Origin of the sequence: Defluviitalea raffinosedens, from assembly GCF_016908775.1 — a bacterium.
Taxonomy (GTDB): Bacteria; Bacillota; Clostridia; order Lachnospirales; family Defluviitaleaceae; genus Defluviitalea; species Defluviitalea raffinosedens.
This window is the reverse complement of the sequence record NZ_JAFBEP010000005.1, coordinates 1-57,671: the sequence shown is the minus strand read 5'-3', so window position 1 is coordinate 57,671 and position 57,671 is coordinate 1. Positions and strand designations below refer to the sequence as shown.

50 protein-coding genes and 1 riboswitch (1 of these 51 running past the window's edge) are annotated in these 57,671 nt (G+C 37.3%); of the genes, 44 read left to right on the top strand and 6 right to left on the bottom strand.

The window, feature by feature from the left end:
• The 15 genes from JOD07_RS05650 to JOD07_RS05580 all read left to right on the top strand — a co-directional run.
• A protein-coding gene (locus JOD07_RS05650) for a chemotaxis protein CheA (RefSeq protein ID WP_158739559.1) crosses the window boundary here: on the top strand, positions 1-174 show its final stretch. 1,881 nt of this gene lie to the left of the window's left edge; 174 of the gene's 2,055 nt are visible here — the last part of the coding sequence; its start codon lies beyond the left edge, outside the window; it ends in the stop codon at positions 172-174.
• Positions 175-191: 17 nt separating this feature from the next.
• Complete coding sequence (locus JOD07_RS05645; protein ID WP_204612739.1) at positions 192-683, top strand: chemotaxis protein CheW; 492 nt, start codon at positions 192-194, stop codon at positions 681-683.
• An 11-nt stretch (positions 684-694) separates the two neighbouring features.
• Positions 695-2,413, top strand: coding sequence for a methyl-accepting chemotaxis protein (locus JOD07_RS05640; RefSeq protein ID WP_204612737.1), 1,719 nt, complete (start codon positions 695-697; stop codon positions 2,411-2,413).
• A 90-nt stretch (positions 2,414-2,503) separates the two neighbouring features.
• Positions 2,504-4,855 (top strand): ATP-binding protein, encoded by a 2,352-nt coding sequence (locus JOD07_RS05635; protein ID WP_158739562.1) that lies wholly within the window; start codon positions 2,504-2,506, stop codon positions 4,853-4,855.
• A gap of 10 nt (positions 4,856-4,865) precedes the next feature.
• Positions 4,866-5,282, top strand: a complete 417-nt coding sequence (locus tag JOD07_RS05630) for a response regulator (RefSeq protein ID WP_158739563.1) — start codon at positions 4,866-4,868, stop codon at positions 5,280-5,282.
• Positions 5,283-5,624: 342 nt separating this feature from the next.
• Positions 5,625-6,623: an aspartate carbamoyltransferase catalytic subunit gene (locus tag JOD07_RS05625; RefSeq protein WP_204612735.1), complete on the top strand. Its 999-nt coding sequence runs from the start codon at positions 5,625-5,627 to the stop codon at positions 6,621-6,623.
• Complete coding sequence (locus JOD07_RS05620) at positions 6,547-7,833, top strand: dihydroorotase (RefSeq protein WP_158739565.1); 1,287 nt, start codon at positions 6,547-6,549, stop codon at positions 7,831-7,833. The genes JOD07_RS05625 and JOD07_RS05620 overlap by 77 nt, the downstream gene beginning before the upstream one ends.
• A 32-nt stretch (positions 7,834-7,865) precedes the next feature.
• The gene (gene pyrF / locus JOD07_RS05615) at positions 7,866-8,789 is read left to right on the top strand and encodes an orotidine-5'-phosphate decarboxylase (RefSeq protein WP_158739566.1); all 924 of its coding nucleotides are present in this window, start codon (positions 7,866-7,868) and stop codon (positions 8,787-8,789) included.
• Positions 8,789-9,868 carry a carbamoyl phosphate synthase small subunit gene (locus tag JOD07_RS05610; RefSeq protein ID WP_158739567.1) on the top strand — a complete coding sequence of 360 codons (1,080 nt, stop codon included), beginning with the start codon at positions 8,789-8,791 and terminating at the stop codon, positions 9,866-9,868. The genes pyrF and JOD07_RS05610 overlap by 1 nt, the downstream gene beginning before the upstream one ends.
• Positions 9,847-13,068, top strand: coding sequence for a carbamoyl-phosphate synthase large subunit (gene carB / locus JOD07_RS05605; RefSeq protein ID WP_158739568.1), 3,222 nt, complete (start codon positions 9,847-9,849; stop codon positions 13,066-13,068). Before JOD07_RS05610 ends, carB begins: the two co-directional genes overlap by 22 nt.
• Positions 13,055-13,828 (top strand): dihydroorotate dehydrogenase electron transfer subunit, encoded by a 774-nt coding sequence (locus tag JOD07_RS05600; protein ID WP_158739569.1) that lies wholly within the window; start codon positions 13,055-13,057, stop codon positions 13,826-13,828. The genes carB and JOD07_RS05600 overlap by 14 nt, the downstream gene beginning before the upstream one ends.
• A gap of 7 nt (positions 13,829-13,835) precedes the next feature.
• A complete protein-coding gene (locus JOD07_RS05595; protein WP_334299650.1) occupies positions 13,836-14,735 on the top strand; it encodes a dihydroorotate dehydrogenase in 900 nt (299 codons plus the stop codon).
• A 29-nt stretch (positions 14,736-14,764) separates the two neighbouring features.
• Positions 14,765-15,352 (top strand): orotate phosphoribosyltransferase, encoded by a 588-nt coding sequence (gene pyrE, locus JOD07_RS05590; RefSeq protein WP_204612725.1) that lies wholly within the window; start codon positions 14,765-14,767, stop codon positions 15,350-15,352.
• A gap of 104 nt (positions 15,353-15,456) precedes the next feature.
• Entirely contained in the window at positions 15,457-16,854 is a 1,398-nt protein-coding gene (locus JOD07_RS05585) for a sensor domain-containing diguanylate cyclase (RefSeq protein ID WP_204612724.1), read from the top strand.
• 81 nt (positions 16,855-16,935) lie between these two features.
• Positions 16,936-17,649 carry a YwaF family protein gene (locus JOD07_RS05580; protein WP_204612722.1) on the top strand — a complete coding sequence of 238 codons (714 nt, stop codon included), beginning with the start codon at positions 16,936-16,938 and terminating at the stop codon, positions 17,647-17,649.
• On the opposite strand, the gene aguB is transcribed toward JOD07_RS05580, so the two are convergent.
• A complete protein-coding gene (gene aguB, locus JOD07_RS05575; protein WP_204612720.1) occupies positions 17,646-18,518 on the bottom strand; it encodes an N-carbamoylputrescine amidase in 873 nt (290 codons plus the stop codon). The two genes, JOD07_RS05580 and aguB, sit on opposite strands and share 4 nt — an antisense overlap.
• On the bottom strand, positions 18,518-19,573 hold the full coding sequence (gene aguA, locus JOD07_RS05570) for an agmatine deiminase (RefSeq protein ID WP_204612712.1): 1,056 nt from the start codon (positions 19,571-19,573) through the stop codon (positions 18,518-18,520). The genes aguB and aguA overlap by 1 nt, the downstream gene beginning before the upstream one ends.
• 260 nt (positions 19,574-19,833) lie before the next feature.
• Here aguA and JOD07_RS05565 point away from each other — a divergent pair, with 260 nt between their 5' ends.
• From JOD07_RS05565 to JOD07_RS05520, 10 genes are all read left to right on the top strand, one after another.
• Positions 19,834-20,478 (top strand): hypothetical protein, encoded by a 645-nt coding sequence (locus JOD07_RS05565; RefSeq protein WP_158739576.1) that lies wholly within the window; start codon positions 19,834-19,836, stop codon positions 20,476-20,478.
• A 12-nt stretch (positions 20,479-20,490) separates the two neighbouring features.
• Complete coding sequence (locus tag JOD07_RS05560) at positions 20,491-20,949, top strand: HRDC domain-containing protein (protein WP_158739577.1); 459 nt, start codon at positions 20,491-20,493, stop codon at positions 20,947-20,949.
• Between the two features lie 44 nt (positions 20,950-20,993).
• Positions 20,994-22,163 carry a 5-(carboxyamino)imidazole ribonucleotide synthase gene (gene purK / locus JOD07_RS05555; RefSeq protein WP_204612697.1) on the top strand — a complete coding sequence of 390 codons (1,170 nt, stop codon included), beginning with the start codon at positions 20,994-20,996 and terminating at the stop codon, positions 22,161-22,163.
• 5 nt (positions 22,164-22,168) lie between these two features.
• Complete coding sequence (gene purE / locus JOD07_RS05550; protein WP_158739579.1) at positions 22,169-22,690, top strand: 5-(carboxyamino)imidazole ribonucleotide mutase; 522 nt, start codon at positions 22,169-22,171, stop codon at positions 22,688-22,690.
• 71 nt (positions 22,691-22,761) lie between these two features.
• A riboswitch (purine riboswitch) is annotated at positions 22,762-22,863 on the top strand.
• A 191-nt stretch (positions 22,864-23,054) separates the two neighbouring features.
• On the top strand, positions 23,055-23,765 hold the full coding sequence (purC, locus tag JOD07_RS05545; protein WP_158739580.1) for a phosphoribosylaminoimidazolesuccinocarboxamide synthase: 711 nt from the start codon (positions 23,055-23,057) through the stop codon (positions 23,763-23,765).
• Positions 23,766-23,786: 21 nt separating this feature from the next.
• Complete coding sequence (gene purF, locus JOD07_RS05540; RefSeq protein WP_158739581.1) at positions 23,787-25,196, top strand: amidophosphoribosyltransferase; 1,410 nt, start codon at positions 23,787-23,789, stop codon at positions 25,194-25,196.
• The gene (purM, locus tag JOD07_RS05535; protein WP_158739582.1) at positions 25,186-26,217 is read left to right on the top strand and encodes a phosphoribosylformylglycinamidine cyclo-ligase; all 1,032 of its coding nucleotides are present in this window, start codon (positions 25,186-25,188) and stop codon (positions 26,215-26,217) included. Before purF ends, purM begins: the two co-directional genes overlap by 11 nt.
• The gene (gene purN, locus JOD07_RS05530; protein WP_158739583.1) at positions 26,205-26,831 is read left to right on the top strand and encodes a phosphoribosylglycinamide formyltransferase; all 627 of its coding nucleotides are present in this window, start codon (positions 26,205-26,207) and stop codon (positions 26,829-26,831) included. The genes purM and purN overlap by 13 nt, the downstream gene beginning before the upstream one ends.
• Positions 26,832-26,872: 41 nt before the next feature.
• The gene (purD, locus tag JOD07_RS05525; RefSeq protein WP_204612695.1) at positions 26,873-28,132 is read left to right on the top strand and encodes a phosphoribosylamine--glycine ligase; all 1,260 of its coding nucleotides are present in this window, start codon (positions 26,873-26,875) and stop codon (positions 28,130-28,132) included.
• 115 nt (positions 28,133-28,247) lie between these two features.
• Positions 28,248-28,412 carry an aspartyl-phosphate phosphatase Spo0E family protein gene (locus JOD07_RS05520; RefSeq protein WP_158739585.1) on the top strand — a complete coding sequence of 55 codons (165 nt, stop codon included), beginning with the start codon at positions 28,248-28,250 and terminating at the stop codon, positions 28,410-28,412.
• Positions 28,413-28,464: 52 nt separating this feature from the next.
• On the opposite strand, the gene JOD07_RS05515 is transcribed toward JOD07_RS05520, so the two are convergent.
• Positions 28,465-29,541, bottom strand: coding sequence for an NAD(P)H-dependent flavin oxidoreductase (locus tag JOD07_RS05515; RefSeq protein ID WP_204612693.1), 1,077 nt, complete (start codon positions 29,539-29,541; stop codon positions 28,465-28,467).
• A 160-nt stretch (positions 29,542-29,701) separates the two neighbouring features.
• Entirely contained in the window at positions 29,702-30,586 is an 885-nt protein-coding gene (locus tag JOD07_RS05510) for a LysR family transcriptional regulator (RefSeq protein ID WP_158739587.1), read from the bottom strand.
• Between the two features lie 132 nt (positions 30,587-30,718).
• On the opposite strand from JOD07_RS05510, the gene JOD07_RS05505 reads away from it, so the two are divergent.
• From JOD07_RS05505 to JOD07_RS05425, 17 genes are all read left to right on the top strand, one after another.
• On the top strand, positions 30,719-34,489 hold the full coding sequence (locus JOD07_RS05505; RefSeq protein ID WP_180322439.1) for a phosphoribosylformylglycinamidine synthase: 3,771 nt from the start codon (positions 30,719-30,721) through the stop codon (positions 34,487-34,489).
• A gap of 298 nt (positions 34,490-34,787) precedes the next feature.
• Positions 34,788-34,997: a FeoA family protein gene (locus JOD07_RS05500; RefSeq protein ID WP_158739589.1), complete on the top strand. Its 210-nt coding sequence runs from the start codon at positions 34,788-34,790 to the stop codon at positions 34,995-34,997.
• A 10-nt stretch (positions 34,998-35,007) separates the two neighbouring features.
• The gene (locus tag JOD07_RS05495) at positions 35,008-35,229 is read left to right on the top strand and encodes a FeoA family protein (RefSeq protein ID WP_158739590.1); all 222 of its coding nucleotides are present in this window, start codon (positions 35,008-35,010) and stop codon (positions 35,227-35,229) included.
• Between the two features lie 28 nt (positions 35,230-35,257).
• Positions 35,258-37,396 (top strand): ferrous iron transport protein B, encoded by a 2,139-nt coding sequence (gene feoB / locus JOD07_RS05490; protein ID WP_158739591.1) that lies wholly within the window; start codon positions 35,258-35,260, stop codon positions 37,394-37,396.
• Positions 37,397-37,408: 12 nt separating this feature from the next.
• Positions 37,409-37,552 (top strand): FeoB-associated Cys-rich membrane protein, encoded by a 144-nt coding sequence (locus tag JOD07_RS05485; RefSeq protein WP_158739592.1) that lies wholly within the window; start codon positions 37,409-37,411, stop codon positions 37,550-37,552.
• Between the two features lie 113 nt (positions 37,553-37,665).
• Positions 37,666-38,769 carry an iron-containing alcohol dehydrogenase family protein gene (locus JOD07_RS05480; RefSeq protein ID WP_158739593.1) on the top strand — a complete coding sequence of 368 codons (1,104 nt, stop codon included), beginning with the start codon at positions 37,666-37,668 and terminating at the stop codon, positions 38,767-38,769.
• A 163-nt stretch (positions 38,770-38,932) separates the two neighbouring features.
• Positions 38,933-39,514, top strand: a complete 582-nt coding sequence (locus JOD07_RS05475; protein WP_158739594.1) for a TetR/AcrR family transcriptional regulator — start codon at positions 38,933-38,935, stop codon at positions 39,512-39,514.
• Between the two features lie 35 nt (positions 39,515-39,549).
• A complete protein-coding gene (locus JOD07_RS05470) occupies positions 39,550-39,945 on the top strand; it encodes a response regulator (RefSeq protein ID WP_158739595.1) in 396 nt (131 codons plus the stop codon).
• Between the two features lie 50 nt (positions 39,946-39,995).
• Complete coding sequence (locus JOD07_RS05465; RefSeq protein WP_158739596.1) at positions 39,996-40,349, top strand: response regulator; 354 nt, start codon at positions 39,996-39,998, stop codon at positions 40,347-40,349.
• A gap of 692 nt (positions 40,350-41,041) precedes the next feature.
• Positions 41,042-41,533: a chemotaxis protein CheW gene (locus tag JOD07_RS05460; RefSeq protein WP_158739597.1), complete on the top strand. Its 492-nt coding sequence runs from the start codon at positions 41,042-41,044 to the stop codon at positions 41,531-41,533.
• 55 nt (positions 41,534-41,588) lie between these two features.
• On the top strand, positions 41,589-43,400 hold the full coding sequence (locus JOD07_RS05455) for a methyl-accepting chemotaxis protein (RefSeq protein WP_243429254.1): 1,812 nt from the start codon (positions 41,589-41,591) through the stop codon (positions 43,398-43,400).
• 68 nt (positions 43,401-43,468) lie between these two features.
• On the top strand, positions 43,469-44,287 hold the full coding sequence (locus JOD07_RS05450; protein ID WP_158739599.1) for a CheR family methyltransferase: 819 nt from the start codon (positions 43,469-43,471) through the stop codon (positions 44,285-44,287).
• Positions 44,288-44,293: 6 nt separating this feature from the next.
• On the top strand, positions 44,294-45,328 hold the full coding sequence (locus JOD07_RS05445) for a protein-glutamate methylesterase/protein-glutamine glutaminase (protein WP_204612689.1): 1,035 nt from the start codon (positions 44,294-44,296) through the stop codon (positions 45,326-45,328).
• A 138-nt stretch (positions 45,329-45,466) separates the two neighbouring features.
• Positions 45,467-46,159: a response regulator transcription factor gene (locus tag JOD07_RS05440; protein ID WP_158741243.1), complete on the top strand. Its 693-nt coding sequence runs from the start codon at positions 45,467-45,469 to the stop codon at positions 46,157-46,159.
• Positions 46,137-48,143, top strand: a complete 2,007-nt coding sequence (locus tag JOD07_RS05435) for a sensor histidine kinase (protein WP_158741242.1) — start codon at positions 46,137-46,139, stop codon at positions 48,141-48,143. Before JOD07_RS05440 ends, JOD07_RS05435 begins: the two co-directional genes overlap by 23 nt.
• A 170-nt stretch (positions 48,144-48,313) precedes the next feature.
• The gene (locus JOD07_RS05430; protein WP_158741241.1) at positions 48,314-50,197 is read left to right on the top strand and encodes a glycoside hydrolase family 10-like protein; all 1,884 of its coding nucleotides are present in this window, start codon (positions 48,314-48,316) and stop codon (positions 50,195-50,197) included.
• 130 nt (positions 50,198-50,327) lie between these two features.
• Complete coding sequence (locus JOD07_RS05425) at positions 50,328-52,052, top strand: methyl-accepting chemotaxis protein (RefSeq protein ID WP_158741240.1); 1,725 nt, start codon at positions 50,328-50,330, stop codon at positions 52,050-52,052.
• Between the two features lie 62 nt (positions 52,053-52,114).
• Here JOD07_RS05425 and JOD07_RS05420 read toward each other — a convergent pair whose 3' ends face one another.
• Positions 52,115-52,384 carry a hypothetical protein gene (locus JOD07_RS05420; RefSeq protein ID WP_204612687.1) on the bottom strand — a complete coding sequence of 90 codons (270 nt, stop codon included), beginning with the start codon at positions 52,382-52,384 and terminating at the stop codon, positions 52,115-52,117.
• 533 nt (positions 52,385-52,917) lie between these two features.
• Between JOD07_RS05420 and JOD07_RS05415 the strand changes: the two genes are divergently transcribed.
• Positions 52,918-54,039 carry a sugar ABC transporter substrate-binding protein gene (locus tag JOD07_RS05415; protein ID WP_204612685.1) on the top strand — a complete coding sequence of 374 codons (1,122 nt, stop codon included), beginning with the start codon at positions 52,918-52,920 and terminating at the stop codon, positions 54,037-54,039.
• A gap of 178 nt (positions 54,040-54,217) precedes the next feature.
• Here the strand turns inward: JOD07_RS05415 and JOD07_RS05410 are convergent, their stop codons facing one another.
• Complete coding sequence (locus JOD07_RS05410; protein WP_204612683.1) at positions 54,218-56,272, bottom strand: methyl-accepting chemotaxis protein; 2,055 nt, start codon at positions 56,270-56,272, stop codon at positions 54,218-54,220.
• 629 nt (positions 56,273-56,901) lie between these two features.
• On the opposite strand from JOD07_RS05410, the gene JOD07_RS05405 reads away from it, so the two are divergent.
• Positions 56,902-57,671, top strand: a 770-nt coding sequence (locus JOD07_RS05405; protein WP_204612681.1) for a LacI family DNA-binding transcriptional regulator, incomplete at its 3' end; no start/stop codon positions are given.

The window sequence follows — 57,671 nt, the reverse complement described above, 5'->3', positions numbered from 1 at the left end:
CTTTTTGCAGATCAGATGCTGGGACAACAGCAAGTTGTTGTTAAAGCCTTACCTGCCTATATAAAAAATATGAAAAAAATAGAGGGATTGGCGGGCTGTACTTTGCTGGGAGATGGAAGCATCAGTTTGATTTTGGATGTAGCTGAGCTTATTCATATCAATAGTTCTGTTTAAGTTACCAGGGTGGCTATATGGACCAAGTGGCAGCACAAGAATTACAGGGACAGGAAGAAGACACTCAGAAAGGTAAATATCCCATTTTTGTCCTTGAAAATGAAAATTATGGGCTTGAGATCAGGTATGTGACAGAAATCATAGGCATACAACTCATAACGGAAGTACCTGAACTACCTGAGTATATTAGGGGGATTATTAACTTACGAGGGAAAATCATTCCTGTAATGGACGTAAGATTACGGTTTAAGAAACATTTTAAAGAATACAATGACAGAACCTGTGTCATCGTTATAGACATAAGAGATGTATCCATCGGATTAATCGTAGACAGTGTATCGGAGGTTCTTACTATTAATAAAGATGAAATTGCAGCCCCCCCTGATATGAGTAAAGGAGGGAACAAATATTTAAAAGGCATTGGTAAGGTTAGAAACGAAGTAAAACTATTATTAGATTGCGATAAATTACTCAATGAAGAAGAAACGAAGAATTTATCAGAAATCTAGGGGGGATCTATATGAAATGGTTTCATAATATGAAAATATCTGCAAAACTCATTACAACTTTTGTGATTGTTGCATTTATTGCCGGAATAGTAGGATTTATTGGTATAATAAATATAAAGCAAATGGACCGTAATGATAATACATTATATGAAAATATGACTGTACCTCTGTCTGAAGTTGGGCAAATGTCAATTGTTTTTCAGAAAATTCGTGTTAATATTAGGAATATGGTTTTAGAAGATGATCTGGATGAAATCAATTCAACTTATAAGACGGTTGAAACGTATCTTTCAGAACTCCATACACTGGCTGCCAGCTTTGAAAAGACCATTTTGGCGGATAGAACCAGAAATGAATTTAATAATTATTTAAGTAATATGTCTGAATTTGAGTCTCAGTTAGAAACACTTGTGGCTTTGTGTAAAAGTAATAAAGACGAAGAAGCCTTATTATATATGAAACAAGGTATGACTGCAGTTGCCGATGCAATACAGTCAAACTTAGACAATCTGGTTCAAATAAAAATTGAAGACGCTCAGACAAAAGCTGATGAGAATACTCGTCTTGCAAATTCGGCAACTCTTTTGATGATTTTCATTGTCCTTGGAGGCGTTATCATATCTGTTATTCTTGGATTAAGTGTATCCCATATTATCAGTACTCCAATAAGACAATTGGCTGACACTGCTGAAAGAATTGCTGATGGGGATTTAAACGTAGAATTGGATATATATAGCAGAGATGAAATCGGAAACCTGGCAGTATCTTTCAGAAAAATGTCGGATAATCTTAATGAGATTATGACCAATATAACTTTTGCAGCGGATCAGGTTGCCACCGGTTCAAAGCAATTGTCGGATTCCAGTATAATGTTGTCTCAGGGGGCGACAGAGCAGGCCAGTTCCATTGAGGAATTGACTGCATCCCTTGAAGAAATTTCTTCGCAAGTAAGGCAAAATGCGGAGAATGCAAAACAAGCCAATGATTTGGCAGATACAGCACAAACAAATGCCGCACAAGGAAAAGATCAAATGAATGAAATGCTGAAAGCTATGGAAGAAATCAATAGTGCATCCAATAATATATCCAAAATTATTAAAGTGATCGATGATATAGCATTCCAAACCAATATACTGGCCCTTAATGCTGCAGTAGAGGCGGCAAGAGCAGGACAGCACGGAAAAGGTTTTGCAGTTGTTGCGGAGGAAGTGAGAAACTTGGCAGCCCGATCAGCCAATGCAGCAAAAGAGACAACAGCCATGATAGAAGGTTCTATTAAGAAGGTTGAAACAGGGACAAAGATTGCCAATGAAACGGCTGAGGCATTAAACAATATTGTTCAGCGTATTTCAAAGGTAGCCAATCTTATAGGAGATATTGCTACTGCCTCCAGTGAACAGGCCAATGGCATCGCTCAAATCAACCAGGGAATTATGCAGATCTCACAAGTGGTTCAGACGAATTCGGCTACCTCTGAGGAGAGTGCCGCTGCCAGTGAAGAATTGGCAAGTCAGGCTGATATGTTAAGAAAGCAGGTTACAAAATTTAAATTAAAGCATTCTGGCACCTTAAAGCGTTCTAATAAGAATGTCGCTACAGACTTTTATAATGGGACAAACAGAGAAGAACGGTTGAAAAAATCATCTGTTGAAAAAGATTTATATGGAGAAGGGACTGCTGCCACTACTGGAAAGATCATTCTGAATGATTCTGAATTTGGGAAATATTAATGGATCATTGAATAAAGTATCCGGCTGATATGGAGAGAATCATTTGATTCTCTCCATATGTTAAATAAAAGGAGTAGAGAGGATTAAAATATGAATATGAATCCGATGGTAAGAGAAGATCATGAATTTCTGACAGCAGCTTTGGCAAGCATTGGAGACGGTTTAATCATTACCAATACGGAAGGGGATATACTTTACATCAATCAGGTTACTACCCAAATTACTGGTTGGAATGCAGAAGAAGCCTATAAAATCAATATAAGAGATGTATTTAAAATCGTTAACATGTATACCAATGAAATATTAAAAAATCCTGTTGAACGAGTCCTGGAAACAAAAAGTACCGTTGGACTTCAAAACAATTCCGCTCTGATTACCAAAGATGGAAGTAAAAAATTTATTTCAGCCAGTTGTTCGCCTATCCAATCCTCCTGCGGAAAAATCCAGGGGGTTATTATCGTCTTTAGGGAGATTCATCGGATCAAACAGATGGAAGTAGAGCTAAGACTCGAAAAAGATAATTTGAAGACTCTGTTTGAATTCATTCCTATGGGGGTCATTCTTGTTGATAAAACCAAAGAGATTAAGCAGGTGAACAGAGCTTTTTTAAGTATGGTGGGTCTGGAAAACATAAATCTTATAGGGCAAAAATTGGGAAATGGAGTATGTTGCCTTGGAATCTATCATCAAAAATGTGGTTTGGACGGAAGTTGCACATCTTGCCTAATCAGCGAAAGTATCAATAAAGTCTTCGAATCAGGTGCCTCGTGTAATGATATCGTTATTTCTCAAGTAAATTTTGAGAATGGACAAGAGGTTAAGTCCTGGTATCGTATCAGCTTTCTGCCAATATTTCTTTCTATGGAGGACCATGTAATGATTGCCATAGAAGACATTACAAAAGACAAAAGGCATTCTGAAGATTTAAGAAAGGCGAAAGATGAGGCAGAAGCAGCTAACAGAGCCAAGAGCGAATTCCTTGCCAATATGAGTCATGAAATACGAACGCCAGTGAATGGTATCGTAGGAATGATTGACTTGACATTGCTTACAGATCTTAACGAGGAACAGAGAGAAAACCTCAATACTGCAAAGATATGTGCGAAATCTCTTCTTAATATCATTAATGATATTCTGGATTTTTCCAAAATGGAGGCTGGGAAACTTAAAATTCATAAGGTTAATTTTAATATTCAGAACCTGATCGAAAAAACAGTAAAAAGCCATATAATCAACGCGGATGAGAAAGGGCTAGAACTGACTTATTCCTTTTCTTCCAATGTACCTTCATATTTAATTGGAGATCCCGACAGACTTCAGCAAGTACTGAACAATTTAATCAGTAATGCGGTAAAATTTACTGAAAAAGGCAAAGTATCCATTGATATAACCACTACAGCTTTTTCAAGTGAAAGTATAGAGCTTAAATTTTCTGTTTCTGATACGGGAATAGGGATTCCTAAAAGTGCTATGGCTAAACTTTTTAAGAGTTTTAGCCAGATTGATGGGTCTTATACCAGAAAATATAAAGGAACAGGTTTAGGGCTTGCAATCAGCAGACAACTGGTTGAACTGATGGGGGGGAAAATATGGGTTGAAAGTGAAGAAGGTAAGGGCAGTATTTTTTACTTTACGATTCCTTTTAAGATAGGGAATACGAAGGAAGAAAAAACAGTGGAGCAGGCAGTTATCCATAAAACAGACAGGACTTTAAATATTCTGTTAGCGGAAGATGATTATATCAACCAGATTGTCATTTCTCGCATGCTGGAGAAAAAAGGTCACTTTGTAGATGCTGTGAACAATGGATTAGAAGCTGTAGATGCCCATAAAAGCAAAAAATACGATGTGATCCTCATGGATATACAGATGCCTGTAATGGATGGCCTTGAAGCATCAAATCTTATCCGGGAAAGAGACGGTGCCCATATGCATACTCCAATTATTGCGCTTACTGCTTTTGCCTTGCAGGGGGATAAAGAACGTTTCATTAATTTAGGAATGGATGCATATATTGCAAAGCCTGTTAAGATGGAGGAGCTATTTAGTACCATTGAGTATGTGTTGGAGACAAAACATCAGGAACGTAATTCTAAAGAAGTTACTTTTAATGATATTCCTAAGCTTAATGAAGATGGAGAATTGATCTTTATTCACCCCTCAGAATTAAAATCTCCGGAAGTTTTAACCGCGATCATCCATGAAGCTGAAGAAATGATGAAAATGCTTTTTATAAGCCTGGAAGATAATGACTTAGACCAGGCAGAAGCAATTGCTCATAATCTTAAAGAATTTTTTAACCAGCATGATGTGGATGAACTTAAAAATCAGGCATTTAAAATAGAGTTGGCAGCAAGAAGGGGAGATTTTAAAGCTGCTGTAGAGAATTCTATGGAATTAAGCTTCGGCCTTGAAACTTATAAAAAGTCCGCGAATTTTTAGGAGGGAGAACATGTTAAAAATATTGATTGCAGAAGATGATTTGGCGAGCAGAAAACTTTTAAAAAAATTTCTCTCACAATATGGAGAATGTGATATTGTAGTGGATGGGTTAGAGGCAATTGATGCTTATATGCTTGCTATGAGGGAGAAAAGACCTTATGATTTGATTTGCCTGGATATTATGATGCCAAAAATCGATGGAGTAAAGGTTTTAAAGGTCATCAGAGACATGGAAGCTCAAAACTTTATCCTGCCGGAAAAAAGAGCGAAAATTATAATGACTACGGCTTTAGCTGAAGCTGAATTGGTACAGACAGCGTTTGAATATGGATGTGAAGCTTATGCTTCAAAGCCTATCAATATGAATAAATTTGAAGAAGTTATGGAAAAATTAGAGCTTATTCCTAAAAAAGAATCTGAATATTAAAGCTGGCCATTTTTTCTTGACAAAGCTAAGAACCTATGATAACATTATCGAAAAAATAATGATGTTGAAATGGATAGCGCATTTCGACCTTTAATTTGGTCCCGTGAGGCCGGAAAGGAAGAGATTTAGATGCGAGACATCAGTGCGTTTTTTTGTTATGGAAAATTTGAAGCAACAACTGAATATTATAAAGAAAAAGCCATGGTAGAAAAAATGGTAGAGTTTTCATTTCTACCTGGCTTTATATTTTCTTTTTTAAAAAGGCAGAAAAAGGCAATAAAGAGATTTGGGTTAATCTCTTTATTGCCTTTTTGTCTGTGTTAAAAAAAAGGAGGAGCTGCCATGCTAAAACGTAAGGATATTCTGGGAATAAGAGATTTGACCGCCGAAGAAATTTTAGGCATTTTAGAAACCGCCAGAGAGATGAAGGAAAAGATTGAGAACAAAAAGGCAAGAGAAAAAAGTCTTAAGAATTTCAGCATAGTGACACTATTTTATGAAAACAGTACGAGGACGAAAATGTCTTTTGCACTGGCAGGAGAATATTTAGGAGCAGATGTCTCTGATTTGGGGGTTGCCACCAGCAGCGTCAATAAAGGAGAGAGCCTGGTAGACACTGGTATTACTTTAGACCAAATGGGCATTGATATTATGGTCATAAGGCACAGCATGTCGGGAGCGGCTAATGTATTAGCAAGAAATGTCAAAGCCTCTGTCATCAATGCAGGAGATGGAGTGAACGAACATCCGACCCAGGCACTCCTTGATTTGTACACCATATATGAAAAGAAGAAAAGTTTTAAAGATTTGAAAGTGGCGATCATAGGAGACATTATACACAGCAGGGTTGCAAGAAGCAATGTGTTTGGGCTTACAAAATTAGGCGCCAATGTGGTTGTGGGAGGGCCTTCGACTTTGATCTCCAAAAACATGGAGTATTTAGGCGCTAAGGTCACAATGGATATCAAAGAAGCTCTAAAAGATGCGGATATCGTCATGGGTCTTAGAATCCAGATGGAAAGACAAAAAGGCGGTCTTTTCCCTGACCTTAGGGAATACAGAGATTTGTTCGGAATTAACGAAGAAATGATGAAATATGCAAAACTGGATGCCCTGTTGATGCATCCGGGACCAGTTAACCGCGGTATTGAGCTAAGTACGGAAATTATAGACGGCTCGCAATCTGTCATCAATGAGCAGGTAAAAAACGGTGTTGCAGTCAGAATGGCATTATTACACTTATTAGCAGAGGGGAGAAAAAATAATGAAGATATTGATTCAAAATGGACGCATACTCGATCCTTCATCCAAAACCGATGGGATCAAAGATATATTGGTTGAGAACGGGATTATTGCAGCAGTTGAAGAAAATATAAGTGCTTCGGCAGATCAAATCATAGACGCTAAAGGATATTGGGTGGCTCCAGGACTTATCGATGTACATGTTCACCTAAGAGAACCGGGATACGAATATAAAGAAACCATAAAAACAGGAAGCAGGGCTGCAGCAAAGGGTGGGTTTACCACCATATGCTGCATGCCTAATACCAATCCGGTTGTTGATAATGAGATTCTTGTAGAATATATCAAGATGAAAGCCGAAAGAGAAGCCATCGTAAACGTCCTTCCCATAGGAAGCATCACTAAAGGCCAAAAAGGAGAAGAGCTTGCCAATATCGGGAAGATGGCTGAGGCTGGGATTTGCGCCATCAGTGAAGACGGCAAAACTGTTATGAATGCAGGGCTTCTTAAGAAAGCAATGAAGTATGCCAGCATGTTCAATCTTCCAGTACTTTCCCACTGTGAAGATATTACCCTTGTGGGTGGCGGTGTGATGAATGCAGGGGAAATGTCAGAAAGACTTGGAATGAAGGGTATTGGAGCCGATGCAGAGGAAGTAATCGTTGCAAGGGACATCATTCTCGCAAGAAACACAGGAGTAAAGCTTCATATCTGCCATATCAGCACCGCAGGCAGCGTTCAGCTGGTACGGGAAGCAAAATTAAGAGGAGAGTATGTCAGTGCAGAAGTTTGTCCGCATCACTTTTCTCTGACGGATGAAGCTGTAGAAGGTTATGATGCCAATACCAAAATGAATCCGCCTCTTCGCAGTGCCAAAGATGTTAAAAGCTTAAAAGAAGGTTTAAAAGATCACACCATAGATATCATTGCCACTGACCATGCACCTCACCATATTGATGAGAAAAATTGCGAGTATGACAGGGCGGCTTTTGGTATTGTAGGCCTGGAAACAGCTCTGCCTTTAAGCATTACCCACCTGGTAGAAGAAAACATTTTAACACCCTTAGAACTTATAGAAAAAATGAGTACCAATCCGGCAAAGCTTCTGGGGATTGATAAAGGTTCCCTGCAAGTTGGAAAAACTGCTGACATCACCATCATTGATCCGGATGAAACATATGAAATTGACGTTAACAGTTTTGCTTCTAAAAGCAAGAACAGTCCTTTCCACGGATATAGGGTTAAAGGAAAAGTTAAATACACCATTGTAGGTGGAAAAATGGTTTTTAATAATGGAGAGCTGATATAAGAAGTGAATTTATGTGAACAGGGGGAATGACAATGATTGATCGATTAATAGAGAAGATCGAAAAAACAAAAAATCCGACAGTAGTAGGATTAGACCCAAGACTTGGATTTGTCCCAGGTTTTATTAAAGAAGAAGCTTATGAATTGTATGGAAAAACACCAAAGGCTGCAGCCCGGGCCTTTTATGAGTTCAATAAAGCCATCATTGACGCAGTATACGACCTGGTCCCTGCAGTAAAACCTCAGGTTGCCATGTACGAGCAATACGGCCCTGAAGGAATCAAGGCTTATATCGATACCATTTTATACGCAAAAGAAAAAGGGCTTGTTGTGATCGGAGATGTTAAAAGAAGCGATATTGCTTCCACGGCAGAAGCCTATGCTGATGGGCATATCGGAAGGGTTAAAGTAGAAGATGAAGTTCATGAAGTTTATCATGAAGACAGCATTACTCTAAATCCTTATCTTGGATATGACTCCATAGAACCTTACATGAACCACTGCAAAGCATACGATAAAGGGTTATTTATCCTCGTTAAAACTTCCAATCCCAATAGCGGAGAAATCCAGGATTTAGATGTAGGAGAAGAAAAGCTCTACGAAAGAGTAGGCAGGCTTGTGTCAAAATGGGGAGAAGCAGTTATGGGGAAGAGAGGATACAGCCATATCGGCGCTGTGGTTGGAGCGACTTATCCCGAGCAAGGAACTAGACTCAGGCAATTAATGCCTCATACCTTCTTTTTAGTACCAGGATACGGTGCCCAGGGAGCAACCGCTAAAGATTTGGCCGGATGTTTTGATCAAAATGGTTTAGGAGCTATTGTCAATTCTTCAAGGGGCATTATTGCTGCCTATCAGTTAGAGAAATACAAAAATAAATTCAGTGATAAGGAGTTTGCGCAGGCGGCAAGAGAAGCTGTGATCGATATGAGAAAAGATTTAGAAAGGGTGTTATGATGAAAGCACAACTGATACTGGAAAATGGAATGGTTTTTGAAGGAAACGCCTTTGGACATATCAAAGAGAGCGTTGGAGAAGTTGTGTTTAATACGGGAATGACAGGGTACCAGGAAATCTTAACGGACCCTTCCTACTACGGGCAGATTGTTACAATGACCTATCCGCTCATAGGAAACTATGGCATCAATCTGGATGATATGGAATCGGCAAGTGCAAAAGTAAGAGGATTTATTGTAAGAGAAAAGGCAGACTATCCTAACAATTGGCGATGTGAGATGGAGCTGGACGGTTACTTAAAGCAAAACAGAATCATAGGCTTGGAAGGTATTGACACAAGAGCTCTGACTAAAATTCTCAGAAATCATGGCACCATGAAAGGCATTATAACAGTACGGGAACTTACTCAAAGCCAAATTCAGCAGAAACTTAAAGCCTTTCATAACAAAAATGCCGTAGCAGAAGTGACAACCAAAGAAATGTACCAAATTGAAGGAAACGGAAAGCACATAGCGGTGATGGACTTTGGCATTAAAGAAAACATCATTCGTTCCTTTAAGAAAAGAGACTGTAAACTTACTGTTTTTCCTGCGGATACACCGGCAGAAGAAATATTAAAGATTAATCCAGATGGGATCTTCCTGTCTAACGGCCCCGGCGATCCTAAAGATTTACCGGGAGTGATCAGTACAATCAAAACCCTCATAGGCAAAAAACCTATTTTTGGAATTTGTCTTGGCCATCAGCTTCTGGCCCTAAGTATGGGAGGCAATACTGAAAAACTAAAATTTGGACACAGAGGATGCAACCATCCTGTAAAAGATTTACTTGAAAGAAAAGTGTATATTACCTCGCAAAATCATGGATATGTGGTAACAGACCTGCCGGAGGACATGATTAAAACCCACATTAATCTCAATGATGGAACCGTAGAAGGAATGATGCATAAAAAACTTCCGATTTTCAGTGTTCAGTTCCATCCGGAAGCCTGTCCGGGACCTAAAGATACAGCATACATCTTCGACAGATTTATGGAATTAATGGAAGGAGGATTTGCATGCCAAGAGATCACAGCATAAAAAAAGTACTGGTAATCGGTTCAGGGCCAATCATCATAGGGCAGGCAGCAGAGTTTGACTATTCAGGTACTCAAGCCTGCCAGGCATTAAAAGAAGAAGGCGTTGAGGTGGTATTAATCAACAGTAATCCTGCCACCATCATGACGGATCAAGAAGTAGCGGACAAAATTTATATCGAGCCTTTAACCATAGAAGTGATCGAGCAAATTATTAAAAAAGAAAAACCAGATTCTCTCTTAGCAGGAATGGGCGGGCAAACAGGACTTAATTTGGCGGTAGAACTTTATGATAAAGGCATACTGGAAAAATACAATGTACGGGTAATCGGTACTCCCATAGAAGCCATCAAAGAAGGAGAAGACCGGGAAGGATTTAAGAAGCTTATGGAGCGAATAGGGCAGCCCATTGTTGAAAGTGAAATCGTAACCAACCTTGAAGATGGCATAAGATTTGCTGGGAAGATCGGATATCCTGTGGTGGTTCGGCCAGCATACACTCTGGGAGGAACAGGAGGCGGAATTGCAGAGAATGAAGAAGAATTAAGAGAAATCCTCTCCCAGGGGCTTCATTTAAGCAGAGTAGGTCAAGTGCTCTTAGAAAAGTGCATCAAGGGATGGAAGGAAATAGAATATGAAGTGATGCGAGACAGGTACGGCAACTGCATTACGGTATGTAATATGGAAAACATCGATCCAGTTGGAGTCCATACAGGGGACAGCATAGTTGTTGCCCCAAGTCAGACCCTTTCTGATAAAGAATACCAAATGCTTCGCTCGGCATCTATAGACATCATTAACGCCATAGGCATTCAGGGAGGCTGTAATGTACAGCTTGCCCTTAATCCCAATAGCTTTGAATATGTGGTTATAGAAATCAACCCAAGAGTAAGCCGTTCATCAGCCCTGGCTTCTAAGGCAACAGGTTATCCGATTGCCAAGGTAGCAGCAAAAATTGCCTTAGGCTATGGACTGGATGAAATCAAAAATGCGGTAACAGGTAAAACCTATGCTTGTTTTGAGCCTACACTAGACTATGTGGTGGTTAAAATACCAAAATGGCCTTTTGATAAATTCCACGGAGCAAAGCGTTCCCTTGGAACCAAGATGATGGCAACTGGAGAAGTAATGGCCATAGGCAATAACTTTGAAGCAGCCCTGCTTAAAGGGATCCGATCCCTTGAGATTGGTCAATATTCTTTAGAAAGAAAATCTTCTTCCCAAAGAACTCTGGAAGAACTAAAGAAAAAAGTGCAAGTCCCCGATGATGAGAGAATCTTTGACTTGGCTGAAATGCTTCGAAGAAGCTATCGTGTGGAAAAAGTGTGTAAAATCACAGGCATAGATCCTTTCTTTGTGGAAAAAATCAGGTGGATTGTAGAACAGGAAGAGTCCCTAAAGCAAATGAACGTAGAAGATTTATCCAAAGAATACCTCTATATGTTAAAGAAAAAAGGATTTTCAGATAAGGGTATTGCAGACTTCTTAAAAATCAGTCCTCAGGATGTCTATGGTTTAAGAATGAAATGGAATATAAAGCCTGTCTATAAAATGGTAGATACCTGTGGAGGAGAATTTGAGGCGGAATCTCCTTACTACTATTCCACCTATGATGAATACGATGAAGTGGAAGTATCCGACAACAAAAAGGTTATGGTAATTGGCTCAGGCCCCATTAGAATCGGCCAGGGAATAGAATTTGATTATTGTTCTGTCCACAGTGTATTAGCCCTTAAAAAGGCAGGAATTGAAACCGTTATAGTCAACAATAATCCAGAAACGGTCAGTACGGACTTTAACATATCTGACAAACTATACTTTGAACCCCTGACAGAAGAAGATGTTCTAAACATTGTAGAAAAAGAAAATCCGGATGGAGTGATCCTTCAGTTTGGAGGTCAAACAGCTATTAAGCTTGCAAAGTTCTTCAGAGAAATGAATATTCCAATCTACGGTACCAAACCTGAACAAATCGATGCGGCAGAAGACAGGGAAAAATTCGATGCACTTTTAGAAAGACTAGACATCAGACGTCCTAAGGGAAAAGCTGTCTGGAGCCTTGAAGAAGGACTAAAAGAGGCTAAAGAACTGGGATATCCTGTACTGGTTCGCCCTTCTTATGTCCTGGGGGGACAGGGCATGGAAATTACTTATTATGAAGATGAACTCAAGCAATATTTGGGCAATGCCTTCGAAAGAGATTCTAAAAACCCGGTATTGATCGACAGATACTTAACAGGCCGGGAAATAGAAGTAGATGCTATTTGTGACGGAGAAGACATCTTAATCCCTGGCATTATGGAACATCTGGAAAGAGCCGGAGTTCATTCGGGAGACAGTATTACCATGTATCCAAGCCAAAATATCTCTCAGGAAATGAAAGAAAAAATACTGGATTATACGAAACGTGTGGCGCTTGCTCTTGATGTTATAGGAATGGTAAATATTCAGTTTATAGAATTTGAAAATGAATTGTACATTATTGAAGTGAACCCCAGATCCAGTCGTACGGTTCCTTATATCAGCAAGGTCACTGGCGTACCGGTAATAGAACTGGCGACACGAGTAATGCTGGGAGAGCGTTTAAAAGATTTGGGTTATGGAGTGGATCTATATAAGGAAGCCGAACTGATTGCAGTGAAGGTACCTGTTTTCTCCACAGAAAAGCTTCCTATGGTAGAAGTAAGTTTAGGACCTGAGATGCGTTCTACAGGAGAAGTCCTGGGCGTTGGAAGAACTTTAGATGAAGCTTTGTATAAAGGATTTATTGCGGCGGGCATCAATGTTCCAAAGAAAAACGGTACAATACTTGCCACCATCAAACCTTACGACCAGAAGGAATTTGTACCTATCGCAAAAGCGTTTAAAGAAAAAGGTTATCGTTTTATCGCCACGGAAGGAACGGCAAAACTCTTAGAAAAAGAAGGTATATCTGTAACCGAAGTTAAAAAAATCAGCGAAGGAGTTCCAAATATATTGGACAGCATCCGAAGCGGGATGATTGACATCGTTATTAATACGCCGACTAAGGGCAATGATTCCAAAAGAGACGGATTTAGAATAAGAAGAGCAGCCATAGAATCTTCAGTGAATATATTTACTTCTTTGGATACGGTGAAGGCCATGTTAAAGGTTTTGGATGCGGACTTAGATTTAGCCGGGATAGGCGTATATGATTTGGGAGGAAGTCATGAAAGAAATTAAACATGCGATGATACAGGAAAACCGAATGATTGCTCCAGGGATGTACAGTATGACTTTGCAGGCAGAAGATATTGCAAAGCTTGCAAAGCCAGGTCAATTTGTCAACTTATATTGCAAAGGAGAAGCAAGGCTTCTTCCAAGGCCGATCAGTATATGTGAAATCAATAAAGAAGAGGGTACAATTAATCTGATATATGCCGTTGTAGGAAAAGGCACCGGGGAATTTAGCCAGTTAGAAGAAGGAGATACGGTTGAAGTTCTGGGACCTTTAGGGAATGGATTTATGATCGATGAAAACAAGAAAAAACATATCGTTGTAGGGGGAGGGGTCGGAACCCCTCCGCTTCTTGAGCTGGTAAAGCACTTAAAAGGAGAAATCGATGTTTATCTCGGTTTCAGAAGTTATCCAATACTTGTTGAAGACTTCGAAAGTCTTGGGGCCAGGGTTCATATAGCCACTGAAGATGGCAGCGTAGATTTTAAAGGAAATGTCCTGGAGCTCATGAAAAAGGAAAATGCCAATGGAGACATCATTTATGCCTGCGGACCCAAACTTATGCTAAAGGCCGTATCCGAATGGGCTGCTTCCAATGATATACCCATGCAGGTTTCTTTAGAAGAAAGAATGGCTTGTGGGATCGGGGCTTGTGTAGGATGTGTATGTAAAACTAAGAAAAAAGAGGATAAAGATTGGCAGCACAGAAAAGTATGCAAAGACGGCCCTGTATTTTGGCACACTGAGGTGATATGGGATGAATGAAAAAACTTTGGATCTTAAGGTTGAAATAGGTGGAGTAGTTTTAAAGAATCCTGTAACCGTTGCTTCCGGAACTTTTGGTTCCGGAAGGGAGTTTTCGGAGTTCATTGATTTAAACAAGTTGGGGGCTGTTACAGTAAAAGGCGTTTCAAGTGCTCCCTGGAAAGGGAACCCTGCGCCCAGAATTGCAGAAACCTATGGCGGTATGTTAAACAGTGTGGGCCTGCAAAACCCCGGAGTTGAAGAGTTTATCAAAAACGATATTCCCTTCCTTAGGGAGTACGATACGAAAATCATTGTAAACATTGCAGGAAAGACCATAGAGGAATATTGTGATGTGGCTGAAAAACTCTCCCATGCAGATATCGATTTAATAGAGCTTAATATTTCCTGTCCTAATGTTAAAGAAGGGGGTGTAGCCTTTGGAACGGATCCTCACATGGCCAGAGAAGTCACAAAGGAAGTAAAACGCCACTCCAAACACCCGGTCATTGTAAAGTTAAGCCCCAATGTAACAGATATAACAGAAATCGCAAAAGCTGCAATAGAGGGAGGAGCTGATGGACTGTCTCTGATCAATACCCTTCTTGGAATGGCAATTGATATTCATAAAAGGAAGCCGATCCTTGCCAATGTAGTAGGGGGCTTTTCAGGTCCGGCCATCAAACCAGTTGCGCTTAGAATGGTGTACCAGGCAGCTAAAGCTGTATCGGTTCCTATTATTGGTATGGGAGGCATTTCTACAGGAGAGGATGCCATAGAATTTATTCTGGCTGGTGCAACGGCCATAGCTGTAGGAACGGCCAATTTCAGAAACCCAAAGGCAACCATGGATGTACTGGATGGGATCAAGGAATATATGATCAGCAACGGAATAAAATCCCTTAATGAAATAAGAGGGGTCATATAAACCAGTTATCTAAAACAGGAGGAATGAAGATGTTAAATAAAGACAGAGTATTGGAGATATTAAGAGAAACAGGAGTACTTCTTGAAGGACATTTTCTTTTGACCTCAGGAAGGCACAGCAACCAATATATGCAGTGCGCAAAGATTTTGCAGTACCCAAACTATGCAGAGGAAATAGCTAAGGGTTTGGCGGAAGAATTTAAAGAAGATGCTATTGATATTGTTGTGGGACCTGCCATGGGTGGTATTATCATAGCTTATGAGCTGGCAAGGCAGTTAAATGCTAAAAATCTGTTTGCAGAACGGGAAAATGGAAAAATGGTTCTAAGAAGAGGCTTTAGTATTCCTAAAGGAGCCAGAGTGTTGGTGGCAGAAGATGTTGTTACCACAGGAGGATCCGTGTTTGAAGTAATCGATATCGTAAAAGAACAAGGAGGAGAAGTAGCAGGGGTTGCTGTATTAGTGGACAGAAGCAACGGGAGTGTTGATTTTGGTGCCAAACTTCGCGCTGCATTAACTGCGGATATTATATCCTATGAAGCTGAAGAATGCCCTCTTTGCAAAGAAGGAAAGCTGCCTCTTGTAAAGCCTGGAAGTCGTAATATAAACGCAAAATAAAAATAAATGAAATTTTAGTAATACTCTTCCATTTTGCCTCAAAATCAATTATAGTTATAATTAAATCAGTATAATTTATTGTTGGTTGGAGGCAGGTCATCATTATGAATTATTGGGAGGCCCTTACGCATGCCAGGAATAAGTTGATTGTCAAATTACTCTGGGCATTTTATCTATGTACAATTATTATGGCGACCATTCATCTGGGGCAATATATGTCATATTATATTATTGGTTTTGCTTTATGCACTCTTGCAACCGTTTTCGTATACAGGAAGAGGCATGTGATTTTAACCATGTACCTTCTTGTCACTATTATGTTTGTATACTTTTTATCGCTGATGGAACTGCGCCCTCATTTGGTAAATGTTATTTTTGTCTGGCTTACGCTTATTCTTAGCTCGTTATACCAACAGTACCGAGTTATTGTACTGGCTGGGGGGTATTCAGCAAGTATTACGCTTTATTCCTTTGCATTCCATGGCAAAGAACTTCTAAGTAATTTTCAGCATTCAGATATGATCTATCTCGTGCTTTTTGGTGCTTTTATGACAGTGTATTTTCTGTTTTATACAAAATTTACGAGAGATTTATGGATGAAGGAAAGGGAAAGAGATCAGCAGTTAAAAAATATATTGGACAGCGTTGATATTATTACTTTAAGTTTTGATATAAGAAAAAAGAAAATATCTTTCTCAGAGGGGATCACACAGCTTACGGAATACAGCCCATCGGACTTTGAAAATGATCTTAGTTTATGGAAGGAATTAGTCTATCCTCAAGATTTAGAAGCCGTAGCAGATCATTTTAAAGAGCTTTATAAGGGAGAATCCAAGGTATTCGATATTCGTATTACGACTAAATTAAAAAAGGAAAAATGGCTTCATATCAGAGCGATACCTGTTTTGGACAGTAATAGAAAAGTTGTACGAATTAATGGTGTTGTGATTGACGTAACGGAAAGAAGATGTATGGAAGAAGAGATAAAATACATGGCTTACCATGATATCTTAACAGAGCTTCCCAATAGAGTTCAATTCAATGATTACTTTATGAAAACACTATCCGAAGCAAAGAATGAAAAGAAGAAGCTGGCCATTTTATTTATTGATTTAGATCAATTTAAATCAATTAATGATTCTTTAGGTCATGATATCGGAGATTTGCTCTTAAAAGAAACGGCAAAAAGATTAAAGGCTGCTTTAAGAAAAACGGATTTTCTGTGTCGTATTGGAGGAGATGAATTTATTATACTTTTAAACAATATTAAAAATGATGAAGTGAACCGACTGGCACAAAGAATCGTAGATGCATTCAAAGAACCATTTGAGCTTCAGGGGCACGCCCTTTCAGTAACCCCAAGTATAGGCATCAGCATTTATCCTAATCATGGTAATGATATCGAAACATTGATTAAAAAAGCAGATGATGCCATGTATCTTGCAAAGAAAAAAGGGAAAAATAATTATCAGTTCTATAGTCCCATGCTAAAAGATGCATAGTAAAGAAACCTCTTTATCAACGTATAAAGAGGTTTTTTATGCATATAGTAATAATAACGAGTGCAAAAAGAAGGAAGCAGCATGAAAGACTTTTTTGGAATACACTATAAAGGAAATGCTTTTCATGCATTTTCATATGCACATCTAACTACTATTTTTGTTATAGTCTTTCTTTCTTTTATGATATATCAGTTCAGAGAAAGATTAAGGGAAGGCCGAATCAATCAATGGATGAGATATGCAATGGGAGTGGCTTTATTGATCCAGCAAAGTCTTCTGTATCTTTGGTATCATGTAAACGGATTGTGGTCTTTTGCTGTATCCCTTCCCCTTAATCTATGTGAAGCGGCAGTACTTCTGTGTATTGTGCTATTATTTACAGGATCCAAACGAATCTATGAGGTATTATATTTTTGGTCAATCGGCGTGTTGTCGGCAATCATTACTCCTGATTTGAATGGATATAACCCTTCTCATTTTATGTTTTATCACTTTTTTATTACCCATGGACTGGTTGTTATTGCTGTTTTGTTTATGACCTTTGTCAATGGATACAGGCCTCAGAGAAGTTCTGTCGGAAGAGTAATGCTTATAACGAATATGTATATGTTTTTTGTTGCTTTTATAAACATCATTACAGGAGGGAACTATCTTTTTCTTCGCCAAAAACCCGTAGCATTTTCAATTATGGATTATTTAGGTCCCTGGCCCTGGTATATCCTTTCTCTGGAAGGAGTAGCTTTGGTCGGTTTTATATTAGCTTATCTTCCATTTAAAAAAGACGGTGCCTGCTAATTAGAGGCACCGTCGCTGGTTAAGAGGGTTTTATACATTTCTGGTCTTCTGTCTCTGAATACACCCCATGCAATTCTTTGATTTCTTAATTCATCCAAATCAAATTCAGCCGTAAGTATGGTTTCAGTAGAACGGTCTGCTTCAGCAATTTTTTCTCCAAAACCATTGGTAATAAAAGAAGAACCATAGAAAGTAATACTGGAGTCTTGGAAGGTCTCCGTTCCAATTCTGTTGGATGCCACCACAGGCATCATATTGGCAGCAGAATGGCCTTGCATGGTAAGTTGCCAGTGATTCTTGGAGTCATATTGCGGATTCTTTGGCTCAGAACCGATGGCTGTAGGGTAAAATAGAATTTCAGCCCCCATCAGGGCCATGCAGCGAGCAGTTTCAGGGAACCATTGATCCCAGCAGATTCCGACACCTATGGTGCCAAACTTCGTATTCCAAACTTTAAATCCTGTATCTCCCGGAGTAAAATAGAATTTTTCTTCATAGCCCGGTCCATCAGGGATATGGGTTTTTCTGTAGGTTCCAAGTATTTTTCCGTCAGCGTCAATCACTGCCACTGAGTTATAATGTGCATTATTTTTCTTTTCAAAAAAGCTGATTGGAAGCACTACATTTAATTCTTTTGCAATGGATGAAAAATGGGCAACTGCTTTGTTGGCAGAGAGTTCTGAGGCCAAAGCAAAGTATTCAGGTTTTTCTTCCTGGCAAAAGTACAGAGTTTCAAACAATTCCTGAAGAAGAATGATATTTGCGCCCTGTGATGCTGCATTTCTTACCAGTTTTTCTGCATTTTTGATATTTTCATCTATATTTTTACTGCATTGCATTTGCGTTGCGGCAACGGTTACTTTTCGCATCAAATCACCTCTTTCATCATCATATAAGGATTCCCTGCGGGCATTTGCTGAGTGATACAGTGAATATTGCCTCCACCTCGGACAATGGGAAGTCCATTAACAGGAACGATTTTTCTGTCAGGAAATATACCCTGCAGGATATTTAGGGCATTTTCATCAGCTTCCTGACAAATACCTCCAAATACAGGAACCACAATTCCGCCGTTGGTAAAGTAAAAGTTAATATAACTAAGAGACAGTCGTTGGCCTTCTTCATACATTGCAGGAGGCTGTTCAATTTCAATGATTTCGAAGGAGCGTCCTTTTGCATCCGTTGAATGTTTCAGAATTTCTATATTCTCTTTTGAAATATCGTAATTAGGATCTGATGGGTCCTTGCAGGTTTGAATGAGTATGGTTCCCGGCTTTGCAAAACAAGCAATATTATCTACATGACCGTCCGTTTCATCACCATATAATCCTTTTTTTAACCAGATGATTTTTTCTACGTTGAGATAATTCATTAAAACAGATTCTATATCTTCTTTTGACAGATGGGGATTTCTGTTGGGGTTTAAAAGACATTCTTCAGTCGTAAGGAGCGTTCCTTCCCCATCTACATGAATGGAGCCTCCTTCTAAAATAATAGGTGCATCAAAGCAGGGAATGTTTAATTTTTTTAAAAGACGGAAAGCAACCTGATTATCATTTTCAAAAGGATAGTATTTTTCACCCCAGGCATTAAATTTCCAGTTGATACCGGATAGTTCTCCTTTTTGGTTTATCAGAAAGGTAGGACCGTTATCCCGCATCCAGGAATCATCATGGGGGATTTCCAGTAATTGCACTTCAGGACCGCAGTAATGGGATGCCTGAAAGATCGTATCTTTATTTACAATCATAACGACAGGTTCGAATTTTGCTATCGCTCTGGCAACATCTCCATAAGCTTTATAGGTTTCTGTGAGATGTTCGTGCCAGATTTCTTTCCTTGCCGGCCATTCTAAAAAAGTACAGGCGTGGGGATTCCATTCTGGCGGCATCGTATAATGACATGATTTAGGTATTTTACTCATTCCAAAGACTCCCTTCAACTGGAAAAATGGCAAAGAAGAAGTCTATCGCTTAAGAGCAATAGACTTATGTTAATTCAATTTAAAACACCGTATCATACTGACAAGATGGATTCATTATAGAAAAAAACATCTCTATAGTCAATATAAAAAAAATGGAGAAATACAAACTTTTTGGAGAAATATTTCAATATTTGTGATATATTTATTTTATGATACAATGCCTATAAGCAGTGAAGATTTACATTTATGGAGGTAGAAATATGCAGACATTTAAGGACTTGACATTTAAAAAAAGGGTGGAACATATTTTTTACTATTATAAATGGCATATGCTTGCGGCTGTGATGATGCTAGTTTTTATGACGAATTTGATTGTGACTATTTCTCAAAAAGATAAAAACACGCCTTTGCTTACAATTTCCATTCAAGGCAACCCTCAGAATTATGACCAGATCACAGCTTGGGAAGAAGAGATTACCAGTAAAATAGCAGCCCCTGACACTGAGCAAAAGGTAAGGGTGGATTATTACCCTATTCGTTTAGAAAATGAAGATCAAATTTCCGCTGCCCATACTCAGAAATTTGCAGTGTTATTGGCGGCGGGGGACCTGGATGTGGTATGTCTGGATGAAGAATTATTCTTAGCACAAGCTGCAAAGGGATATTATCATCCTCTGGACCAATTGCCTGAGCTGTCCGATGTTTTAGATAAAATCGAGACAAGAGCTGTAAAATCCAAAACAGATGATGATTCCAGCGAGCATATATATGGGATTTGGGCTAAAGATTTGGAAGCACTTGAACAACTCGGAGAAAACACCGAGAATAAGGTCATAGGAATAATAAGAAATTCAAAGAGGCTGTCCTACAGTATTGACTTTATTAAGTTGATACTTCAAGAATGAGGAGGGAGCTTTATGAAATGTAAAGTTTTTAGGCTTAGAGTAGATGGAGAATATCAGGCAGAAGATGAAGAGCATTTAAATCAGTTTTTGGAAGCTGTGAAAGTGCATCAAGTTCACTCAGCTTTTGTTGGAGCTGAATTAAACTACTGGTCTGTTCTGATCTATTATGATGAAATCGTACAAGAGCCTGTTAAGGATTCCATAAACTCTGCTTTAACTTCAGAGATTCCTCTTAATTCTATGCAGAAAAAATTATTCGATATTCTCATTAAATGGAGAGATACTCAGGCAGAATATGAAAATTTACCTGCCTATGTTGTATGTTATAATCAATGGATTCGTGAAATAGTAACCATGCCGGTGAAAACACTGGAAGATTTTAAGAAAATCAAAGGATTTGGAGAGAGACGAATCAAAAAATATGGAGAACAGATACTAAAAATTATGGAAGTATATCAAAAAATCAGCTAAATTTAAATATGAAAATATCAAAAGAAGTGTAGAGGTGGCATGACATGACAGTAAATCTATTAAAGCAAAAAATAGGGATCATTGGCGGAGGACAATTAGGTAAGATGATGATTTTAGAGGCCAAAAAAATGGGATTTTATGTGATTATCCTGGATCCTACCTTTAATTGTCCTGCCCACAGTATTGCAGACGAACATATCGTAGCGAATTTTAACGATACAATCGCTATAAGAAAATTAGCCGACAGAGCAGACATCATCACGTATGAATTTGAGCACATTGATGCAGAAGTACTCAAAGTTTTAGAGGAAGAGGGGCATAAAATATATCCTACTCCTAGAAGTCTTGAGATTATTCAGAATAAATATGAACAGAAAATGCTCCTGAAGAAAAAGAGGATTCCTGTTCCAGAATTTATGTATATCGCGGATGAAGAGGATATGATGGAAGCAGGAGAACAATTTGGCTATCCTTTTATATTAAAAAGCTGCAGGGGAGGCTATGACGGAAAAGGAAATGTGGTTGTACATAGTCCGCAGGAAATCAAAAGTGCTTTTGAAAGTCTTGGGGGCTATGAACAAGAATTAATGGCAGAAGAATTCATACCTTTTACTAAGGAAATATCCGTATTGGCCTGCAGAGGGATAGATGGCGATATAGCAGTTTATCCCGTTGGTGAAAACGAACATGAAGACAATATCCTCATTCAGACAAAAGTACCTGCTCAAATTACAAAAACCCTTACAACGAAGGCAATGAGCCTTGCCAACAGAGTGATGAAAGTATTTGAGGGCGTGGGCATGTTTTGCGTTGAAATGTTTGTGACAGAAGACAAAAGAATACTGATTAATGAAGTTGCCCCAAGACCTCATAACTCAGGGCATTATTCCATTGAAGGCTGTGTGACTTCTCAGTTTGAACAGCACATCCGTGCGATCACCGGACTTCCCTTGGGAGATACGACCCTTATTCGTCCTACGGTCATGAGAAATATCTTGGGAGACATGGAAGGAAACGGAGAAGCCTTTGTTTATGGAGCAGAAGAGGCGCTCAAAGTTCCTGGGGTAAAAATACACATTTACGGGAAAGAAAATACCAGTCCCAAAAGGAAGATGGGACATCTGACAGTTACAGCCCAGACTTTGGAAGAAGCGGCAGAAAGAGCCCAAATAGCAGCGAACACTATAAAAATTAGCCCAAGAAAGGAGAATTAATCGTAATGAAGGCACAAGTAGGCATTATTATGGGAAGTGATTCAGACCTTCCTGTGATGAAAGAAGCAGCGAGGATCCTGGATGAGTTTGGGATTTCCTATGAGTTAACGATTGTATCCGCCCATAGAACGCCTGACCGATTGTTCCAATACGCAAAAGAAGCAAGAGATAAAGGTTTAAAGGTGATTATTGCAGGGGCAGGAGGGGCTGCCCACCTCCCCGGAATGGTCGCTTCTATTACCACTGTTCCGGTTATAGGAGTACCAGTAAAGACTTCTACTTTAAGTGGAATGGATTCACTTTATTCCATTGTTCAAATGCCTCCCGGAATTCCGGTGGCTACGGTGGCCATTAACGGGGCCAAGAACGCAGGAATTTTGGCGGCTCAAATCATTGGAAGCTTTATGCCTGAAATTGAAAAGAAGGTTATGGACTATAAGGTGAGTCTTAAAAATATGGTAGAAGAAAAGGCGGCAGAATTAGAGAATATTGGATATAATGCCTATATCAATAAAATGAATATGTAAAACTCGAACATTAAATAACAAATTTAAAATAAGATTCGTTTTTCTATTGACAGTATTTATTCTATGTGGTACATATATAGATGTAAAATACTCATATATGCTTAATAATATGGTTTAAGCGTTTCTACCAGGGAACCGTAAATTTCCTGACTATGGGTGAATATGTCTAAGTTAATGTTCGTGTTTTACGGTATTGTTATGCCTTTTTTGGATAGCAATACGTTTATTTATTAGACAGATTTCATGCATATGAAATCTGTCTTTTTTATTACATAGGAAATCTTAAGGATTTCCCATGTAATAAAAGCTTTCAAGCTAAACTTTTTCTTGAAGAAGAAATCATATCCTTAAGGGGGATTCAAAAGTGAAAAAGATGGATTTATTGTATGAGGGAAAAGCAAAAAAGGTTTACAGAACGGAAGATGAAAATTTATACATTGTTTCGTATAAAGATGATGCAACTGCTTTTAACGGTTTGAAAAAAGGAACCATCAATGAAAAGGGAAGTATTAACAACCGAGTATCCAATCACTTAATGAAGCTCTTGGAATCTAAAGGTGTTCCGACCCATTTGGTAGAAGAAATCAATGACAGAGAAACCATAGTCAAAAAGGTAGAGATTGTACCATTAGAAGTTATCGTCAGAAATATTGCTGCAGGAAGTTTGTCCAAAAGATTAGGATTAGAAGAAGGATCAAAGCTTAGAAGAACTGTTTTGGAATACTGCTATAAGAATGATGATTTAGGGGACCCTATGGTGAATGAATACCATATCTTAGCCCTTGATTTGGCTACAGAAGAAGAGCTTAAAAAGATTGCCGAACTTTCCTTTAAAATCAACGAGATTTTAACGGATTATTTAAAGGAAGTGAACATAGAACTCATTGATTTTAAATTAGAATTTGGAAGAACCCCCCAAGGGGAAATTATTCTTGCAGATGAGATTTCTCCTGATACTTGCCGCTTCTGGGACAGCAATACAAAGGAAAAATTAGATAAAGATCGTTTCAGAAGAGATTTGGGCAATGTTGAAGGGGCTTATCAGGAAATCTTAAGACGTCTTATAGGAGAATAGGATATCGAGGAGGAGCTTTTGATGGATCAAGAGTTTTGGGAAGATAAATTTCATGATGAATGTGGCATTTTTGGAATTTACAACAAAAACAATTTTAATCCTGCTGAAATGACTTATTTCGGATTATATGCCCTGCAACACAGGGGACAAGAAAGTGCAGGCATAGCAGTCAATGATAATGGTACAATCATTTATCATAAAGAAATGGGCATGGTATCGGAAATATTTGATGATGTTGTGATCGGGCATCTTCAAGGAAAAGTGGCTATAGGGCATGTAAGATATTCAACCGCAGGAGAAAGTTTAAAAGAAAATGCCCAGCCTTTAGTCATTAAATATACGAAGGGACATATGGCAGTGGCCCATAATGGAAATTTGGTCAATGCAGATCAAATCAAAGAAGAATTAGAAGCTAAAGGATGTATCTTTCAAACAACCACCGATTCTGAAGTTATAGCAGCGCTTCTTTCAAGAGAACGTATTAAACATCATAGTATAGAAGATTCATTGGTGGAAGTTATGAAGCAAATTAAAGGTGCTTATTCCCTTTTGGTGATGACACCTCATAAGCTCATTGCCGCAAGGGATCCACTGGGTATGAGACCTCTTTGTATAGGTAAAAAAGAAGATTCTTATATTTTTGCTTCAGAGACGGCGGCTTTGGACACTGTAGGTGCTGAGTTTATCAGAGATGTGAATCCCGGAGAAATTGTTATCGTCAATGAAGACAATCTTCGATCCATTCAAACAGAAGTGCCTGAAGAATCCAGGATGTGTATTTTTGAATACATTTATTTTGCTCGTCCGGATAGTGTGATCGATGGCGCCTCCGTATATGAAGCAAGGTTGGAAGCAGGCAAAATCTTGGCAAGAGAATATCCGGTAGAAGCAGATTTGGTTATGGGAGTGCCGGATTCGGGACTGGTGGCAGCCCTGGGATATGCAAGAGAAAGCGGAATTCCTTACGGAGACGGCTTAATGAAGAATCGTTATATAGGAAGAACCTTTATTCAACCCAGCCAGGGAATGAGAGAACAGAGTGTGAGACTAAAACTCAATCCTTTTAGAAGCCAGGTAGAAGGAAAGAGGATTATTCTGATTGATGACTCCATAGTAAGAGGAACTACCAGTAAACGCATTGTGAAAATGTTAAAGGATGCAGGAGCGAGAGAAGTGCATATGAGAATCAGTTCTCCTCCTGTTAAGTATCCCTGTTATTTTGGGATTGATACCCCTCACAGGCAGCATTTAATTGCTTGCCATAATACTGTAGAGGAGATAGCAGAAACTATTGGAGCAGATACCTTACAGTTTTTAAGTATTGAAGGACTTAAGAAAACCCCCATAGGGGCCAGATGTGGTTTTTGCACAGCTTGCTTTGATGGAAACTATCCTATTGAAGTGTCAAAGGAGGAAAAATATGAGTCTTAATTATAAAGCTTCCGGAGTGGACGTAGAAGCTGGATATGAAGCAGTTCGTTTAATGAGGGACCATGTAAAAAGTACATTTCGTCCAGAGGTGTTAACCGATATAGGAGGCTTTGGAGGTTTGTTTTCCATTGCAAACCAAACCATGAAAGACCCCGTGCTTGTGTCGGGAACTGATGGCGTTGGAACGAAGCTTAAAATTGCATTTTTGATGGATCGACATGACACGGTTGGGATTGATTGTGTTGCCATGTGCGTGAACGATGTGATCTGTTCAGGAGCAGAGCCCCTTTTCTTTTTGGATTATATCGCTTGTGGAAAAAACATCCCTAAGAAAATTGCTCTTATTGTAAAAGGGATTGCAGATGGCTGCAGACAGGCAGGGGCTGCTCTTATAGGAGGAGAGACAGCAGAAATGCCGGGATTTTATCCTCAGGATGAATATGATATTGCAGGTTTTTGTGTAGGGATTGTAGACAGATCAAAAATCATTGATGGAAGTACTATTAAGAAAGGTGATATACTTATTGGAATAGCTTCCAGCGGAATCCACAGCAATGGCTATTCCCTGGTCAGAAAAATCTTTCACCCCAGTAAGGAAAGTATGACGGAATATATTGAAAAGCTGGGATGCACTTTAGGAGAAGAACTCTTAAAGCCCACTAAAATATATGTAAAAGCCATTAATAAGCTTAAAGAAGAAATTAATGTAAAAGGCATCAGCCATATTACAGGTGGCGGATTTATTGAAAATATCCCAAGAATGCTTCCTAAAGGTCTGGGGGCAAGAATAGAAGAAGGAACCTGGGATATACCTCCTATATTTGATATGATGCAAGAGCTTGGGAATATTGACAGAAAACATATGTATAATACATTCAATATGGGTATAGGAATGGTTTTAGCCATCGATGAAAGCGAAAAGGAAAAAGCTCTTTCCGTACTGACAGAAGCTGGAGAAAAAGCCTATGTGATCGGCAGTGTAGTTGAAAGTGAAACAGAGGTGGATTTATGCTTAAAATAGGGGCATTAGTTTCAGGAGGCGGAACCAATCTTCAGGCCATTATTGATGCTATTGAGAACGGAAAAATAAAAAATGCCAGGATTGTAACAGTTGTCAGTAACAAGCCCCAGGCTTATGCCCTGGAGAGGGCAAAAAACCATGGGATTGAAGGTGTTTGCATAGCGCCAAAAGATTTTAGTAACAGAGAAGCTTTTAATCTTGCACTGATTAAGCATTTTGAAGAAAGACAAGTAGACCTGATTGTTATGGCAGGTTATTTAGTGGTGGTTGGAGAAAGCTTTGTGAAGCATTTCAGGAATCGTATTATGAATATTCACCCTTCCTTAATCCCCTCATTTTGCGGAGATGGATATTATGGCCTTAAGGTACATCAGGCCGTGCTGGACAGAGGGGTTAAAGTTACCGGTGCGACAGTACATTTTGTCGATGAAGGCACCGATACAGGGCCGATTATTTTACAGAAAGCCGTTGAAGTCAGACAGAATGATACGAAAGAAACTCTTCAAAAACGGGTTATGGAAGAAGCAGAGTGGATGATTTATCCTGAGGCCATCAGATTATATGCAGAAGGCAAGTTAAAAGTACAGGATCATAAGGTCATCATAAGTGAGTGAATCTAGAACTTAGATTAGCCATCTATAATGGAGGTAAGTTTATGAAAGTATTGGTTGTTGGCAGTGGTGGAAGAGAACATGCGATTGTATGGAAAATTGCCCAAAGTAAAAAAGTGTCTAAAATATTTTGCGCACCAGGAAATGGCGGCATAGCGTCTTTAGCAGAATGTGTGGACATCGAAGCCACAGATATAGATGCTTTAGCAGATTTTGCACAAAAGGAACAAATTGATTTCACAATTGTGGGGATGGATGATCCCTTAATGCTTGGAATTGTGGATAAGTTCCAGGAAAGAGGATTAAAAGTATTCGGCCCAACGAAGAAGGCAGCGCTTATTGAAGGCAGTAAGGCTTTTTCAAAAGCTCTTATGAAAAAATACAATATTCCTACAGCTGCTTATGAAGTTTTTGAAGATCCTACAACTGCCATAGAGTATTTAAAGACTCAGTCTTTCCCCATTGTTGTAAAGGCTGACGGATTGGCCCTGGGGAAAGGGGTTTTAATCTGCAACAGTTTTGAAGAAGCAAAGGATGCTGTACATGCCATCATGGAAGAAAAGAAGTTTGGAGATGCAGGGAATAAGGTCGTGATAGAAGAATTTATGGAAGGGCAAGAAGTATCCATTTTGTCTTTTTGCGATGGTAAGACCATTATTCCGATGGTTAGTGCACAGGATCATAAAAGAGCTTTGGACAATGACCAGGGGCTTAATACCGGAGGTATGGGAACTTTCTCACCCAGCCGTATTTATACAGAGGAAATCAATGACTATTGTATGGAAAAGATCTTTAAGCCCACTTTGGAAGCTATGAGAGAAGAAGGAAGGCCTTTTACAGGAATTCTTTTCTTTGGGCTTATGATTACTAAAGATGGAGTTAAAGTATTGGAATACAATGCAAGATTTGGAGATCCTGAAGCTCAGGTTGTGCTTCCAAGATTAAAAGGAGATCTGCTTGAGATCCTGGAAGCTTGCGTAGATCAACGTTTACATGAAGTTAAAGTAGAATGGGAAGATCATGCAGCTGTATGTGTTGTATTAGCTTCAGGAGGCTATCCGCTTTCTTATGAAAAAGGCTATCCGATTGCAGGGCTGGAAAACTTCAAAGATGCAGAAAATATGATTATATTCCATGCCGGAACTGCTAAAAAAGGTGATCAGATTGTCACGAACGGAGGCAGAGTTCTAGGTGTCACCGGAATTGCAAAGACCCTGGATGAAGCAATTAAAACAGCTTATCAGGGAGTAGAAAAAATTTATTTTGAAAAAATGCATTACAGAAAAGATATTGGAGTGAAATGAGATTAATCTTTGCTTACAAAATCTACATATATGGTAGCGTTTATTTTTTAAAAGATTACAGATACTAAAAACAAGCAGACCAAATAAGCCAAGATACTTCAAGGTGGGAATTTGAATGCCGTATGGACAGAATGCTGATGAACTTAAAGAAAAAATTGAACAGGTAAGGAAACGTTTAAACCATTTGATTGATTTAGAAGAAAGTAAAATTTCTACTACGGAGGTATTAAAGTTAAGTCAGGAGCTGGATGATTTGCTGGTTGAGTATCAAAAAAGCTAAATAAAGTAGGGAATATTCCCTACTTTATTTATATTATTATATAGAAAATTCTTTACGTTAAGGCAACTTCTGCATGGCTTACCAGTTCATTGATTAATTGCTTAACGGATATGATTTTATTTAATTTATAGGCATTGCTTCCCGTAAAAATCAGCCCATTTTTTACATCGCCTTTTACTGCCTGTATAAGCGCTTTTGAGATACAATAAGGAGTTGTAGCAGGATTGCAGGGTTTCAGGCAGTTATAACATTTCGCAACTTTTTGATTGGTTTCTTCCAGTGCTTTAATGAATTCATTTCTGATGGCTCTTCCGGGCATCCCTACAGGACTTTTTACAATCTGAATGTCTCCTTTGGAAGCTTTAAGATAAGCTTCTTTATAGTTTTCATGGGCGTCACATTCCCGGGTTGCAACAAACCGTGTGCCCATCTGAACCCCCGATGCTCCTAATTTTATAAAGTTTGCAATATCATTTCCGTCAAAAATACCTCCTGCAGCGATCACGGGTATTTTTTTATTGTATTTTTCTTCAAATGGTTTGATGGCTGTCAGCACATCTTTTACAATATCTGACAAGCTAGGCAGAGGATTTGATTTAAGCTGTTCCAGAGAAAAACCTAAATGTCCTCCGGCATGGGGGCCTTCTACGATTAATGCATCGGGAAGATATTGATATTTTTTATCCCACATTCTGGTGATGACAGATGCAGCCTTACCTGAAGAAACAATGGGAATGATTTTGGAAGCGGAATTTTTCACCAGTTCAGGTAAATCCACAGGAAGTCCCGCGCCGCATATAATCAAATCGATCTTTTCTTTCACTGCAGCTAGGACCAGCTCCTTATAGTTGTTCATTGCTGTCAGGATATTTACCCCGATGATGCCTTTAGGGCTTAATTCCCTGGCTTTTTTTATTTCTTTCTGAAGAGCTCTTATATTCGCGCCTTTATTGTCCGTTTCAAAATCAGGCTCATTAAATCCAATCTGAACGCCGGAAATAACACCTATGCCGCCTTCGTTTGCAACAGCAGAAGCTAAATTTGATCTGGATATGCCTACCCCCATTCCTCCTTGAACAATGGGGATTTCTGCTATGAGATTTCCTATTCTTAATGAAGGAAGTTTCATCCTACCACTTCTCCTTTTTTGAAAATCAAATATTTTGATAGTCAAAGTATATAGAAAAAAGTATACCCTGTCAACGGGTCCTTTTAAGTTAATTGATCTTGCCTGCAAGAGAGCAAATTTTTTTATTTCATGAGTGTAGTCTAGCCACTTTCATGTTAATTTAATGAAGAAGACTGATAAATCGTCTTGCCCCTATAGAAAGAGGAATGTGTTTGTGGGTTATGATCCCTAAACTTCTCTCAGGAATTTCTTCTTTTACATTGACAATAAACACTTCCTTTTTCTTCAGCTGTTCTTCAATACAATTTTTCCATACAAAAGTAATTCCAAGGCCGATTTTTGACATTTCAACTAGGAGGTCAATGCTGCCGAGTTCGATTTCGGGGACAATATGGATTTTATTTTTTACCAGCATAGAGTCGAAAAATTCTCTTGTAGTAGTTTTATGTTCCAACATGAGGAAAGGATATTTTCCCAATTCCTTTAGAGATACTGTACGATTTTTAAGTTCCTTAAACTGCATTCCGGCGATGAAAACATCCTGAATAGGCTTGATAGGTGTGACTTCCATGGAAGATGTAACGTAATGATTGGGAAGATTGGATACGATAAAATCCACATTGCCTTGCTTTAAATACTCCACACATTTGGGGGAAGTTCCATTGGTAACAAGAATTTTAATTTTAGGGTAAAGTTTGTGAAACTCTTTAAAGTAAGGCATAAGATAATATTTGCAGATGGTATCACTGGCGCCTATGCGTATTTCACCCTGTTCCAAGGAATGGATTTCATCGATGGTCCGTTCTGCGCTTTTAATCAGATTATATGCTTGTTCAATGTGTTTAAACAGAATTTCCCCATCTTTTGTAAGTTGAACCCGTTTCGTATTTCTGAAGAATAATTGAATATTGAGTTTTTCTTCCAGAGTTTTTATGGATTGGCTTACGGCAGACTGAGAAATGAAAAGTTTAGCTGCTGCTTCAGAGAAACTTAGGGAGGAAGCTACATGATAAAATACTTTATACAGTTCGAAATTAACATCCACTTATTAGTCCTCCTTATAAAACCTATTAAAATAATTAATTTTATTTATTAATTTTACCATGATACAATAAAGCTGTAAATGCTATAAAGCATATTAAGAGATCATGATGGATATAAAAATGGGGGATTGAGAATGTCTGATGTAAGAAGAATATTTGTGCAAAAGAAATCCGGTTTTGATGTAGAAGCTAAAAATTTATATACCGATTTAAAGGAGAATTTACTGATTGAGGCGCTGGAGGATGTGCGAATTGTTAATCGCTACGATATAGAAGGCATAGACGAAGAAGCCTACAACCAAGCGAGAACTATTATTTTTTCTGAACCTCCCGTAGATTTGGTCTATGATGAGGAATTACCCCTGGAGGTTAATGAAAGAGTATTTGCAGTGGAATATCTTCCGGGACAATACGATCAAAGAGCTGATTCTGCTGCTCAGTGTATTCAGATTTTAACTCGTAAAGAAAAGCCAGTTATTCGTACTGCTAAAGTCATTTGCCTTAAGGGAAATATCACAGACGAACAGTTTGATGTTATAAAAAATTACTGTATCAATACCATAGATTCCAGAGAAGCTTCTTTAGAAAAGCCAGAGACTTTAGACATGGAGCTTTCCATTCCTGAGGAAGTTGAGATCCTAAATGGTTTTATTCATCTGTCTTATGAACAGTTAGAGAACTTAAGGAATGAATTGGGACTTGCCATGAGTACAGAGGATATTGTATTCTGTCAGACTTATTTCAGAGATGAAGAAAAAAGAGATCCCAGTATTACAGAAATCAGGGTGCTGGATACTTATTGGTCTGATCACTGCAGACATACGACATTTCTCACTAAGCTAGATAATATTGAAATCGAAGAAGGACACTTTTCAATCCCTATTCAAAAGGCTTACCAGGAATACTTGGAAGGCAGGGATATCGTATACGGAGAAAGCAAAAAAGATATTTGCCTTATGGATATAGCCCTGATGGGAATGAAGGAATTAAGGAAACAAGGGAAACTTGATGACCTTGAAGTATCTGATGAAATTAATGCCTGCAGCATTCAAGTTACAGTTGATGTGAATGGTGAAGATGAAGAATGGCTCGTGATGTTTAAAAATGAAACTCATAATCATCCCACAGAGATAGAACCCTTTGGAGGGGCTGCCACTTGTCTTGGAGGTGCAATCCGAGATCCATTGTCTGGAAGAGCGTATGTGTATCAGGCAATGCGTGTAACAGGCAGTGGAGATCCAAGAACCTCCGTACAGGATACATTACCTGGGAAGCTGCCTCAAAGAAAAATTACCACAGGAGCTGCCCACGGATATAGTTCCTATGGAAACCAAATCGGCCTTGCCACCGGTCATGTAGCGGAAATATATGATGAAGGTTATGTGGCAAAAAGAATGGAAATCGGAGCGGTGATCGCTGCAGCGCCTAAGAAAAATGTCGTTCGTGGCGTGCCAGAAGAAGGGGATGTAATTATTCTTCTTGGAGGAAGAACAGGAAGGGATGGTTGCGGTGGCGCAACAGGTTCTTCTAAGGAACATACGGAAGAATCCTTAACCACTTGCGGAGCAGAAGTTCAGAAAGGAAATGCACCGACTGAACGTAAAATCCAAAGATTATTCAGAAATCCTAAAGTAAGTACAATGATTAAACGCTGCAACGATTTTGGTGCCGGTGGCGTATCGGTTGCCATTGGAGAGCTGGCAGACGGACTTGAAATTGATTTGAACGCGGTACCGAAAAAATACGAAGGACTGGATGGAACAGAACTGGCTATATCTGAATCTCAAGAAAGAATGGCAGTAGTAATTGAGCCCCATCATGTGGAAGAATTCATCGCGCTGGCAGAAGAGGAAAACTTAGAAGCTGTAGTCGTTGCTAAGGTAACCTCTGACAATAGATTGAAAATGTTCTGGAATGACAAAGTAATTGTAGATATCAGCAGAGAATTTTTAAATACCAATGGTGCTACTCAAAGAGCCGATGGGTTTATCACAGCTCCAGAAGAAAATAAAAATTACTTTAGTGTAATTAAAGAAGATATTAAAGATAAACTTGAAGATCTTAAAGATGCTTGGATCACCAATCTGAAAGACTTAAATGTATGCAGTCAAAAAGGGTTAGTGGAACGCTTTGACAGTACCATTGGTACAGGAACGGTTCTTATGCCTTTTGGGGGCAAATATCAGTTAACTCCTGCGGAATGTATGGTTGGAAAAATTCCTGTATTCAATGGTGAAACAAAAAGCGGAACCATTATGAGCCATGGCTATAACCCTAGATTATCCAAATGGAGTCCTTTTCATGGAGCAGTATATGCCATCGTAGAAGCTGTGGCAAAGGTTGTAGCAGTAGGGGGAGATTATAAGAACATTCGCTTAACCCTCCAAGAATACTTTGAACGATTAGGGAAAGATCCAAAAAGATGGGGTAAACCTTTAGCTTCTCTATTGGGAGCATATTATGTGCAAAAGAAACTAGGTACAGCGGCTATTGGAGGAAAAGACAGCATGTCAGGGACCTTTAAGGACTTAGACGTTCCTCCTACTCTTACAGCTTTTGCGGTAGATATGGTCAATGTAGACAAGGTTATTTCTCCTGAATTTAAAAGGTCAGGAAGTGTAGTTATTTATGTTCCTCTTAAAAGAGATGAATTTGAACTCCCTGACTTTGAAGAATTAGACAGAAATTATTCTACAATAACAAAGCTTATTCAAGAAGGAAAAATCTTATCTGCCCATACGGTAAAATTGGGAGGAATCGCAGAAGCCATCAGCAAAATGAGCTTCGGAAACAAAATAGGAATGAGATTTACAAAGGAAATCCATCCGAAAGACCTGTTTGCGCCTAATTATGGTTCATTGGTGCTCGAAATCGAGGAAAAAGATATTGCTTTATTTAAAGATATTCGTTACATCTTGTTAGGAGAAACTCAAAACAGTCCATCTATTTGTGTAAACAATATTGAAATTCCTCTTGAAGAACTTCTAAAAGCTTGGGAAGCACCCTTAGAAAAGGTATTCCCTACGAAAGTAAAAGAAATAAAAGAAAAACCAATCCATAAAATTTATACGGAAAGAAATCCTCATAAATCTAGGATTAAAATAGCAAAACCACGAATTTTTATCCCAGTATTCCCTGGAACCAATTGCGAGGATGATACTCAAAGAGCTTTTGAAGAAGCAGGAGGCATCGTTAATATATCAGTATTTAAGAATTTAGTGCCTTCTCATATTGAAGAATCCATCGATCAAATGGTAAAAGCAATCAATAATGCTCAAATTATAATGATTCCTGGAGGATTTAGTGCCGGTGACGAACCGGAAGGAAGCGGAAAATTCATAGCTACAGTATTTAGAAATCCACGAATAAAAGAAGCCGTAATGAATCTGCTAAGCAATAGGGACGGTTTGATGCTTGGCATTTGTAACGGTTTTCAAGCCCTTATGAAATTAGGATTACTTCCCTACGGAGAAATACGAGATATAGATTGCGATTGTCCGACCCTTACTTTTAATACTCTTGGACGCCATGTATCCAATATGGTTACGACTAAAATCACATCCACCAAATCCCCTTGGTTTGCCAATGTAGAAGCAGGAGACCTTCATCAAATCGCCGTATCCCATGGGGAAGGAAGATTTGTTGCATCGGAGGAAATGATGCGTCAACTTTTTGACAATGGACAAGTGGCAACTCAGTATGTAGATTTAGATGGCAATCCAACTTACGATATCGCATTTAATCCCAATGGTTCAATGAATGCCATAGAAGGGATCACCAGTCCCGATGGAAGAATCCTTGGTAAAATGGGACACTCCGAAAGAATAGGCACCAATGTGGCAAAAAATATTCCTGGAGCAAAAGATCAAAAAATCTTCCAGTCAGGAGTGGAATATTTCAGTTAATCAATAGGAACGGTTCTTTTAAACAGGACCGTTCCTATTGATTTTTTTATTACATAGGAAATTTTTCGAATTTCCTATGTAATAAAAAGCTCTCCGGGTGAGATGCGCACTCGCGTGTAATGTATTTTGCCGGCTTTGCCGACCGAGCGCAGTGCGAGAGCTTCACAAGCGAAACGCTTTTGCTTTTGATAATGAATTTCATTATTGACGCACTGGAAAAATTATGATAAGATTACTGATAGTAATGATAATCAATTTCAAAATGTGAAAAATTTAATGATCTGTGGGAGGGATGATCATGCTGCTGACGATGGCTAAACCTGGAGAGGTCAATTATATAAAGAAAATTACAGGCAAAGATCAGATTCGTAAGTTTTTAGCTACTCTTGGGTTTGTTGAAGGGGAAAAGGTGACAGTTGTTTCAGAAAATGGCGGGAATATGATTATCAATATTAAAGAAACACGGGTAGCACTGGATAAAAGACTCGTCAACAGAATCTACGTTTAGGAGGAATACCATGAGAACATTAAAAGCTGTAAAATGCGGAGAAACAGTTACCGTTGTAAAACTCCATGGATCAGGACCGGTTAAGAGAAGAATTATGGATATGGGCATTACAAAAGGGACTGACATTTTTGTCAGAAAAGTTGCTCCCTTGGGTGATCCTATTGAAGTGAATGTGCGCAATTATGAATTAAGCATACGGAAAGCGGATGCTGAAATGATAGAAGTTCAGTAGTATTACACTTTTATAGGAGGAATTAATCATGGGAATTAAAATTGCGCTTGCTGGTAATCCCAACAGTGGTAAGACAACTATGTTTAACCATTTAACGGGAAGTTCACAGTATGTGGGGAACTGGCCTGGTGTAACAGTGGAAAAGAAGGCGGGTAAGTTAAAAGGACATAAAGATACAGAAATCATTGACTTACCCGGTATTTATTCTCTTTCACCTTATACCCTGGAAGAGGTTGTCACAAGGAATTATCTTATTGAAGAGAAGCCAGATGTAATTATTAATATTGTTGACAGCACGAATATTGAAAGGAATCTTTATCTTACAACACAACTTATGGAAATTGGCATACCGATGGTTATGGCCCTTAATATGACCGATGTGCTGAGGAAGAACGGAGACACGATCGACGTACATAAACTGAGCAAGTATATAGGCTGTGAAATCATTGAAACTTCTGCACTTAAGGGAGAAGGTTGTAAAGAGGCAGCCGAGAAAGCAGTAGTATTAGCTCAAAAGAAAGTAAAAGCTAGACCCTCTCATATGTTTTTTGAAGAAGTGGAAAAAGTTCTTTCTGCCATTGCAGATCTTATAAAAGATGTTGTGGGACAGGATAATCTTCGTTGGTTTGCCATAAAGCTCTTTGAACGGGATCAAAAAGTAATGGAGCAAATCAATTTGCCGCAAGAAAGACAAGATCAAATTGAAAAATTAATTGAGCAAATAGAGAATGAATTGGATGATGACAGCGAAAGTATTATTACCAATGAACGCTACAATTATATCAGTGGCATTGTTAAAGAATGTGTACAGAAGAAAAACACTTCAAAGATGACCACCTCAGATAAAATCGATACGATTGTAACAAACAGATTTTTGGCTTTGCCTATCTTTGCAACAGTAATGTTTTTAGTGTATTATTTGTCCATAACAACTGTAGGAGGATGGGCTACGGACTGGGTAAATGACGTATTGTTTGGAGAAATTATACCCCCTGCAGTGGAAAGCTTCTTAACATCTGTCGGAACAGCGGATTGGCTTACATCTTTGATCCTTGACGGCGTTATTGGCGGTGTAGGAGCTGTACTTGGATTCTTACCGCAGATGCTGGTACTGTTCTTCTTTCTGGCGATTCTGGAAGACTGCGGATACATGGCTCGTATTGCATTTATTATGGATAGGGTTTTCCGCAAATTTGGTCTTTCCGGTAAGTCCTTTATTCCAATTCTTATTGGAACAGGCTGTGGGGTTCCTGGGATTATGGCATCCCGTACTATTGAAAATGAACAAGATCGTAAAATGACCATTATAACAACCACATTTATTCCTTGCTCAGCGAAACTCCCAATCATTGCATTGATTGCAGGGGCTTTATTCCCAGACTCCGCCTGGGTTGCTCCGTCTGCATATTTCGTGGGAATGGCTGCAATCATTGCTTCGGGAATTATACTAAAGAAAACAAAAAGTTTTGCAGGAGATCCTGCCCCCTTTGTAATGGAACTGCCGCCATACCATGTTCCGGGACTTAAAAATGTGTTGCTTCATATGTGGGACAGAGCGAAATCCTTCATCCAAAAAGCGGGGACAATTATTTTCCTTGCTTCTGGCCTTGTATGGTTTTTAAGCTCATTTAGCTGGTCTATGGAAATGGTAGATACTCCAGATTCTATACTGGCTTCAATTGGCAATATTCTTGCACCTTTGTTTACACCGCTTGGCTGGGGAGATTGGCAATCAGCGGTTGCAACGATTACAGGACTAATTGCAAAAGAAAATGTCGTTGGTACTTTTGGAATTTTGTATGGGTTTGCAGAAGTTGCAGAAGATGGCGCAGAAATATGGGGCAATCTTCAGGCTTCTTTCACCACGATTTCTGCTTATTCATTCTTAGTTTTCAATCTATTGTGTGCGCCATGTTTTGCTGCTATTGGCGCGATCAGAAGAGAAATGGGCAATGCAAAATGGACATTGATTGCAGTAGGATATCAAACAGGATTCGCTTACGTTATTTCTTTGATCATTTATCAATTAGGTATGGCATTTACAGGACATGGATTTGGCATCGGAACCATGATAGCTCTCTTACTTACCGCAGCACTCGTTTATTTATTATTTAGGCCGTATAAAGAAGCAGATAGACATTATCGCACCAAAGAAATTGGTGCCTAGGAGGTGTTTTCATTGGCAACATGGATCATTGGCTCTCTTATATTCGCTTGTTTTGCTTGGGTTGGTTACAGAATGTTTAAACGATATAAAACGGGAGATGGAGGCTGTTCAGGTTGTTCAGGGTGCTCCCATTCCGATGGATGTGGAAAAAACTAAATATTAAACATTTATACCATAGGAGCATTCCATTAGACTTTTCTTATATATAGTAATATAATATATATGGAGAAAGTAAGTAGTAATCATTACGATGAAAAGGGGATGCTCCTATGGAATCTTTTGAATATGTAATGCCTACGCAGATTTTATTTGGAAAAGACGTTATATCCACTCATGCACATCTGTTTAAGAATTATGGTCAGAAAGCGTTGATTGTAACAGGCAGGAGTTCTGCCAAGAAAAATGGCTCTTTACAGGATGTTATTGTTGCCCTTGATCAAAATGGAATAAAGTACTGTATTTTTGATGAAATAGAAGAAAATCCTTCTATGGAAACTGTTCAAAAGGGCGCAGAGTTTGGAAGAAAAGAAAAGGCAGATTTTATCATTGCTGTAGGGGGAGGTTCTCCTCTTGATGCTGCAAAAGCCATAGATCTTCTTGTTGCCAATGAAGACGGTACTATAGAAGACCTTTTTGCTTCAAATCCTATGAGTATTATTCCACTTCTTGCAGTGCCTACTACTGCAGGAACAGGCTCTGAAACAACACCTTATGCCATATTAACTGACCATAAGGCAAAGACAAAACGCAATTTCGCCCATAAAGTATTCTTTGATGTTGCATTTTTAGATGCAAAGTATATGATGGATATGCCAGAAACCATTACAATCAATACGGCAGTGGATGCTTTGTCTCATCTTGTTGAAGGTTATCTGACAGTGAAGGCAAATCTCCTTAGTGATATTTGGGCGGAAAAAGGTCTGCTCATTTTCTCAGAATGTATGGAAGCTTTAAGAAATAAGGATTTTACTTATGAACTCAGAGAAAAATTATTGCTGGTTTCTACAATTGCTGGCATAGTTATTGCTCAGAGTGGAACTTCTCTTCCCCATGGCATGGGTTATGCCCTTACATACTTTCATAATGTAGCCCATGGAAGAGCGAACGGCCTTCTTATGAAAGCGTACTTAGATATTCATCCGGACAAGCAAAAGGTACAAAAAATCCTCACCTGCTTAAGACTTAACAGTCTGGAAGATTTGGGAGAATACTTAGACGTGTTGTTAGGAGAAAAGGAAACAGTTACGGAAAATGAAATTTTTGAATATGCAGAAGGTATGATCAGTAATGAAGCAAAATTAAAAAATCATCCGGGTAAAGTTTCCAAAGAAGATATTTACACCATTTATAAGAAAAGCTTAAATATAATTTGAAGATAAAAAGCAGCCAAGGTTTCTTGCCTTGGCTGCTTTTTGCAATTTTCTCCTTATTTCCTTTGAATTTCTACATGATTTTTAGAATACTCATTGACAAGTGAAATACTAGGTATATAATGGAATTAAAGGTGAGTGAAAATTCACTCTCAGGAGGGATCGAATGTTAAAAGGATTTCCAACAAGAAGAGACAGTATTATTTTAGCTGCAATTGATATTATCAGTGAAAACGGGATACAGGGTTTATCTACCAAAAAAATCGCAGAAAAACAAGGAATATCTGAATCGCTTTTATATAAGCACTTTGACAAGCTGGATGATGTTCTGGTTGCAGTTCTTGAATATTTTTCTCAATTTGATTCAATGATTGCCAATACGGTTATAAAAAAAGATATTTCTTGTAAAGACAAGATTATTGAATATATCAAGTCATTTGTTGAATTATACGAGACCTATCCTGCTCTTGCATCCATTATTTTAAATTACGAAGTATTAACGCATTATGATCACACCCGCCAAATGATCACAGAGATTTTTACTAATCGTTTGCGGTTTATTACTCAAGTTATAGAAATTGGTCAGGAAAGAGGAGAAATTGGCCATTATTATACAGCCCAGGAATTGACGGATATTATTAAAGGAATTATGCTGGCTACCACGTTCCGTTGGAAAATTACAGGTTATACTTGTCAGCTAAAAGACAGTGTTCTTACAACGATAAGAAAAGTGCTGGAAACCAGCTGATTTAGTAAAAACCAGATTAAAAATGGGGGATGATAATGAGAATATTAATTGCAGAAGACGATTTTGTCAGCAGAAAATATCTGTTTAAGTTTCTTTCTAAATATGGAGAATGTGATATGACAGTGGATGGAATAGAAACTGTTGAGGCTTTTGCCATCGCACATGATTCAGGAAACCCTTATGATTTATTATGCCTTGATATTATGATGCCAAAGATTGATGGACTAAAGGCATTAAATACAATCAGAGAAATAGAAAGAAGAAAGAAAATTCAAGATTCCAAGAGGTGCAAAGTGATTATGATCAGTGCACTCAGCGAAACAGAAGTTAAGGTTGATGATTCTAAGAAAGAATATGAAGTGTATATAACTAAGCCTATTGAAATTGAAAATATTATAAGTGCCATGAAGGAATTAAAACTTATTGACTAAGTTATAATAATAAAATTTGAAATTAAATTATAGGATGAAAGGGTGTATATATGAAAAAAATATTGATTGTAGATGACGCAATGTTTATAAGAAGCAGTTTAAAGCTTATGCTTGAAAATAATGGATTTGAAGTTATAGGTGAAGCAGGTAATGGATACGAAGCAATAGACAAGTATAAAGTACTTAAACCGGATATTGTAACGATGGATATTACAATGCCTGAAATGGATGGGATAGAATCCTTAAGACAAATAAAAGAGTATGATAAAAACGCAAATGTTGTTATGATTACTGCTTTAGGTCAGGAGAGTTTTGTAAAAGAAGCGATTATGCTGGGAGCTAAGGGTTTTATAGTAAAACCTTTCAAAGAAGAAACAGTGGTCAAAGCATTAAGTAAATTTTAATATCTGTTTCCAGTCGGCATAAGAAGATTACAATATGCCAAAATGGCATCAATCTTTTTTTGAAGCAGCTTAAGGGATGAAAGTATCAGGGTTTTTGAAGTTGCCCATAAATTAAGTGAGATTGCCTTTGGCATAATGCATATTATAAAAGAATTGTCTGAAGAAAAACACAAAAATAGTCACAAATGAAAGCTTTATGGCATATTTTATGGCATATTTTAAATCAGATAAAAGTCTTAAAGAGTTTCGTTTATTTTTGTCAGGCATCATATTCCTTGAAAGACTCAATCTGGAGCCATACAGCACAATCAAACGATCAATTTGGACCAAAAGAAATGTGCAAAAGATCAGCATATAGCTGAAAGGTATGAAAAAAATGCCGCTGTTTATTTAGTTTAATAAGTGTCAACGGATCAAAACTGTAGTGTTTATGGATATTGCAGGAGAACTGGTTATATCTCAGGTATTAAACCCAGCATCCGGAACTTAAGGGGCTGCCTCTTAATCATTTTTACAAAGCGCCATTATATTCTTCTACCAAATACAATATCAGATAATTTTGGGCTTCGAGCGTTCTAAAGAGGTTAAAGAAGATGGAGGATGCACATTGCGGTGAGATGTAAGTGTCAGCCTGATTTTTGATATAACCGGTTTTGCAAATTCAATAATGGGACAATGAGGGGGCCTAAGCCATGGGAGAAGAAATGGATAGTTTGATGGTAGAAGAAGATACTCAAAAGGGTAAATTTTTAACTTTTTCGATTGGAGCAGAGGAGTATGCAATCGAAGTCCGATATGTTACAGAAATCATTGGTATGCAGACCATTACAGAAGTACCGGAGCTGCCTGAATACATAAAAGGTATAATTAATTTACGAGGTAAAATTATCCCTGTAATGGACATCAGGCTTCGATTTAAGAAAGAACCAAGAGAATACGACGACAGAACTTGCATTATCGTGATAGATATCGGTGAAATATCCATTGGTCTTATAGTAGATACAGTGTCGGAAGTACTATCCATAGATGAAGGAAACATTGTATCTCCGCCACAAGTGAATCGAGGTAGCCAGAATAAATATATCAAAGCTATTGGAAAAATTGATCAAAACGTAAAACTTATTCTTGATTGTCAAAAATTGCTCAATGAAGACGAAATTGAAGATCTTTCACAAACATTTTAGAAAATGATCGATAAATTATTCAAGGGGATGATGCGGCATGAAATGGTTCCATAATATGAATATTGGTAAAAAATTGATTTTATCTTTCTTACTTGTTGCTTTTATCGCAGGCATTATTGGGGGTATAGGGGTTTTAGATATACAGAAGATTGCCGATTTGGATGCAGAATTGTATGAATATCATACCGATGCGCTGGATGATTTGACAAGAATTATGCAGGATTATCAATTAAAGCGGGTAATATTAAGAGATTTAATTATCAATACCGATGCCTCCTTTAGGGAGGACAAGTGGAAGGAATATGATGAATTAACTTACGAGATTAATGAACTTTTTGCTAATTTTGAAGAAAAAATTAATAGCGATGAAGTAAGAGTTGCTTTTGAACAGTTGAAAAACAGTATTTATGATTACGAAGAATATAAAAGTAAAATAGATAATTATATTAAGCTAGGGCAGGAAGATGTAGCTTTCAAAAGTTTATATACCGACGGCGCTCCCATCGCAACAGCAGTACAAGACTCTATTGAACGGTTGCTGCAATTAAAAATTGATTTGGCCAGACAGGCTGCAGAGACAAACAGTAGGACTGCATCAGTATCCACTGTAGTTATGCTTATAATTATTCTTGTGGGTCTTCTTATGGCAGTGTTTCTTGGATTTTTTATCTCCAGAAGTATCAGCCATCCTGTAATCCAGCTCATGAATGCAGCCGATCAACTTGCACTGGGTGATGTGAATGTGGATATTCATGGAGACAGGAAGGATGAAATCGGAAGGCTTATGCAATCTTTTGGCAAAATGATTGCCAATATAAGAGAACAGGCACTGGCAGTTGAAAAGATTGCCAATGGCGATTTAACCGTAGAGGTTAAAGTAAGATCAGAGAATGACCTTTTAGGAAGAAAACTCTCAGAAATGATCGAAAAGAATAATGAAGTATTGAGTAATATTAATTCGGCCTCGGAACAGGTAGCTTCCGCATCAAAACAGGTAGCAGCAGCCAGCCAGGCCTTGTCTCAGGGTTCAACAGAACAGGCAAGTTCAATCGAAGAGATTACTTCTTCTATTGAAGAAATTGCCACTCAAACGCAGGAGAATGCAGAGAACGCGAATCAAGCCAATGAGCTTGCGACAATTGCTAAAAACAGGGCGGCTGAAGGCAAACAGCAGATGAAAGATATGCTTTCAGCCATGACAGAAATTAATGAGTCTTCCAATAATATTTCAAAGATTATAAAGGTGATAGACGATATTGCATTCCAAACCAATATCCTTGCATTAAATGCAGCTGTTGAAGCAGCCAGAGCAGGACAGCACGGAAAAGGATTCGCTGTAGTGGCAGAAGAAGTAAGAAACTTAGCAGCCCGTTCAGCGGATGCAGCGAAAGAAACCACAGCAATGATTGAAGAATCCATCAAGAAAGTAAATGATGGAACAACAATAGCCAATTTTACAGCAACAGCCTTAAATCAAATCGTAGAAGAGGTTGCAAAGGCTGCAGATTTAGTAAGAGAAATTGCTATAGCTTCTAATGAGCAAGCTTCAGGGATTGCACAGATTAGTCAGGCAATTAATCAGGTATCCCAGGTGGTTCAAAACAACTCTACCACTTCCGAAGAAAGTGCTGCTGCCAGCGAAGAATTATCCAGTCAGGCAGAGCTTCTTAAGGATCTTGTTAATCAGTTTAAACTAAAAAGGAATAATCTAAAAAGCAATTCTGGTTCGCTCAATTCTGAAATGCTGAAAATGCTAAGGACTATGGAAAACAGAAGTAATTTTTTGTCCCCTAAGGGCGAATATAATGAAACTATGATGCCACAAATAAGAATAGATTTAGATGATAAGGAATTTGGTAAATATTAATCTCTTTATATAAAACAGAGAACTCTACAAGTTCTCTGCTTTTTGATATAATATGAAAGGTGAAGCCAATGCTGAACATTACAGAAAAAGAATTTAAAAAGCTTGCTGAGTATATGAAAAAATACTATGGCATCAATTTTAAGCCAGAAAAAAAGAGTCTTGTTATAGGAAGGCTTCAAAATATTATTTCACAGGGCAATTTTGATAGTTTTTCCAGCTACTTTGATTATATTCAGGCAGATAAAACAGGAGAGGCTGTAAAGACTTTAATTAATAAACTTACAACAAATCATACTTTCTTTATGCGGGAATCTGAACACTTTATGTATTTTAAAGATAAAATATTGCCTTATCTGGCTTCTGTTGAAGCATCCAAGAAAGATCTAAGAATATGGAGTGCAGGGTGTTCCAGCGGAGAGGAACCTTATACATTGGCAATGATTATGGCGGATTATTTTGGGGCGAATAAAGGTTTCTGGGATACCAGAATACTGGCAACGGATATATCTACTAAAGCTTTGGAAAAAGCTATACGGGGGGTATATTCCAAGGAGAGCATTTCTGTTCTGCCCAAACATTGGCAGCTCAATTATTTTAACCGCCTTAATGACAAAGAGTATGCGATTTCCGACGAAATAAAAAAAGAAGTAATTTTTAGGAGATTTAACTTAAACAGTGCGGAGTTTCCATTCCGAAAAAAATTTCATGTGATTTTTTGTCGAAATGTTATGATCTATTTTGATGCTGAAACAAAAAGGAAACTTATCAATAAGTTTTATGAAATTACGGAACCTGGGGGGTACTTGTTTATTGGTCATTCAGAATCCATAAATCGCAATGAAACAGGATATAAATATGTTATGCCTGCTCTTTATAGAAAGGAATAGATTGTTTTGATTAATCAAAGAAAACTAAAGGTGCTTATTGTAGATGATTCTATTGTATTTAGACAAATGCTTGCAAAAAGGCTTTCAGAGGATAAAGGGATAGAAGTCGTTGCCACGGCATCTAACCCTTATGAGGCAAGAGATAAGATTTTACAGTACCATCCTCATGTCATGACGTTGGATGTGGAAATGCCAAGGATGAATGGAATTGAATTTTTAAAAAAGCTTATGCCTCAATATCCTATTCCTACAGTGGTTGTAAGTTCTGTCAGTGAAAATGTATTTAATGCCTTAAATGCCGGGGCGGTAGATTTTGTATCCAAACCCCAGGGCGTAGACCCCAAGGCAAGAGAACAGTTTATCAATGAGCTTATTTTAAAAATAAAGATTGCCTCTACGGCAAAAATATTAAATAAAAATGCTTCTTTGGAAAGCGGTGCTGTAATTACATCTCAAACCAGGCAGAAACGAGATATAAAAATGATTGCCATAGGTGCTTCTACAGGAGGGACAGAAGCTTTATACAATATTTTAACTAAGCTTCCCCCCACTATGCCTGGCATAGTGATCGTACAGCATATGCCTCCGGTATTTACCAAAATGTATGCGGAAAGATTAAATAGTGCTTGTCTATTAGAGGTTAAAGAAGCAGAGACTGGGGATATCGTATTACCGGGGAAAGCATTCATTGCTCCAGGTGGGCTTCATATGAAGATAAAAAAAGCAGGTACTCAATTTGTTATTGAATGTTTCAAAGGAGAGAAGGTCAATGGCCATTGCCCTTCTGTAGATGTATTGTTCCATTCTGTTGCCGACCATCTGGGCGATCAGGCACTGGGAATTATTCTGACTGGAATGGGATATGATGGAGCAAAAGGACTCCTTGCTATGAAGAAGAAAGGCAGTATGACTTTGGGACAGGATGAGAAATCCTGTGTGGTTTATGGTATGCCTAAAGTGGCATTTAATATCGGAGCAGTTGAAAAGCAAATACCATTAAATAATATGGCAGAAGCAATTTATAAATTGGTCACCCCTTAAGGGGTGTTTTTTTATCTTAAGAAAAATTTAAGAATTATATCCGGCAGAATTTAAATATTGGACTTTATAATAAAGTAAAACTTAAATTTTGAGAGGTGTGATATAATCTTTTTAACTTGTGTGAAGGAAGGGTGTAATATGGATCAGTATACAGTTCTAGTGGTTGATGATGAAAAAGAAATAAGAGATGCCATCGAGATTTACTTAAGAAATGAAGGGATTACCGTACTACATGCAAAAGACGGTATTGAAGCAATGGAAATTTTGAAAGAAAAAGAAGTACATTTAGTTCTTATGGACATTATGATGCCAAGACAGGACGGAATTAATACAACATTTAAAATAAGAGAAGAGATGAATATACCCATTATTATGTTGACGGCCAAGAGTGAAGATACGGATAAGGTGCTCGGTCTTCAGATAGGGGCTGATGATTATGTTACTAAACCCTTTAATCCTATTGAATTGATTGCCCGAGTGAAATCTCAGCTGAGAAGATATATGAAATTGGGAGTTTATCAAGGAATGAAAAGAGTGATCGACATCAACGGGTTGATTTTAAATCAGGACACTAAAGAAGTCATTGCTAATGGGGAACCTGTAAGGCTTACTTCTACAGAATATAAAATACTGGAACTTCTTATGCTCAATGCTCCTAAAGTATATTCGATAGATGAAATTTACGAAAAAGTATGGAATGAGCCCAGTTATAATCCGGAAAACACCGTAGCCGTACATATAAGAAGAATCAGGGAAAAAATTGAAATTAATCCGAAAGAACCAAGATATTTAAAGGTGGTGTGGGGAATTGGATATAAAATTGAAAAGTAAAATCAGAATCATAGCTTATGCATTAACTATTTTGGCTTTGTTTTCCTTTGGTTTTAGGACCACTGATTTTTTAGCGAATAAAGCCAGTTATTACTTAAAAGGCAGTTATTTCAATACCAGAGAGTTTGCAGATGAATTGGAAGATTTTATATATTTATTTGAGCAATTTTATATGGGCCCTGGAGAATCTTATGTGCAAAATGTGCCCGTAGAAACAAATGAAGAGTTTGTTGCAGAAATATATGATGAAGAAACAGATGAAGAGTATACTTATACCACAGAAGTGACTGAAGAGTATAATATCGTAACTGACAGGCAAAGGTTTGAATATGAGCAAAGTTATATTAATTATTATATAAAAGATCGTAAAGGGAATATTTATACGAACCTGGAGAACTACGAAGATTTTGACTCCATCCAGCAATCCAGTTTTTTTGTCTGTACATTTCCTTATCATACCAAAGGAAATGATGTCTTTACGTCTATTAATCGCTTTTTTATAACAAAGGATTTAACAGGATTCATCGCTATTCCCAAAAGTGATAAGAAACACAGTTTAATTGTTGAAAATATGTATGATTATCAGGACGAAATGACAAATTATCTCATATTACTCGGTACTGGAATTACTGCACTGATTTCAAGTATTGTTCTTGGCTATTATTATTTGAAAAAATATGCTTCGGAGTGTTCCGAAATTTTACAACCTCTTAAAAAAATTTATTCCAGGTATCCTATTGATCTGAGGATATGTGTTCTGCTTTTAAATCTTTTATTCATTAACACACATTATACGTACATAGAATACTATCCCTACTATTATTTGGATATTTCAGATTTTGCTGTATATACAGTGGCGCTCACTGTACTGATCATTCAGATTATATTTTTACTGCCTGTTTTTAAATCACTTCAGCATATAAAAACTGAATGGGAGAAGAGTTTTATCGTAAACGTTAAGAAATCTCTTGAGGGCAGTTTTTTATTTAAAAGTGGTGTAATTAAAATATTGCTTATACTGGGAATTGTTTCATTCTTAGGGATAGGAACAGGAATAGCTTTAGGAGAGCTAGGAATGAGTGATATACTCGCCCTTTTCCCCTTTGGTTTAATCATTAGTGTCTGCGTACTGATTTATATTTTTAGCAAGGTGGCATATTTTAACCGATTGCTTAAGTATTCAGAAGATATATTGGCAGGAAATGCAAATGGCCAAATCATAAGAAGCAAGAAAGGACTTCTGGGAAAACTGGCAGAAAACTTGGACCGCCTGAAAGAAGGAATAGATACTTCACAGAAGGTACAGGTAAAAAGTGAAAGATTAAAAACAGAACTTATTACCAATGTCAGTCATGATCTTAGAACCCCTCTTACTTCTATAATCAACTATACGGAACTTCTTAAAGACAAACAACTTAGTGAAGAAGAAAGGGAAAAATATATAGAGATTATAGACAAAAAATCAAAAAGGCTCAAAGTATTAATAGATGATTTATTTGAAGTCTCTAAAATGGCCAGTGGCAATATTGAATTATCTAAAGAAAAAGTGGATATTGTTCAATTGCTTAAACAAGCTTTGGCAGAATATGATGAAAAAATACAGGCAGCCAACTTGGATTTTAAGATCACTTTTGACAGTCCTCATATATTTGCCTGGGTTGACGGACGCAAGATGTGGAGAGTATTTGATAATATTATCAGTAATATTGTAAAATATACTTTGGAAAATACGAGAGTTTATATTACAATTACTGAAAGAGATTATAGCGTTGTTATTACTTTTAAAAATATTTCCAAGTACGAATTGCCGGAGAATATAGATGAACTTCTTGAACGCTTTAAAAGAGGAGACGAATCAAGAAGTACCGAAGGGTCAGGTCTTGGCCTGGCGATTGCAAAATCCATTGTGGACAGCCATGAGGGAAGATTTGACATAGAAACTGATGGTGATTTGTTTAAAACGATTGTGGAAGTTACTAAATAACGTATTCTTTCGTTCTTGTGGATAAGTATAACCTGTGTTATAATTGCTTTGAAAGATGATGGGAGTAAAAGGTAATTATCTTTTATGTCCATCATTTTTTTTAGGGATAGGAAAATTGATTTGTATGAAAAAGCAAACGAGCCCAGTTTAATCAATAAGGAGGAAAAAGAATGCATGAAGCAATGTACAGATATTTAAAGAATATCTTAATGTTTACTTTAATTTTAACTATAACTTTTTCAAGTGTTTCTTTAACTCATGGCGCTGAAAGCGGTATATATATCCATTATGCTGAAACGTTAAAGGAATTAGGACTGTTTCAGGGAACAGATCAGGGATTTGAATTAAGCAGAAAGTCTAATCGTGCAGAAGCAGGAGTAATGCTGGTGAGATTATTAGGAGCAGAAGATCTTGCCCTTAAGGAAGCGGATAAGAATTTACACCCTTTTGTGGATGTTCCTCAGTGGGCAAGCCCACATATAGCTTACTTATATCAAAGGGGCTTAACCAATGGGATTAGCAGTACTTTATATGGGTCAAAGGAGGAAATTACTCCTATTCAGTATACTACAATGCTTTTAAGGGCTTTAGGTTATAAAGATGAGGCAGGAGATTTTGATTACCGCAAAGCATTAGATTTCGCCTATGAAATTGGTATGTTGGATGATACTGAATTATATGTTTTAAATTCCATGGGCAATGGAGGCATTTTAAGGGATTACATGGCCATGCTATCCTATAAGAGCCTTTTTGAAGAAATGAAAAATCAAGACAAAAGCTTAATCCTTGCTTTGATAGAAGACAAAGTTATTTCTCCTGTCAAAGTTGAAAAAGCTTGCAAGATAGATAGTTTTTTAACAAGCTTTTTGCTGGCTGAAGGTTATTTTAGTGATGATAAAATAAAAGATCTCCTTTCACAGACAGAGGATGTTATGCCACAGGATGAAAAGGTGGTTTTCCAGGATGGAGAAGTAAGGGCTGTCTGGATTTCTTATCTGGATTTACAGAAAGTGCTTCCTAATAAAAGTAAAGAAGAATTCAGAAATTCTATAAGAAGTATGTATAAAAATATAGCAGATGCTACTTTGAACACAGTCATTGTTCAGGTAAGACCCTTTGGAGATGCTCTTTATCCTTCAAATTATTTTCCATGGTCTTATATTATAACAGGAACAGAAGGGATCAGTCCTGGTTTTGATCCTTTAGAAATTATGCTGGAGGAAGCCCATAATAAAGGTCTTAAATTTGAAGCGTGGATTAATCCTTATCGTATAAGAGCAGGTTCAAAGAAAACTTTAAGTGATCAGAATCAAGCATTAACATGGCTTAATGATGGCAGTAACAGAGTTATCGAATTAAGCAGCGGCATTTATTATAACCCTGCCAGCAAGGACGTTCAGGAATTAATCACAAAGGGCGTTATGGAGATTGTGAAAAACTATGATGTAGACGGAATTCACTTTGATGATTACTTTTATCCTACAACCAATTTAGACTTTGATCGTATATATTATCAAAAATATGTAGAAAACGGAGGAAGTTTAAGCCAGGCAGACTGGAGAAGAGAAAATGTCAACCAACTGATTAGAGATGTTTATAGTTCAATTAAATCTTACAATCCATCTGTACGTTTTGGCATAAGCCCTCAAGGGATTATAGAGAAAAACTATAATGAGCAGTATATAGATGTTGAAAAATGGCTGTCAAGTTCAGGATATATCGATTATATTTGTCCTCAAATCTATTTTGGCTACAATCATTCCACACAGCCATATGAGAAACTGCTAAAACAGTGGAATGGTTTGATTAAAAATGAAAATATTAAGCTATACATAGGCCTGGCAGCATATAAATTAGGAAACGAAGATACTTGGGCTGGAAATGGCAAAACAGAATGGATCGGGACCACAGATATGCTTCAAAGGATGATCCGGGATGGCAGACTGCAAAGCCATTATGGAGGATTCGTATTGTTTAGATATGATTCTTTGTGGAATCCACCGGCTAATTTGAAATCTCAAATAGAGAAAGAATTAAAGGCAATTCGACAATAACAGTAAAATTTTTTCCTTTCTCCGATTAATCGACAAAAAATATTTACTTTGTTTATTTATTGACAAAGTTCTTGATATAGTATAAGTTATATATAAAAGCGTATATTGATCTATTGCAGGAGGACATATTATGAAGAGCACAAGAGGGAAATTAACGATTTATTTTGGTTCTTTATTTATTATAGTCAGTATCCTTATCAGTGTATTTGGGTACCATCAGGCGGGGAAAGCTATAGAGCAGGTTGTCTTAGATACGAAGCTTGAAAGTGATCTTTATACAGCAAAGTTAATGCTGAAACAGCATTTTGGAGACTTGTACCTAAAAGATGGGAAGTTATATGGCAAAGCAGGGACTGGTTTACAAGGCAACTATGGGATGGTAGATACAATCCTGGTGGATTTAGGAGATGCAGCCACTATTTTTGCTAAAGATGGTGAGGACTACTATAGGATTGTAACCAATATAGTCGATGATAATGGAAAAAGGTTTGAAGGTACTGCATTGGAAAGAGACAGTGAGATATATGCTTCTATAGCAAGCGGAGAAACATATATGGGAGAATCGAGTATACTGGGAAAAACGTATTTGACAATTTATGAACCTTTGTACGATGCTCTGGGAGAAAATATAGGGATTCTCGCTGTTGCAGTTCCAATGGAAAATATTGCAGAGATTATAAAGGAAGACTTGTCAAGTTTGGGCATAGTGTTTCTTATAATGACTATCATTGGAATTGTGGCTGTAATATTTGCTACTGTAGTCATAGCTCGTAAAATTACAAATCCGATTGCTTCTATTGCAAAGTATGCTAAAAAGGTATCTGAATTAAATGTTCAAGAAGATCTATCCCAGGATTTACTAACAAGAGAAGATGAGATAGGAATCTTAGCTAAGGCATTTCAGAAGGTTATTAGCAGTTTAAGAAACTTTATTTCCAATGTGGACAATATTTCTCAGCAACTGGCTGGGTCTTCAGAAGAATTATCAGCGATTAGTGCAGAAACCACTGCTTCTGCAGAAGAAATTTCAAAATCCATGGAAATTATTGCAAGAGAAGTTTCAGAACAGGCAAAGCAAGTAGAGCAGGGAGAAATTCAAATTGAAGAAATGGGACAGATCATTACTAAAGAATGGGAAGAAATGAAAAGCTTAAATGTAGCTGCAGAAGAAGTTAACGATTTAAAAAATGAAGGATTAAAAATCGTTAAAGAATTAGTAGAACGCAATAAAGAAACTAATAAGGCAGTAAAAGCTATCTATGATTTAATCATTAATACTAATGAAGATGCTGAAAAGATCGCGAATGCCAGCCAAATGATTAAAAATATTGCAGATCAGACGAATTTACTTGCGTTGAATGCAGCCATTGAAGCGGCCCGGGCAGGAGAGATGGGAAGAGGCTTTGCGGTGGTAGCAGAAGAAATAAGAGCGTTGGCAGAGCAGTCAGACAAGTTTGCAGGAGAAATAACCAATATCATTCAAGGATTGACGAATCGAACAGAGCAAGCTGTTAACAGAATGGAAACGACCAGTCAAATTGTATCGACTCAGTCCGAAAGTGTTGAAATGACACAGAATAAATTTGAAGGTATTGCAGAAGCTATCGGAAAAATGAAGAGTATCACTGAAGAATTAAATCAATTGTCAAAGAAGATGGCAAAAAGAAAAGACAGTATGATCGAAGTTATTGAAAACTTAACTGCTGTATCTCAGGCCAATGCGGCAGCTGTACAGCAAATTTCTCAGCCGATGGAAGAACAGGTTGCTGCTAATGAAGAAGTGGCCAATGCAAGCAATGCTTTATCGAAGCTGGCAGAAGAAATGGCTCAAAATATTGATGTATTCAAATATTAACATAAAGGTTCTATTGTCTTTATAAGAATATATAAAAATGGTGAGAGGGTGTATCAGGAATCTCACCATTTATTTTTTATAAGACAGGAGATTCCGCTTGATTTTCGATGATCCTGATTTCTGATAACCGTTTTAGCTGTTATGATCAACTGATGATTAACCAACTTATTGATTATGTCTAAAGCCTTAAAACTTTCTTCTGTTCTATTTATAAACTCTTTGGATAAAATAAGTCCTTTCTTTTTCATCTCATCAAGTAAACTTAATCTCATAAAATATGAAGAAACAGCACCTATAACCATTAGGCGTTTTTTCGCTTTCCCTTTGATCATGCAGATCCCTCATTAAAGATTATTGACAAATGGGTTTTTATTGTATAGTGTTGCGTTATATTTGTTAAATTTTATCAATTAATATATAAGTTTAGAATTTTAGTAAGAAATTACTAATATTACATCGAAATAACTAGATTATTTAGTAAGGTTAGTTTTAAAAATTGGAAAAGTAGATAAAAACAGAATAAAGAGATAACCTTTTATCGATAAAGTATACAAAAAACATTAAAAACATATTTTGTTTATATGCAAACCATATATAAATATTCGAAGCAATTCGTCAAAATGGTACTTGTGATTTCAAAAATGTCATGGTACAATATAGGACACTTAACTGATTTTGGATATTAAGTAATTCATATACCAGTTAAGGAGATGGATGAGATGGGAAAGATGTAAAAAGTTGTTGTAGGATTTTTGGGTTTTACAATGATTTAATTCTTTTGAAGGCAGTAACTATGGGTATCAAAGGGAGCCTTGTATACCTGTAGTTATTATAAATTATTTATAGATTATGGGAGGGATGCAAAATGAAAAGAAAATTTGTTTCAATAATGACCAGTATTGCGTTTTTAGCATCACTTTTGATTGGCTGTGGAAACACGGCAAGCACTACAACTACAAACAACATAGACAGTACAGCTGCATTAGAAGAAGAAAAAACAGCGGATCATAAAATCAGTGAAGACAAAATCAAAATAGCCGTTATCAGAAATCTGCCTTCAGACGACCATACAAAACAATTTCTGGATGGAGCTGTATCAGAAGGACAAGCTTTAGGATATCAGGTAGATACTTTCATATCCAATGGGGATGATGCCAAATTCCAGGAACTTGTAGCCCAACAAATTGAAAAAGATTATGATGGATTTATTATTTCTCATGGTAAGGCTGAGTACTCTACTGAAATGTTACAGCCGGCTTTAAATAGAGGAATAAAGATTGTTACCTTTGATACTTCGTTTAAGGATGGAGTAATACCAGAGGGGATCACATCTACAGCACAAGATGATTATTCCCTGGCAAAATTATCTTTGGATGAAATTGTTGCCAGATCAGCAAACAAGCCTGCCAGAGTTATAAAATTATGGTATGGTCCTGGGGTGCCTCCATTGGATCGACGTGAAGAAATTTATAAGCAATACGAAGCAGAGGGGAAAATAGAGACTCTTGAACTTATTGGACCATCAACATTGGACGATGTTCAGGGAGAAGTATCAACCCGTGTTAGTGCAATACTTGCTAAATATCCAGAAGGTAGTGTTGATGCAATTTGGGGTTCCTGGGATGAGATGGCTAAAGGTGCATATAAAGCATTGCAAGATGCAAATCGCAAAGACATTAAGCTCATTTCTATTGATATATCAAATCAGGATATTAATTTGATGACAGAACAAGATAGTGTTTGGAAGGCTACTGCTGCAGTAGATCCAAGACTTATTGGAATGGTAAATATGAGAATTTTGGCTAAAAAATTAAAAGGAGAAGAAACTCCACAAACTTATGATTTAGCTGCCCATCTTATTAAACAAGAAGATTTAAATGCTGATACAATAATGGATACTTTAAAACAAGTTATTCCCGGATGGGGAGAATCAGACGCATTTAATGAACCTTGGATGGATGAACTTAGAAGTCAAAATGGTAAATAAGTTTGAAGGCATACATAATTAAATGATGGCAGTGCTCATGGAAGATAATATGTATTAAAAATATGATCTGCTTTGAACTGCTGTTTTATGGAAGAGCTTTCTGATCAAGTGATTATGGCAACTGCTCAAACTAATCATTCCAAAAAAACAAGTCGGTTACTCTTTAACCGACTTGTTTTTATATGATGAACTGTCCTATCTGATTATTTAATTCTTCAGCAATTTTTGCAAGTTCGCTATTTGAATTGTTAATCTCTTCTATACTTGCAGTTTGCTCTTCCATTGAAGCAGAAACTTCTTCGGTTCCGGCAGCATTTTCTTCTGAAATTGCTGCTAAATGATGTATGATGTCGATAACAGTTTGCTGTTTATTTGCCATTTTATCACTGGAATCATTTACTCTCTGAATGATTTCTTTCATTTCTTCCAGGGCATTGGCAATACCGATAAATTTATCATTTGTCATATGTACGCTTTCAGATTGAGAAGATACTACTTTTTCTAGTTCTTTCATGGTTTTTACTGCGGCAGATGTTTGATCCGTTAGTTCTTTTATAACAATATTGATTTGTTCTGCAAATTTATTCGATTCTTCTGCCAGTTTTCTGATTTCATCTGAGACAACGGCAAAGCCTTTTCCCGCTTCTCCTGCTCTTGCTGCTTCTATAGCTGCATTAAGAGCCAGTAAATTTGTTTGGGCAGCGATGCTTTTGATCATTTCGCTGGCACTGGAAATTTCGTTTACACTTTCATTCGTGTTTAAAATAACCTTTTGAACTTCAAGGGATGATTGGCTGTTAATATAGGTTTTCTGAACCAGATCTTTTAAAATTTCCAGACCTTCATTTTTAAGATCATTCACTTTTTGTGTTGAATTGTTTAAAGACTCAATATAAGCTTTGTTTTCAACAATTAAATTTCTAAGTTCTGTAATAGATGAGAATCCCTGCTCTGTATCTTTAGCCTGGTCTGATACGCCTCGTGCTATTTCTTCGACGGTCTTAGCCACTTCATTGGCAGCAGTAGCAGATTGCTGGGTTATAAGATGAAGTTTTTTGGATGAAGAAGCTAATTGATTAGATTGATCGCGGATGGTTTTAATAATACTTTTTATAGAATTTTGCATTGTGTTCACTGCTTGAGAAATTTGTCCAAATTCATCATTTTTACTTAGCAGATCCTGTGATATATTTTGCGAGAAGTTTCCGGATGAGAGAAGAGCCATTTGATCTCTTAATTTATTTATTGTTTTTACGGCATAATTAGATGTATTAAACAATACTAATCCCAGTAATATGAAAGTTATAGATGCTGAAATAATTATCGACTGAATATTTTTAGAAATTACATTCTGAATGTTTTCCATGGAATAACCAATGGAAACGGCACCAATATGTTCTTCGTTTATTACAGCTGGGTAAATAACATTATAAACCATAGTATCTTTTGATTCGTAGTAGACTTCGTGGGCATAGGCTATTCCGTCAATGGCAGCAGATTTGCTTCCTTCATCGCTGAATACTGCGCCTATTTCACTTGTATTACTATGCGCGATAGCCATTAAATTATTATCCATCAGCACAGCATATTCTATTTCATCGTCTGAGGCCATAGCCTCTACCAGCTTTTGATTACCGAAGTTTTCAGTTAATTTATTGATTTCATCAGCTAAAATGCCTATTTGCACGAAGCTGCCGTCAGCGCTTTTAACATATCCATATTTGTATGACTCACCAGATTCAGAGTCTTTTCTGATCTTGTCTATAAATTCATTATTGGTACCAGACATAAAATAGTATATCGAATGTCCTTGAGGAGTTGTCCAGCCAACATTTTTATCAATGTTGGAATAGATAATCACCCCATCAGAATTAAACCAGTTGATCTGCTGAACTCCGGATTCATCTGCTATTTTTTTTAGAAATGTATTGCTGAGCTGATCTTGATCTCTAATAACTGTCTTAGCTGCTGCGAGTATTTTATCATCAATCAATTTGTTAATTATTTCTAATGCTTTAGAATTATCTTCTGCCCTGTTTATAAATTCTTTAGACAAAATCAGCCCTTTCTTTTTCATTTCATCAAGTAAGCTTAGTCTCATAAAATATGAAGAAATGATGCCTATAGTCATTATAGCAAAGAGTACTAGAATCAATGGTATAGCGATGAGTTTTATCTTGATTGAACCATTTTTTTTGATCTTTAATCTTTTTATTTTCTTCCCTCTAGCCATACAAGTACCACCTCTTAAATTATTAGTGAGTGAATTTTCACTCCCTTTTCTTATAACATTACATTGATTCTACCATGTTTGTCAAGATTTATCGAAAGAGAAATAAGACTAAGATGCATTTTGAGACGGTACGACTAAAATAAAGTAGGAAAATGTAACCAATTAAAATCTCTTTGGTAGTCAAAATTTTTTATAAATAATTTTCTGGTATGAGTCTAAATAATATTAAACGGTTTTAAATTGGAAACTAAAAAGGTTTATAAACATTAGTTTAAAAATATGATTTTTACACATAAACACTAAACGACAAACTAAACAATTTTGTTAAGTTTAATTAAAAAATTAGCAATCCAAATCAAGTCTAAAATTGACGAAATAGCTATATTAGTGACAATGTATACAAAAAACAGTAGAAAATTGTCGTATATATATGCATAAAACATATAACAAACTAAAAAATATTTGTAAAAAGATTAAAAACTAGTTGCAGATTTTTAAACACCGTGCTACAATATAGATAAAAATAAGAGAAATTAATTAAACTTTCGACTAAAAAATCAATGCACAATTTAACAAAACGATCACTGTGCATATAAAGTCTGGCCGATTCTGGAGAATAGGTGGTAAATATGACAATACAAGAAATTGCAGAAATTGCAAAGGTATCTAAAGCTACAGTATCTTTAGCACTTAACAATAAAGCAGGAGTCAGTGAAGAAACGCGCAACATGATTTTAGAAATTGCTAACAAATATGGTTACAACAAAAAGACAAGCAGTAATCAGAAGAGGAATATTTTATTTATTAAATACATTGGCAGTGGCGCTGCTATCGAGCAAAATGGCGACTTTATTGCTACAGTGATTGATGCGATTGAAAAGACAGCCAGTAATTTAGGATACAACCTGATTATTAAAAACATTATATCCAGTGAGTTTCAAATGGAAATTGCGAATATTCATTTTGAAGATTATACTGGGGTTATTTTTTTAGGAACAGAGGCTCATTCAGAGGTTGTTGAATTATTACAAGATATACCGGTGCCTATTGTGGCAGTTGATAATTTATTTGAAAAAAATGATATTGATTCAGTAGTGATGGATAACTTTGGAGGGATCTATAAAGCAGTTCGATATCTAATATCTTTAGGACATAAAAAGATAGGATACATAGACAGTACGATTAAATTTTCTAACTTTGCCCATCGAGCAGATGCTTATTATAAAAGTATAAAGGATTTTGGTTTAGAAAAAGATCAGCCAGTTGTATGCGTTACTCCTAATTTGGAGGGGGCATACATAGATTGGATTTATGTCAATATAGTAGACACAAAAACTCAAATTTTTATGCAGTTTTTCTTAAAGCATCTTCAAGCTGTTGAGGAGTCATATAACCGATA

Bases quoted from the DNA above. Each gene is read 5' to 3' on its own strand.
- JOD07_RS05645 (WP_204612739.1), top strand. From the start codon at position 192: ATGGACCAAGTGGCAGCACAAGAATTACAGGGACAGGAAGAAGACACT.
- JOD07_RS05640 (WP_204612737.1), top strand. From the start codon at position 695: ATGAAATGGTTTCATAATATGAAAATATCTGCAAAACTCATTACAACT.
- JOD07_RS05635 (WP_158739562.1), top strand. From the start codon at position 2,504: ATGAATATGAATCCGATGGTAAGAGAAGATCATGAATTTCTGACAGCA.
- JOD07_RS05630 (WP_158739563.1), top strand. From the start codon at position 4,866: ATGTTAAAAATATTGATTGCAGAAGATGATTTGGCGAGCAGAAAACTT.
- JOD07_RS05625 (WP_204612735.1), top strand. From the start codon at position 5,625: ATGCTAAAACGTAAGGATATTCTGGGAATAAGAGATTTGACCGCCGAA.
- JOD07_RS05620 (WP_158739565.1), top strand. From the start codon at position 6,547: ATGAAGATATTGATTCAAAATGGACGCATACTCGATCCTTCATCCAAA.
- pyrF (WP_158739566.1), top strand. From the start codon at position 7,866: ATGATTGATCGATTAATAGAGAAGATCGAAAAAACAAAAAATCCGACA.
- JOD07_RS05610 (WP_158739567.1), top strand. From the start codon at position 8,789: ATGAAAGCACAACTGATACTGGAAAATGGAATGGTTTTTGAAGGAAAC.
- carB (WP_158739568.1), top strand. From the start codon at position 9,847: ATGCCAAGAGATCACAGCATAAAAAAAGTACTGGTAATCGGTTCAGGG.
- JOD07_RS05600 (WP_158739569.1), top strand. From the start codon at position 13,055: ATGAAAGAAATTAAACATGCGATGATACAGGAAAACCGAATGATTGCT.
- pyrE (WP_204612725.1), top strand. From the start codon at position 14,765: ATGTTAAATAAAGACAGAGTATTGGAGATATTAAGAGAAACAGGAGTA.
- JOD07_RS05585 (WP_204612724.1), top strand. From the start codon at position 15,457: ATGAATTATTGGGAGGCCCTTACGCATGCCAGGAATAAGTTGATTGTC.
- JOD07_RS05580 (WP_204612722.1), top strand. From the start codon at position 16,936: ATGAAAGACTTTTTTGGAATACACTATAAAGGAAATGCTTTTCATGCA.
- aguB (WP_204612720.1), bottom strand. From the start codon at position 18,518: ATGCGAAAAGTAACCGTTGCCGCAACGCAAATGCAATGCAGTAAAAAT.
- aguA (WP_204612712.1), bottom strand. From the start codon at position 19,573: ATGAGTAAAATACCTAAATCATGTCATTATACGATGCCGCCAGAATGG.
- JOD07_RS05565 (WP_158739576.1), top strand. From the start codon at position 19,834: ATGCAGACATTTAAGGACTTGACATTTAAAAAAAGGGTGGAACATATT.
- JOD07_RS05560 (WP_158739577.1), top strand. From the start codon at position 20,491: ATGAAATGTAAAGTTTTTAGGCTTAGAGTAGATGGAGAATATCAGGCA.
- purK (WP_204612697.1), top strand. From the start codon at position 20,994: ATGACAGTAAATCTATTAAAGCAAAAAATAGGGATCATTGGCGGAGGA.
- purE (WP_158739579.1), top strand. From the start codon at position 22,169: ATGAAGGCACAAGTAGGCATTATTATGGGAAGTGATTCAGACCTTCCT.
- purF (WP_158739581.1), top strand. From the start codon at position 23,787: ATGGATCAAGAGTTTTGGGAAGATAAATTTCATGATGAATGTGGCATT.
- purM (WP_158739582.1), top strand. From the start codon at position 25,186: ATGAGTCTTAATTATAAAGCTTCCGGAGTGGACGTAGAAGCTGGATAT.
- purN (WP_158739583.1), top strand. From the start codon at position 26,205: ATGCTTAAAATAGGGGCATTAGTTTCAGGAGGCGGAACCAATCTTCAG.
- purD (WP_204612695.1), top strand. From the start codon at position 26,873: ATGAAAGTATTGGTTGTTGGCAGTGGTGGAAGAGAACATGCGATTGTA.
- JOD07_RS05520 (WP_158739585.1), top strand. From the start codon at position 28,248: ATGCCGTATGGACAGAATGCTGATGAACTTAAAGAAAAAATTGAACAG.
- JOD07_RS05515 (WP_204612693.1), bottom strand. From the start codon at position 29,541: ATGAAACTTCCTTCATTAAGAATAGGAAATCTCATAGCAGAAATCCCC.
- JOD07_RS05505 (WP_180322439.1), top strand. From the start codon at position 30,719: ATGTCTGATGTAAGAAGAATATTTGTGCAAAAGAAATCCGGTTTTGAT.
- JOD07_RS05500 (WP_158739589.1), top strand. From the start codon at position 34,788: ATGCTGCTGACGATGGCTAAACCTGGAGAGGTCAATTATATAAAGAAA.
- JOD07_RS05495 (WP_158739590.1), top strand. From the start codon at position 35,008: ATGAGAACATTAAAAGCTGTAAAATGCGGAGAAACAGTTACCGTTGTA.
- feoB (WP_158739591.1), top strand. From the start codon at position 35,258: ATGGGAATTAAAATTGCGCTTGCTGGTAATCCCAACAGTGGTAAGACA.
- JOD07_RS05480 (WP_158739593.1), top strand. From the start codon at position 37,666: ATGGAATCTTTTGAATATGTAATGCCTACGCAGATTTTATTTGGAAAA.
- JOD07_RS05475 (WP_158739594.1), top strand. From the start codon at position 38,933: ATGTTAAAAGGATTTCCAACAAGAAGAGACAGTATTATTTTAGCTGCA.
- JOD07_RS05470 (WP_158739595.1), top strand. From the start codon at position 39,550: ATGAGAATATTAATTGCAGAAGACGATTTTGTCAGCAGAAAATATCTG.
- JOD07_RS05465 (WP_158739596.1), top strand. From the start codon at position 39,996: ATGAAAAAAATATTGATTGTAGATGACGCAATGTTTATAAGAAGCAGT.
- JOD07_RS05460 (WP_158739597.1), top strand. From the start codon at position 41,042: ATGGGAGAAGAAATGGATAGTTTGATGGTAGAAGAAGATACTCAAAAG.
- JOD07_RS05455 (WP_243429254.1), top strand. From the start codon at position 41,589: ATGAATATTGGTAAAAAATTGATTTTATCTTTCTTACTTGTTGCTTTT.
- JOD07_RS05450 (WP_158739599.1), top strand. From the start codon at position 43,469: ATGCTGAACATTACAGAAAAAGAATTTAAAAAGCTTGCTGAGTATATG.
- JOD07_RS05440 (WP_158741243.1), top strand. From the start codon at position 45,467: ATGGATCAGTATACAGTTCTAGTGGTTGATGATGAAAAAGAAATAAGA.
- JOD07_RS05430 (WP_158741241.1), top strand. From the start codon at position 48,314: ATGCATGAAGCAATGTACAGATATTTAAAGAATATCTTAATGTTTACT.
- JOD07_RS05425 (WP_158741240.1), top strand. From the start codon at position 50,328: ATGAAGAGCACAAGAGGGAAATTAACGATTTATTTTGGTTCTTTATTT.
- JOD07_RS05420 (WP_204612687.1), bottom strand. From the start codon at position 52,384: ATGATCAAAGGGAAAGCGAAAAAACGCCTAATGGTTATAGGTGCTGTT.
- JOD07_RS05415 (WP_204612685.1), top strand. From the start codon at position 52,918: ATGAAAAGAAAATTTGTTTCAATAATGACCAGTATTGCGTTTTTAGCA.
- JOD07_RS05410 (WP_204612683.1), bottom strand. From the start codon at position 56,272: ATGGCTAGAGGGAAGAAAATAAAAAGATTAAAGATCAAAAAAAATGGT.